At 69.4% G+C, this 56,174-nt stretch carries 53 protein-coding genes and 1 pseudogene (2 of these 54 running past the window's edge); 25 read left to right on the top strand and 29 right to left on the bottom strand.

All coding sequences use genetic code 11. The features are described 5' to 3' along the window. From NVS83_RS11015 to NVS83_RS10990, 6 genes and pseudogenes are all read left to right on the top strand, one after another. Positions 1 to 770, top strand: partial view of a response regulator gene (locus tag NVS83_RS11015; protein ID WP_258739353.1) — the 3' portion only. 352 nt of this gene lie to the left of the window's left edge; the window shows 770 of its 1,122 coding nt (coding positions 353-1,122); its start codon lies off the left edge, out of view; its stop codon occupies positions 768 to 770. A 279-nt stretch (positions 771 to 1,049) separates the two neighbouring features. Further along, positions 1,050 to 2,042: pseudogene (locus NVS83_RS11010) on the top strand (DUF3300 domain-containing protein); the annotation flags it as partial. A gap of 65 nt (positions 2,043 to 2,107) precedes the next feature. Next, positions 2,108 to 2,818, top strand: coding sequence for a hypothetical protein (locus NVS83_RS11005; RefSeq protein ID WP_258739779.1), 711 nt, complete (start codon positions 2,108 to 2,110; stop codon positions 2,816 to 2,818). Between the two features lie 17 nt (positions 2,819 to 2,835). Further along, on the top strand, positions 2,836 to 3,780 hold the full coding sequence (locus NVS83_RS11000; RefSeq protein WP_258739352.1) for a DUF2950 domain-containing protein: 945 nt from the start codon (positions 2,836 to 2,838) through the stop codon (positions 3,778 to 3,780). 11 nt (positions 3,781 to 3,791) lie between these two features. Then, complete coding sequence (locus NVS83_RS10995) at positions 3,792 to 4,646, top strand: hypothetical protein (protein ID WP_258739351.1); 855 nt, start codon at positions 3,792 to 3,794, stop codon at positions 4,644 to 4,646. Positions 4,647 to 4,889: 243 nt separating this feature from the next. Next, positions 4,890 to 6,587, top strand: coding sequence for a solute carrier family 23 protein (locus NVS83_RS10990; RefSeq protein WP_258739350.1), 1,698 nt, complete (start codon positions 4,890 to 4,892; stop codon positions 6,585 to 6,587). A gap of 254 nt (positions 6,588 to 6,841) precedes the next feature. Here NVS83_RS10990 and NVS83_RS10985 read toward each other — a convergent pair whose 3' ends face one another. The 5 genes from NVS83_RS10985 to NVS83_RS10965 all read right to left on the bottom strand — a co-directional run bounded on the left by NVS83_RS10985 (position 6,842) and on the right by NVS83_RS10965 (position 11,455). Beyond that, positions 6,842 to 7,438: a UbiX family flavin prenyltransferase gene (locus NVS83_RS10985; RefSeq protein ID WP_258739349.1), complete on the bottom strand. Its 597-nt coding sequence runs from the start codon at positions 7,436 to 7,438 to the stop codon at positions 6,842 to 6,844. Between the two features lie 23 nt (positions 7,439 to 7,461). Then, positions 7,462 to 8,781, bottom strand: coding sequence for a UbiD family decarboxylase (locus NVS83_RS10980; protein WP_258739348.1), 1,320 nt, complete (start codon positions 8,779 to 8,781; stop codon positions 7,462 to 7,464). A gap of 40 nt (positions 8,782 to 8,821) precedes the next feature. Beyond that, entirely contained in the window at positions 8,822 to 9,598 is a 777-nt protein-coding gene (locus tag NVS83_RS10975) for an ABC transporter permease (RefSeq protein WP_258739347.1), read from the bottom strand. A gap of 4 nt (positions 9,599 to 9,602) precedes the next feature. Beyond that, complete coding sequence (locus NVS83_RS10970; protein WP_258739346.1) at positions 9,603 to 10,352, bottom strand: ABC transporter ATP-binding protein; 750 nt, start codon at positions 10,350 to 10,352, stop codon at positions 9,603 to 9,605. A gap of 110 nt (positions 10,353 to 10,462) precedes the next feature. After that, positions 10,463 to 11,455, bottom strand: a complete 993-nt coding sequence (locus tag NVS83_RS10965) for an ABC transporter substrate-binding protein (protein WP_258739345.1) — start codon at positions 11,453 to 11,455, stop codon at positions 10,463 to 10,465. 175 nt (positions 11,456 to 11,630) lie between these two features. Here NVS83_RS10965 and NVS83_RS10960 point away from each other — a divergent pair, with 175 nt between their 5' ends. Then, positions 11,631 to 12,449, top strand: coding sequence for an IclR family transcriptional regulator (locus NVS83_RS10960; protein ID WP_258739344.1), 819 nt, complete (start codon positions 11,631 to 11,633; stop codon positions 12,447 to 12,449). A 6-nt stretch (positions 12,450 to 12,455) separates the two neighbouring features. On the opposite strand, the gene NVS83_RS10955 is transcribed toward NVS83_RS10960, so the two are convergent. Both NVS83_RS10955 and NVS83_RS10950 read right to left on the bottom strand, forming a co-directional pair. Next, a complete protein-coding gene (locus tag NVS83_RS10955) occupies positions 12,456 to 13,409 on the bottom strand; it encodes a LysR family transcriptional regulator (protein WP_258739343.1) in 954 nt (317 codons plus the stop codon). Beyond that, positions 13,406 to 14,335 (bottom strand): LysR family transcriptional regulator, encoded by a 930-nt coding sequence (locus NVS83_RS10950; RefSeq protein WP_258739342.1) that lies wholly within the window; start codon positions 14,333 to 14,335, stop codon positions 13,406 to 13,408. Before NVS83_RS10950 ends, NVS83_RS10955 begins: the two co-directional genes overlap by 4 nt. A 129-nt stretch (positions 14,336 to 14,464) precedes the next feature. On the opposite strand from NVS83_RS10950, the gene NVS83_RS10945 reads away from it, so the two are divergent. The 8 genes from NVS83_RS10945 (at position 14,465) to pcaD (ending at position 25,018) form a co-directional block, all read left to right on the top strand. Continuing rightward, on the top strand, positions 14,465 to 15,559 hold the full coding sequence (locus NVS83_RS10945) for a mandelate racemase/muconate lactonizing enzyme family protein (protein WP_258739341.1): 1,095 nt from the start codon (positions 14,465 to 14,467) through the stop codon (positions 15,557 to 15,559). Between the two features lie 119 nt (positions 15,560 to 15,678). Further along, on the top strand, positions 15,679 to 17,199 hold the full coding sequence (locus tag NVS83_RS10940; protein ID WP_258732803.1) for an ABC transporter substrate-binding protein: 1,521 nt from the start codon (positions 15,679 to 15,681) through the stop codon (positions 17,197 to 17,199). Between the two features lie 146 nt (positions 17,200 to 17,345). Further along, the gene (locus NVS83_RS10935) at positions 17,346 to 18,431 is read left to right on the top strand and encodes a TolB-like translocation protein (protein WP_258739340.1); all 1,086 of its coding nucleotides are present in this window, start codon (positions 17,346 to 17,348) and stop codon (positions 18,429 to 18,431) included. A gap of 87 nt (positions 18,432 to 18,518) precedes the next feature. Beyond that, the gene (locus NVS83_RS10930; RefSeq protein ID WP_258739339.1) at positions 18,519 to 19,436 is read left to right on the top strand and encodes an ABC transporter permease; all 918 of its coding nucleotides are present in this window, start codon (positions 18,519 to 18,521) and stop codon (positions 19,434 to 19,436) included. Positions 19,437 to 19,449: 13 nt separating this feature from the next. Then, entirely contained in the window at positions 19,450 to 20,376 is a 927-nt protein-coding gene (locus NVS83_RS10925; RefSeq protein ID WP_374115041.1) for an ABC transporter permease, read from the top strand. After that, the gene (locus NVS83_RS10920) at positions 20,369 to 22,003 is read left to right on the top strand and encodes an ABC transporter ATP-binding protein (protein ID WP_258739337.1); all 1,635 of its coding nucleotides are present in this window, start codon (positions 20,369 to 20,371) and stop codon (positions 22,001 to 22,003) included. Before NVS83_RS10925 ends, NVS83_RS10920 begins: the two co-directional genes overlap by 8 nt. 76 nt (positions 22,004 to 22,079) lie before the next feature. Next, positions 22,080 to 24,236: a beta-galactosidase trimerization domain-containing protein gene (locus NVS83_RS10915; protein WP_258739336.1), complete on the top strand. Its 2,157-nt coding sequence runs from the start codon at positions 22,080 to 22,082 to the stop codon at positions 24,234 to 24,236. After that, entirely contained in the window at positions 24,233 to 25,018 is a 786-nt protein-coding gene (gene pcaD, locus NVS83_RS10910) for a 3-oxoadipate enol-lactonase (protein ID WP_258739335.1), read from the top strand. Before NVS83_RS10915 ends, pcaD begins: the two co-directional genes overlap by 4 nt. Before the next feature lie 21 nt (positions 25,019 to 25,039). On the opposite strand, the gene cobA is transcribed toward pcaD, so the two are convergent. The 4 genes from cobA to purU all read right to left on the bottom strand — a co-directional run bounded on the left by cobA (position 25,040) and on the right by purU (position 29,238). Further along, positions 25,040 to 25,795: a uroporphyrinogen-III C-methyltransferase gene (gene cobA / locus NVS83_RS10905; protein WP_258739334.1), complete on the bottom strand. Its 756-nt coding sequence runs from the start codon at positions 25,793 to 25,795 to the stop codon at positions 25,040 to 25,042. Positions 25,796 to 26,021: 226 nt separating this feature from the next. Further along, entirely contained in the window at positions 26,022 to 27,416 is a 1,395-nt protein-coding gene (locus NVS83_RS10900; protein ID WP_258739333.1) for a bifunctional folylpolyglutamate synthase/dihydrofolate synthase, read from the bottom strand. Between the two features lie 20 nt (positions 27,417 to 27,436). After that, positions 27,437 to 28,336, bottom strand: coding sequence for a bifunctional 5,10-methylenetetrahydrofolate dehydrogenase/5,10-methenyltetrahydrofolate cyclohydrolase (locus NVS83_RS10895; protein ID WP_258739332.1), 900 nt, complete (start codon positions 28,334 to 28,336; stop codon positions 27,437 to 27,439). A gap of 38 nt (positions 28,337 to 28,374) precedes the next feature. Beyond that, complete coding sequence (gene purU / locus NVS83_RS10890) at positions 28,375 to 29,238, bottom strand: formyltetrahydrofolate deformylase (protein ID WP_374115052.1); 864 nt, start codon at positions 29,236 to 29,238, stop codon at positions 28,375 to 28,377. Between the two features lie 344 nt (positions 29,239 to 29,582). On the opposite strand from purU, the gene NVS83_RS10885 reads away from it, so the two are divergent. Beyond that, entirely contained in the window at positions 29,583 to 30,515 is a 933-nt protein-coding gene (locus NVS83_RS10885) for a tetrahydromethanopterin S-methyltransferase subunit H family protein (protein ID WP_258739330.1), read from the top strand. After that, positions 30,512 to 31,663: a uroporphyrinogen decarboxylase family protein gene (locus NVS83_RS10880; RefSeq protein WP_258739329.1), complete on the top strand. Its 1,152-nt coding sequence runs from the start codon at positions 30,512 to 30,514 to the stop codon at positions 31,661 to 31,663. The genes NVS83_RS10885 and NVS83_RS10880 overlap by 4 nt, the downstream gene beginning before the upstream one ends. Before the next feature lie 17 nt (positions 31,664 to 31,680). Here NVS83_RS10880 and cobD read toward each other — a convergent pair whose 3' ends face one another. The 8 genes from cobD to NVS83_RS10840 form a co-directional block, all read right to left on the bottom strand. Beyond that, entirely contained in the window at positions 31,681 to 32,721 is a 1,041-nt protein-coding gene (cobD, locus tag NVS83_RS10875) for a threonine-phosphate decarboxylase CobD (RefSeq protein WP_258739328.1), read from the bottom strand. A gap of 12 nt (positions 32,722 to 32,733) precedes the next feature. After that, the gene (locus NVS83_RS10870) at positions 32,734 to 33,024 is read right to left on the bottom strand and encodes a zinc ribbon domain-containing protein (RefSeq protein WP_258739327.1); all 291 of its coding nucleotides are present in this window, start codon (positions 33,022 to 33,024) and stop codon (positions 32,734 to 32,736) included. Between the two features lie 100 nt (positions 33,025 to 33,124). Next, complete coding sequence (locus NVS83_RS10865) at positions 33,125 to 34,957, bottom strand: MtaA/CmuA family methyltransferase (RefSeq protein ID WP_258739326.1); 1,833 nt, start codon at positions 34,955 to 34,957, stop codon at positions 33,125 to 33,127. Between the two features lie 50 nt (positions 34,958 to 35,007). Next, entirely contained in the window at positions 35,008 to 36,234 is a 1,227-nt protein-coding gene (locus tag NVS83_RS10860; protein WP_258739325.1) for a uroporphyrinogen decarboxylase family protein, read from the bottom strand. 48 nt (positions 36,235 to 36,282) lie between these two features. Next, positions 36,283 to 36,414 (bottom strand): hypothetical protein, encoded by a 132-nt coding sequence (locus NVS83_RS10855; protein WP_258739324.1) that lies wholly within the window; start codon positions 36,412 to 36,414, stop codon positions 36,283 to 36,285. A gap of 206 nt (positions 36,415 to 36,620) precedes the next feature. Then, on the bottom strand, positions 36,621 to 37,670 hold the full coding sequence (cobT, locus tag NVS83_RS10850) for a nicotinate-nucleotide--dimethylbenzimidazole phosphoribosyltransferase (RefSeq protein WP_258739323.1): 1,050 nt from the start codon (positions 37,668 to 37,670) through the stop codon (positions 36,621 to 36,623). Positions 37,671 to 37,680: 10 nt separating this feature from the next. After that, a complete protein-coding gene (locus NVS83_RS10845) occupies positions 37,681 to 38,796 on the bottom strand; it encodes a ferredoxin--NADP reductase (protein WP_258739322.1) in 1,116 nt (371 codons plus the stop codon). A gap of 383 nt (positions 38,797 to 39,179) precedes the next feature. Then, a complete protein-coding gene (locus tag NVS83_RS10840; protein ID WP_258739321.1) occupies positions 39,180 to 39,878 on the bottom strand; it encodes a MerR family transcriptional regulator in 699 nt (232 codons plus the stop codon). A gap of 171 nt (positions 39,879 to 40,049) precedes the next feature. Here NVS83_RS10840 and NVS83_RS10835 point away from each other — a divergent pair, with 171 nt between their 5' ends. The 3 genes from NVS83_RS10835 to NVS83_RS10825 all read left to right on the top strand — a co-directional run bounded on the left by NVS83_RS10835 (position 40,050) and on the right by NVS83_RS10825 (position 42,219). Further along, positions 40,050 to 40,961 (top strand): methylenetetrahydrofolate reductase, encoded by a 912-nt coding sequence (locus NVS83_RS10835; RefSeq protein WP_258739320.1) that lies wholly within the window; start codon positions 40,050 to 40,052, stop codon positions 40,959 to 40,961. 365 nt (positions 40,962 to 41,326) lie between these two features. Next, positions 41,327 to 41,752: a DUF6496 domain-containing protein gene (locus tag NVS83_RS10830; RefSeq protein ID WP_258739319.1), complete on the top strand. Its 426-nt coding sequence runs from the start codon at positions 41,327 to 41,329 to the stop codon at positions 41,750 to 41,752. Positions 41,753 to 41,775: 23 nt separating this feature from the next. Then, positions 41,776 to 42,219, top strand: a complete 444-nt coding sequence (locus tag NVS83_RS10825) for a PPC domain-containing DNA-binding protein (protein WP_258739318.1) — start codon at positions 41,776 to 41,778, stop codon at positions 42,217 to 42,219. Between the two features lie 42 nt (positions 42,220 to 42,261). Here the strand turns inward: NVS83_RS10825 and NVS83_RS10820 are convergent, their stop codons facing one another. From NVS83_RS10820 to NVS83_RS10805, 4 genes are all read right to left on the bottom strand, one after another. Then, the gene (locus NVS83_RS10820; RefSeq protein WP_258739317.1) at positions 42,262 to 43,818 is read right to left on the bottom strand and encodes an MDR family MFS transporter; all 1,557 of its coding nucleotides are present in this window, start codon (positions 43,816 to 43,818) and stop codon (positions 42,262 to 42,264) included. Then, the gene (locus NVS83_RS10815; protein WP_258739316.1) at positions 43,811 to 45,085 is read right to left on the bottom strand and encodes an HlyD family secretion protein; all 1,275 of its coding nucleotides are present in this window, start codon (positions 45,083 to 45,085) and stop codon (positions 43,811 to 43,813) included. The genes NVS83_RS10820 and NVS83_RS10815 overlap by 8 nt, the downstream gene beginning before the upstream one ends. Then, complete coding sequence (locus NVS83_RS10810) at positions 45,078 to 45,539, bottom strand: MarR family winged helix-turn-helix transcriptional regulator (RefSeq protein WP_258739315.1); 462 nt, start codon at positions 45,537 to 45,539, stop codon at positions 45,078 to 45,080. Before NVS83_RS10810 ends, NVS83_RS10815 begins: the two co-directional genes overlap by 8 nt. 230 nt (positions 45,540 to 45,769) lie before the next feature. Beyond that, entirely contained in the window at positions 45,770 to 46,486 is a 717-nt protein-coding gene (locus NVS83_RS10805; protein ID WP_258739314.1) for an SDR family NAD(P)-dependent oxidoreductase, read from the bottom strand. Between the two features lie 134 nt (positions 46,487 to 46,620). Here NVS83_RS10805 and NVS83_RS10800 point away from each other — a divergent pair, with 134 nt between their 5' ends. Beyond that, complete coding sequence (locus NVS83_RS10800; protein WP_258739746.1) at positions 46,621 to 47,541, top strand: LysR family transcriptional regulator; 921 nt, start codon at positions 46,621 to 46,623, stop codon at positions 47,539 to 47,541. Positions 47,542 to 47,559: 18 nt separating this feature from the next. Here the strand turns inward: NVS83_RS10800 and NVS83_RS10795 are convergent, their stop codons facing one another. Continuing rightward, positions 47,560 to 48,495, bottom strand: a complete 936-nt coding sequence (locus tag NVS83_RS10795) for an AEC family transporter (protein ID WP_258739312.1) — start codon at positions 48,493 to 48,495, stop codon at positions 47,560 to 47,562. 98 nt (positions 48,496 to 48,593) lie between these two features. Between NVS83_RS10795 and NVS83_RS10790 the strand changes: the two genes are divergently transcribed. Beyond that, on the top strand, positions 48,594 to 49,475 hold the full coding sequence (locus NVS83_RS10790) for a LysR substrate-binding domain-containing protein (RefSeq protein WP_258739311.1): 882 nt from the start codon (positions 48,594 to 48,596) through the stop codon (positions 49,473 to 49,475). An 18-nt stretch (positions 49,476 to 49,493) separates the two neighbouring features. Here the strand turns inward: NVS83_RS10790 and NVS83_RS10785 are convergent, their stop codons facing one another. Then, positions 49,494 to 50,414: a hydroxymethylglutaryl-CoA lyase gene (locus tag NVS83_RS10785; protein WP_258739310.1), complete on the bottom strand. Its 921-nt coding sequence runs from the start codon at positions 50,412 to 50,414 to the stop codon at positions 49,494 to 49,496. A gap of 269 nt (positions 50,415 to 50,683) precedes the next feature. Here NVS83_RS10785 and NVS83_RS10780 point away from each other — a divergent pair, with 269 nt between their 5' ends. Beyond that, positions 50,684 to 51,727, top strand: a complete 1,044-nt coding sequence (locus tag NVS83_RS10780) for a LacI family DNA-binding transcriptional regulator (RefSeq protein WP_258732834.1) — start codon at positions 50,684 to 50,686, stop codon at positions 51,725 to 51,727. Between the two features lie 19 nt (positions 51,728 to 51,746). Here NVS83_RS10780 and NVS83_RS10775 read toward each other — a convergent pair whose 3' ends face one another. Beyond that, on the bottom strand, positions 51,747 to 52,742 hold the full coding sequence (locus tag NVS83_RS10775) for a Gfo/Idh/MocA family protein (protein ID WP_258739309.1): 996 nt from the start codon (positions 52,740 to 52,742) through the stop codon (positions 51,747 to 51,749). Positions 52,743 to 52,957: 215 nt separating this feature from the next. Between NVS83_RS10775 and NVS83_RS10770 the strand changes: the two genes are divergently transcribed. Together NVS83_RS10770 and NVS83_RS10765 are read left to right on the top strand one after the other, a co-directional pair. Then, positions 52,958 to 53,500 carry an FAS1-like dehydratase domain-containing protein gene (locus NVS83_RS10770; RefSeq protein WP_258739308.1) on the top strand — a complete coding sequence of 181 codons (543 nt, stop codon included), beginning with the start codon at positions 52,958 to 52,960 and terminating at the stop codon, positions 53,498 to 53,500. 3 nt (positions 53,501 to 53,503) lie between these two features. After that, on the top strand, positions 53,504 to 53,983 hold the full coding sequence (locus NVS83_RS10765; protein WP_258739307.1) for a hotdog family protein: 480 nt from the start codon (positions 53,504 to 53,506) through the stop codon (positions 53,981 to 53,983). Positions 53,984 to 54,032: 49 nt separating this feature from the next. Here the strand turns inward: NVS83_RS10765 and NVS83_RS10760 are convergent, their stop codons facing one another. The 3 genes in view from NVS83_RS10760 to NVS83_RS10750 are tightly spaced (at most 5 nt apart) and all read right to left on the bottom strand, a layout consistent with a single transcriptional unit that may run on beyond the window. Beyond that, entirely contained in the window at positions 54,033 to 54,617 is a 585-nt protein-coding gene (locus tag NVS83_RS10760) for a DUF4286 family protein (RefSeq protein WP_258739306.1), read from the bottom strand. Beyond that, positions 54,614 to 55,411 carry an alpha/beta fold hydrolase gene (locus tag NVS83_RS10755; RefSeq protein ID WP_258739305.1) on the bottom strand — a complete coding sequence of 266 codons (798 nt, stop codon included), beginning with the start codon at positions 55,409 to 55,411 and terminating at the stop codon, positions 54,614 to 54,616. Before NVS83_RS10755 ends, NVS83_RS10760 begins: the two co-directional genes overlap by 4 nt. 5 nt (positions 55,412 to 55,416) lie before the next feature. Beyond that, positions 55,417 to 56,174: the 3' portion of an alpha/beta fold hydrolase gene (locus tag NVS83_RS10750; RefSeq protein ID WP_258739304.1), read on the bottom strand. Its footprint extends 22 nt past the window's final position; the window shows 758 of its 780 coding nt (coding positions 23-780); the start codon falls outside the window, past its right edge — the gene reads right to left on this strand; it ends in the stop codon at positions 55,417 to 55,419.

Raw genomic sequence — 56,174 nt, 5'->3', positions numbered from 1 at the left:
CGGACGTCTTTTTCGAGCTCTACCAGCAGCGGCAGATGATCGCCGCCCAGCGCGACGAGCTGGAAGTGCAGGCCGAGGCGCTCCGGGAGGCCGGCCGGCGCAAGGACGAGTTCCTGATCACCCTGACCCACGACGTCCATCGCCATCAGCACGCCCGCGAGCAGCAGGAAATGCTCCTGCGCGAGATAAATCACCGCATCAAGAACCTGTTCGCCGTCGCCGTCGGCCTGATCGAATTCAGCACGCGGGCGGCCGGCAGCGCGGAGGAGCTTGCCAGCGACCTGCGCGCACGGCTTCAGGCGCTGGCGCGCGTGCACGATCTCACCCTGCCGGACCTGAGCAGCGACGGCGAAGCGAAATCCGAGACGACGGCCGTCGCCCTGCTGAACGCCATCCTGGCCCCCTATCGCTGCCCGCAGAGCACGCGGATCTCGGTCAGCGGAGACGACATCGTGCTGGCCGGCAACGCGCTGACCTCACTGGCACTGCTGCTCCACGAATTCACGACCAACGCGGCGAAGTATGGCGCCCTCTCGCAGGCGCAGGGACGGCTCACCATTCACGTCACCTCGGTCGACGACCGGTTCCACATGACATGGGTCGAACAGGCCTCCCTCGAGAGCGGCACCTCGCCCTCGCGCGAGGGCTTCGGCTCGGTGCTCGAGAAGGCGGTGCTGAGGGCGATGGGCGGCACGGTTTCCCGCGACTGGACGCAGGAGGGCCTCTCGCTCACGCTCGAAATTCCGATGATGAATATCGCCCAGACGTGAGGCGCTCGCCATGCGGCGACCGCCGGTGGCGGGGGCGTCCCGATGGCCAGCTGGTCGCCATTCGGGAAGAAGCCGTGGCTTCGAACGATGAAGAGAACATGATCGCGAGACACGGCCGGTGAGCGCCGGGCGCGGGCATGATCTACCTCCTTCATTCGCAGCAAAAGTCCGGGCGCGCATAAGGATTTTTTTGCCGCTCGTGGACGTAATTCGATGCCTACCTTTAAGTCAGATAGCGTTGTAGACTGACATCGTCGAGCATCGGCCGCTCGATATCCGATGGTTGTCGCCTGCGCGACAGTGCCGGGAGACCGGAGCATGACCGCTTTCGGTACAGTTCTCGCCATCGCCGATGCGCTCCTGCCGCATGGGATCGGCCCCGCACTTTCCCGAGGAAAGCCTTCCGCACGAGCCTCTGCGGCGCGGAGGGATGGTGGGCGCCATCAGAAACCACTGGAAGCTGATCCCTCCATTCGACGCGACATGACGTCGATCCATGAGGCAGCGGGAGTGCGGGTCGTCATGACAGAACCTTCCCGGATGCTGCAAGCAACCATGCCCGCCCACCGATGGCTCGCCGCGGCCCGGGGCCGGGCCCTCCTTCGCACCATCTTCGTCTGCCTTTGCTCGATATCGATCGGTGTGGTCGCGACGTCGCTAACCATCGGCCCGCGCGTCGCCTTCGCCCAGACCGCCGACACGACCGACGCGGGGGACGCGACGGACACAGGAGACGCGGTCGCCGCGGCCGACGAGCCATTGAGCGAGCAGGAATTGCAGATCCTCGTCGCCCGGATCGCGCTTTATCCCGACGACCTCGTCGCCGCCATCGCGGCCGCCTCCCTCTATCCGCTGCAGATCGTCGAGGCCGCCCGCTTCCTGGAGGCTCGCAAGAAGGATCCGAAGCTCGAGCCGAAGGCGAGCTGGGACGGCAGCGTCGTCGCGCTGCTGAACTATCCCGAGATCGTCGCGATGATGAGCGAGGATCTCGACTGGACGCAGGCGCTCGGCGAGGCGTTGGCGAACCAGCAGAAGGACGTTCTGCTCGCCATCCAGCAGCTTCGTGACGAGGCGGTGGCGGCCAACATCATCAAGTCCGACGACAAGGTGACGGTGACCAAGGAGAACGACAACATCGTCATCCAGCCCGCCACGCCCGAGCAGGTCTACATTCCCCAATACGCTCCCGAAATGCTGTACGAGCCGGGCTATGCGGTAGCGCCGGTCACCTACGCCGCCGACCCCTATCCTTCCTATTTGTGGCCGACGGCGACCTTCTTCACCGGCGCGGTGACCGGCGCGGCGTGGGCGGCGGCCGTCGACTGGAACGACTGGGCGTGTGGAGCGGCCGCTGGCGCAGCGACGTCGATTTCAACTGCAACAACTGCTTCCACAACCGCAATTTCAGCGGCCGGATCCATGCCAACGACATCGACTGGAAGGATGTCGACCGGAGCAAGCTCCACATCGATCGCGACCAGCTCGGCAAGCTGGATCGCAACAATATCCGGCAGGGCCTGCGCAACGACCGCGGAAACGACCTGCGTGCCAGGGCGGCCGACGTGCGCCGCAACCATCAGGTCCCGCCGGGCGCGGGCAAGATCGGCGACATCCGCAAGAACGCGCTTCAGAACCGCCCGGGCGGCGACCGGCCGGGGCGCCTGCCGGGCGGCCAGGGCAGGCCCGGCGTCGCCAACGCCGTTGCGCAGCACCCCAATGTGGCGGGCCGCGTCCAGGGTGGTGGCGGGAAGGGCGGGCAGATCCAGCGTCCCGCAGGCGGCGCCGGCGCGAAGGCCAGGGCCGCCGCAGCCGGTCGCGCGAAGGCGCCCGCCTCGATCAACCGCCCCGTCCACGCACCCAAGCCCGGCGGTCGCATCGACCATCGGCCGAAGGTGCCCTCGGGCCTCGGCGAAATCCGCTCCGGCCGCTCGGCGCAGATCCACTCGGCACGGGGGGCCGCCGTGCGAGGCGGAGGGCAGCGCGCGGTGCCGCATCGCCAGGCGGGCGGCGGACGGCCTCGTCCGCACCCGGGCGGCCGACGGCACTGAGGATGAGGAGAGCGGTGATGCCAAACCATCTGTTCCGCGGACTGTCCCGTCTTCTGGTCCTCGCCGTCGCCACCGTCGCGACCGCCGGCCTGATGCCGGTCCGGGCACTCGAACTGAGCGCCTATCGCGCCGAGCAGCCGCCCCCCGGCTTTGCCGAGCCGGGCGGCGCGGTCGACGCGTTCAAGGCCGCCCTCGCCGGCGATGATCTCGATGCGCTGGCCCGCCTGCTCGGTCTCGATGCCGCCCGACTGCGCTCGAATGAAGGGGTGATGGACACGTTCTCGAAAATGCGGGAGGGCGCCGCCCAGCGTGTCGACGTCGAGGACGTCGGCACCAACCGCAAGATTCTCGACATCGGACGCGAGCTGTGGCCGCTGCCCTTTCCCCTGGTGAAGGCCAAGGACGGCAAATGGGCGTTCGACACCGAGGCGGGCCTCGACGAGATCGCCAACCGGCGGATCGGCGAGAACGAGATCGAGGTCATCGCCACGCTGCGCGCCTATGTCGACGCGCAGCGGCTCTATGCGTCGGAAGATCGCGACGGCGACGGCGTGGACGAATTCGCGCAGAAGCTGATCAGTTCCCCGGGCAAGACCGACGGCCTCTACTGGCCGCCCGGACAGGGGGATGGCGACAGCCCCGCCGGCGCCTCCATCGACCCGGGAAATCTCGACAAGGCAAAGCAGGGCGAGGGCTACTTCGGCTACCGGTTCCGCATCCTCCGCGGCCAGGGCAACCACGTCGCCGGCGGCCGGTATGATTACGTCATCAACGGCAACATGATCGCCGGCTTCGGCCTCGTCGCGTGGCCGGTGACCTATGGCGAGACCGGCGTGCACACCTTCGCGGTCAACCAGGCCGGCATCGTTTACGAGAAGGACCTGGGCAGGGATACTGCCGCCATCGTGGCGAAGATTCGCCGCTTCGATCCCGACGACAGCTGGACCGTGTCGGAACACTAGGGCGGCGTAGAATGACAGCCGTTGCGCTCATCGCCGTCAAGCTGGCCGTCGCCGTGCTGATCATGGCGATCGGCATGGGTTCGTCCTTCGTCGACGTGACCTATCTGCTGCGCCGGCCGGCGCTGTTGCTGCGCTCGCTCGGCGCGATGTACGTGCTCGTCCCGCTCGTGACCGTGCTGATGGTGGCGTTCCTGCCGCTGAACACCGGCGTCAAGGCCGCGCTTATGGTCCTCGCCGTTTCGGCCGGCGCACCTCTCCTGCCGCGCAAGCTCCAGCAGTTCGGGGATGGGGCCTACGGCTTCAGCCTGGTGGTGGTCTCGTCGGTCGTCGCCATCGTGGTGACACCGCTGTGGGTCGCGCTGCTCGCCCGGCATTTCGGCGTGTCCGCCGAGCTGTCCTGGCGCGACGCCGCCCTGGCGATCGGCACCGCCTTCCTGGCGCCGCTGATGGTGGGGATGGCGCTCGGCGCCTATTTCCCTCGCCTTGCGGCCGACTACGCGGAGCGCCTGTCCGCCGCGGCCGCACTGGTGCTCACGACGGCAGGCGTCGTGCTCCTCGCCGTCAACTGGCACATCCTGGTGGAGGTGCGGCTGACAGGCATGCTGGCCCTGCTCGGCGTGATGATCATGGCGCTGGTCATCGGCCACATCTGCGGCGGACCGAAGGAAATGGACCGGACGACGCTGGCCATCGCCTGCGCCACGCGCCACATCGGCATCGCGGTGATCGTCGCGACAGCCTTCCGGGGCCCGCGGACAATCGTCATCCTCGCCGCCTATGTCGTGGCATCGGCCCTGGTGTCGATACCGTATCTGCGGTGGCGGCGGGGCTCGCCGCGCGTGGCGAAAAGCGGGGAACCGGCGTGAATCCTGCCGTTCGATCCCGTTCAACGACACGAATATTTCCAGCGTCACCCTGGCCGGCATCGTCGCGCGACAACGGCCCGGCATTCCCCAACACGCTGATCGCCCGACATGCATAGCGCCACCGACATGGCGTCGGGAAAATGCGCGACGGCGACAGATCGATCCGGCAGCAATACGTCTTCTGGGCTAATCAGATATCGTGCCGGCTCGCCGAACCCGCCGTAACTCACATCCCCGTCCCGCATGACCGCACGCTACGATCTGCTCTCCCGGCCTCCGCCGACCGTGCTGCTCACCGCGGTCGCGCAGCATATGGGGCTGATGGCGGTCACGCTGGTCTTTCCGCTGCTCGTCGCCCAGACGGCCGGCGTCGGGCAAGCCGTGCAGGTCCATTACCTCCAGCTTTCCATGCTGGCCATGGGCCTTGCGACGCTGGCGCAGGCGTGGGGCGGAGTGTTGCTTGGCCGGACGCGGATCGGCAGCGGCTTCCTCCTGCCGGCCGTGTTCACGGCGGCCTATCTGCCGGCGGCGCTGGCGGCGGCGCGCAGCGGCGGACTCGAAGCCGTCGCCGGGCTCACCATCGCCGCCGGCCTGACGGAGATCGTCCTCAGCCGGTTCATCGGCCGGCTGCGGCCCTACCTGCCGGTGGAGATCGTCGGGCTGACCGTCCTCATGATCGGCATCATCCTCGGCATCGTCGCGCTGAAGCTCATGCTCGGCTACGACCGGGCGCAGCCGCTCACCGTCACGGAGACGGGACCCGCCCTGGCGGCGCTCGCCATCATGGTCGCCCTCGCCATATGGGGCGGCGCGCGCCTGCGCAGCATGGCGGTCCTGGTGGGGCTTGCGGCGGGCATCGGCCTGCATCTGGGCTACGGCTTCGCCGCCGGCGACGCGCACCTGAACATTCCCGCCATCGTGCCGGAGCTGTTCACCTGGCCGCTCGTCACGCCGCACTTCGAGGCGGCTCTGCTGCCGGGCTTTCTCGTCGGTGCGCTCGCCTGCACGCTGCGCGCCTTCGGCGACATGGTGGCCAGCCAGAAGGTCAATGACCGCGACTGGAAGCGGCCGGACTACGCCAATATCGAAGCCGGCGTGCTGGCGGACGGGATCGGCACGCTGTTGGCCGGCGTGATCGGCACGATGGGGCTCAACACCTATTCGGCCAGCGTCGGCCTTTCGGTGGCGACCGAGGTGCTGGCCCGCCGCGTCGCCATCGGCGTCGGCATCGGCTGGATCGTGCTCGCCTTCCTGCCGCGCGCGGCGGGCGTGCTGATCGCCATTCCCCAGGGCGTGCTCGGCGCCGCCCTGCTCTTCGCCTCGACCTATGTGGTGCTGTCCGGCATGTCGATCCTCGGGCAGCGCCTGCTCGACGCACGGCGCACGCTGGCGGTCGGGCTGAGCTTCTTCCTCGGCATCTCCTTCGACGAGATGCCCGGCTTCTATGCCGACCATCTGCCGCCGGCCCTGCATCCGCTCATCACCTCCTCGCTGGTGCTGGCGCTGCTGACGGCGCTGGTGCTGAACGCCCTGTTCCGCATCGGCACGCGCAAGCGGCACCGGCTGAGCTGGGAACCCGGAGCCGGCGTCGCGCCGGTGCTGCAGTTTCTGGCCGACGCCGGCAGCCAGGACGGCGCGCGCGGGACGGCCGTGCTCCGCCTGTCTCAGATCGCCGAGGAATTCGCCGAGGCCGCCCCGCAGCTCGCGGACGACCGCATGGAGGTCGCCACACGCTTCGACGAGTATACGCTCGAACTCGCCTTCTCCTGGCACGGCCGGCCGCTGACGGGCGGCGCGGCGCCCAGCCTCGACGAGACGGCCGACGAAGACGCGATCATGAACGGCGTCGCGCTAGCGCTGATGACGCGGCTGGCCGACCGGCTGACGACGCGCTCGCATGCCGGCGGGCAGCATGAGCTGGTCTGCCAGGTGGAGCAGTAGCCAGGCGGGCTGAGCCGGACAGCGCCGGAAGCATGCCCGGCTAACGTTGCGGCCCGTCACCCGTCATCCCGCCATCGGCGCATCTCGAAGGCGCGCTCGTCAGCAACCTGCTGATGCTGCCGACGCCGGCGAGCCCCGTGCTGTTTCCGCTGAACGGGCCGTCCTGGTCGCAGCGCAACCGGCGGGTCCTGGACGGGCTCGACGACACGCTCGGCGTCAGCGCCTGAGCCCCGATACGAAGACCCCGCCCGCGCTCACGAGGTCTGCCCGCGCCGGGCCGGGCCCATGCCGGTCCAGCGCCGGCAGGCGTCGTGATCGATGCCGAACAGGTCCAGCGCCCGGCCGACCGAGTGGTCGACCATCTCCTCCAGCGAAGCGGGCTGTGCGTAGAAGGCTGGCACCGGCGGCATGATGACCGCACCCATCTCCGTGAGCGCGCTCATGGTGCGCAGATGGCCGAGATGCAGCGGCGTCTCGCGCACCATCAGCACCAGCCGGCGGCGCTCCTTCAGCACCACGTCGGCGGCGCGGCTCATCAGGCTGGAGGTCACGCCGGTGGCGATCTCCGACATGGTGCGCACCGAGCAGGGCGCGATCAGCATGCCGAGCGTGCGGAACGAGCCGCTGGAAATGGAGGCGCCGACATCGGCCACGTTGTGGACGACGTCCGCCTTCCCGCCCAGCGCCGCCGGCCCGAGTCCGAGCTCCTGCGACAGGGTGAGATGGGCGGAGCGGGTGACGACGAGGTGCGTCTCCACCCCCGCCGCCCTCATCAGCGCCAGCGCCCGCACGCCGTAGACGGCGCCCGAGGCGCCGCTGATGCCGATGATGATGCGCGGGCGCTCTTCCATGGCGCTTGCGTCCCCGCCCACGCTCAGGCGTTCTCGAACCAGTCGGCCAGGTTCACCTGGTCGGCGAGGCGGATCTTCTTGCGCTCGAACTCGGTGCGGCGGGCGAACGGCTTGGTGGCGTCGATCAGCAACCGCCCCCAATGGTCCTTGTGCTCGTCGCGGTAGAAGGAGGGCGTGTCGGGAATGATGATCATGTCCTTGTCCGGCCGGCAGCGCGTGAGCACGGCCCACATCACGTCGTCCATGCTGTAGATGTCGACGTCCTCGTCGACCACGGTGATCACCTTGGCCCAGATCGGCTCGGCGCCGATGGTCGCCAGCATCACCTGCCGGGCATGGCCCTCGAACTGCGGGTCGATCTTGACGATGGCATGGGTCACGAAGGGCTGGCAGGTGACGTCGAGAATGCCCGGCAGCGCGGCGGAAAGGCGCTGATAGATGTTGGCCGAGACCGAGAGCTCGAGCGTCAGCACCTCCTCCGGCGAGCCGCACAGGATGGAGTGGAACATCGCGTCCTTGCGCACCGTGACGCCGAGCACCTCGAACACCGCGTTCGGGCCCTCGGGCACGTAGTAGCCCATGAACTCGCCGAACGGGCCTTCCGGGCGGCGCTCGTTCGGCAGGAACCGGCCCTCGATGACGACCTCGGTGTCCGCCGGCACCTCGAGGTCGATGTACTTGCACTTGCGCATGGCGATCGGGCCGCCCTTCAGCCGCGCCGCGACCTCGAGCTCGTCGACGTCGTAGGGCAGCGGGGCGGCGGCGGTGAGGAAGGAGGTCGCCGGCGCGCCGATCAGCATCGCCGCCTCCAGCGGCTTGCCCATCTTCTCGGCCTTCTCGTGATAGATGGTGAGATGGTGGCGCGGGGCGAGGCGGCAGCGCAGCTCGTCGTCGCTGACGAACATCGAGCGGTGATAGGACAGGTTGCCGACCCCGGTCTCCGGGTCCTTGGCGATGAACATCGCCGAGGTGAAATAGGGCGCGGCATCGCGGTCCGAATAGGTGATCAGCGGCAGCTCGGAGAGCTTCACCTCGGTCAGCCCGTCGTCCTCGACCTCGACGAAGGGCTCGCCGGTGCCCTTGCCGAGGCTGGCGAGGTTGCTCCATTGCCGGCAGAAATCCTTGGCGTCGATGCCGATCACCTCCGCCAGGCGCTCGCGCGAGCCATAGACATTGGTGACGACCGGGAAGCGGGTGCCCTTCACATTGGTGAACAGGATGGGCTTGCCCCAGCGCTTCTGCGCCGCATGGGTGACGGCGGCGAGCTCGTGGAACGGGTCGATCTCCTTGTCGACCACGAGCAGGTCGCCGCGTTCGCGCAGGCGTGAGATGTAGTCGCGCATTCGTCAGATACTCCGGAAGACAGGGGCGCTGTGCGTGGCGTCACCGCCGGCGCTGGGAGGGTCGCCAGGTCAGGAAGGCGTTCTCGAACAGGGACACGGCGCCGATGCCGAGCGTCGTGAACAGGGTGATGGACAGCAGCGTCGCGAACACCAGCGGCGTGTCGAGGTTGAACTGGCCCGACAGGATGATGTGGCCGATGCCGCTGTTGCCGCCGATGAACTCGCCGACGATGGAGCCGACCAGCGCCAGCGGGAAGGCGACCTTCACCGCGTCGGCGATGTAGGGCACGGCATTCATCAGCCGCACCTTGACGAAAATCCGCCACCTGTTGCCGCCGGCCAGCGTCGACAGGTCGATCAGGTCCGCCTCGATCTCGCCGAGCCCGGTGACCGAGTTCACGAAGATCGGGAACAGCGCCAGCAGGAAGGCGAGCAGCACCTTGGATTCGTAGCCGAGGCCGAACCAGATGACGAAGAGCGGGGCGATGGCGATCTTCGGGATCGAATTGAAGGCGGCGAGCAGCGGCGTGATCATCGAGCCGAGCAGCGGCACGTAGATGATCAGCAGCGCCAGCAGCACCCCGACCACCAGCGCCAGCCCGAGGCCGGCGAGCGTGGTGAACGCCGTCATCGCCAGCCCCTGCATCTGCACCGAGAAGGTCTCGACGAAGCGCTGGGCGATCTCGGTCGGCAGCGGCAGCACATAGGAGGGTATGCCCGCGAGCGGGGCGCCGTACTGCCAGATCAGCACCAGCACCGCGAAGCCGGCGAGCGGCTTGGCGATCGCGGCGAGCCGCTTCGACATGGACTCGCTCATGGTCTCACTCCATCCACTGCGCTTCGATGCCCTCGCGCACGCGCTCGGACAGTTCGAGGAAACGCGGCTCGCGCAGCGTGCCCGGGTGGCGCGGCCGCGGCAGGTCGATCGGCACGATGTCGCGGATGCGGCCGGGCCGCGGGGTCATCACCACCACCGTGTCGGAGAGCAGGACGGCCTCGGTGATGCTGTGGGTGACGAACAGCACCGTGCTGCGGCTCTCGTTCCACAGCGTCTGCAGGGCGTAGCCCATGCGCTCGCGGGTGATGACGTCGAGCGCGCCGAACGGCTCGTCCATCAGGATCAGCGGCGGCTTGAGCAGCATCGCCCGGCAGATCGAGGCGCGCTGCTGCATGCCGCCCGAAAGCTCGTGCGGATAGCTCGCCTCGAAGCCGCCGAGCCCGGCGAGCTGCATCAGCTCGAGCGCGCGCTCACGCCATTGCGAGGTCTTCTGCCCGCCCATCTCGGCGACGAACAGGATGTTGTCGAGGGTGCGCCGCCAGGGCAGCAGCACCGGCGACTGGAACACCATGCCGATGTTGCGCAGCGGTCCTTTCACCGGCACGCCGCGCACGTCGATGGTGCCGCTGCTCGGGTGGATCAGGCCGGCGACGAGGCGCAGCAGGGTGGACTTGCCGCAGCCGCTCGGCCCGACGATCGAGACGAAGCTGCCCTCCTCGAGCGCGAGGGAGGCGTCGTCGACCGCCAGCGTCGACCGGAAGCTCTTGGAGACGTTTCGGATGTCGACCGACATGGAAAACTCGCATCACGGCAGCGCGGCGACCAGGGCGTCGCGCCGCCTTCCGCACCGACCGGGGCGACGCGGCGCCCCGGCTGCCAGATGGGGCGGAGGCCCCGCCGGCCCTACTTGCCGAGCTGGACGAAGACGTCGGACGGCGTCACGTCAGTCTGGAGCTTGAGCGCCGTCTTCACGAGGTCGATCGACTCCCTGAGGCGCTCCTCGGTGGCGGTGCCGTAGCCGTTCTTCTTCGTGTAGGGCGTCTGCATCGACTGCAGGGCGCCGGCGAGCTGGGCCTTCACCGTGTCGAGCGACATGGTCGGGTTGTACTTGACCATGATCTCGGCTGCCTCGTCGGGATGGGCGATGGAGTACTCGACCGCCTTCTTGGTCGCCTCGGCGAAGCGGGCCGCATCCTCCGGGTTCTTCTCGATGGAGTCGCGTGCGCCGAGCAGCACGTAGCCGAACATATCGTAGCCCCAGTCGGCGAAGGAGGCGAAGTGCACCTTCTTGCCCTGCTTGTCGGCGGCCTTCACCAGCGCCGGCACGTCGCCGTCGGAGGTCGCGGTGAACATGTCGACCTGGCCGGAGAGCAGCAGCGAGAAGTAGACGCTCGGATCGGCCGACTGCCAGTCGATCTTGGACGGGTCGAGCTTATGGGCGTCGAAGATGATCGGCAGGATCACGCGCACGCTGTCGGTCTGGCCGGCGGCGACCTTCTTGCCGATGACGTCCGCCGGCTCGGCGACCGGCGACAGCGAGGCGAGGCCGTTGGTGGTGACGTCGGTGTAGACCGTGAAGGCCTTCACCTTCGCGCCCTTGGCGACGTTCTGGGTGACGGAGCTGAAATCGGCCATGCCGTAATCGGCCTTGCCGCTGTCCACTGCCGTGATGACGAAGCCGCTGCCGGTCGCCGGGGCGATCGTCACGTCGAAGCCGGCGTCCTTGTAGAAGCCCTTCTCGACCCCGACGAAGAACGGCGCGTGCCGCCCGTTGAACACGTAGTTGGTCAGGAAGGTGATCTTCTTCGGCGCCGTCGTGTCGGCCGCGGCCGGCAAGGATCCGGTCAGCAGCGCCAGCGCCGCCACGGCCGCACGAAAATTCGTCATCGATTTCATGGCTTTCTCCGTTCCCCATCGTCCCGTTTTCGGGTGCGACTCTCTCTGGTGTTGCGTATTGCGCAACAGTGTTTCAATTATTAGGCTTCAGTTGACGGCATATCTTGTCAAGCTGAAATTATGGACAGGCACAGGGAGCAGGCTTTTGGGTGGGCGCGTGAAAGGGCAGGCCGGGATGGCATCAGGCGGGGAAGCGGGCGCGGCGCCGGGGGCGGAGCCGGCCGCCCGCCGGAACACGATCGGCTCGGTGGAGCACGCGATCGAGCTGCTGCGCTGCCTCGCCGCGGCGGAGGCGCCGATCGGCACCAACGACCTCGCCCGCCGCATGAGGCTGCACAAGAGCTCGATCTCGCGGCTCGCGGCGACGCTGGAGAATGCCGGCCTGCTGCGGCGCGAGCCGGCGACCGGACGCTTCGCGCTCGGTCCCGGTCTCATGGCGCTGGCGGCGCCGCTCTTCGCCGATTTCGCGCTGACCGACGCGGTGGAGCCGATCCTGGCGCAGTTCGCCGCCCGCACCGGCGAAACCTGCAGCTTCAACATCTGGGACGGGCGCGATTCCGTCTCCATCGCCCATGTCGCAGGCTCGAATTCGGTGCGCGCCTTCTCGCAGCCCGGGCGGCGCAAGCCCGGGCACGCCACCGCGACCGGCAAGATCCTGCTGGCCTATCTGGGTGAGGCGGCGCTGGCGGCCTATTGCAGCACGCCGCTGCACCGCTACACCGGCAGCACCATCACCGATCCGAAGGCCCTCGCCGAGGAGCTCGATCTCGCCCGCCGGCGCGGCTATGCGGTGAATGTCGGCGAGTTCGAGGCCGATGTCGGCGCCGTCGCCTCCGCCGTGCTCGACAGCGCCGGCCGCGTGATCGGCTCGGTCACCGCCACCGTCCCGCTCTACCGCTTCCCGCCCGAGCGCCACGCCTGGTTCGGGCAGGCGGCGATCGACTGCGCCGCCGAGATCGGCGCCCATCTCGGCATGCTGCGCCGGCGCAGGTGAGGCCGCTCAGGACGCCTGCGCCGAGCGCAAGCCCGGAGCCGCGTCGCCCGGCTCTTCCGCCTCGTCCCAGTAGCCGGGGCGGGAGTAGATCGCCTGCAGATGGGCGATGAACAGCCGCGAGAGCCGCGCCGGCCTGTTGCGCGGGTAGACCGCGGTGATGTCGAAGCTCGGCAGGGCGTGCTCGTCGAGCACGCTGACCAGCGCGCCGGAGCGGAGTTGGGCGCCCACCTCCCAGGTGGAGCGCCAGGCCAGCCAGTCGTCCTCCTGCGCCCAGCGCACCAGCACCTCGCCGTCGCTGCAGTCGATGTTGCCGTCCACCTTCACGGCGATCGGCCGGCCGCCCTTCTGGAACTGCCAGTCGCGATGGCTGTCGGCCTGCAGGTTCACCGCGAGGCAATTGTGGTGCACCAGTTCCTCGAGCGTGCGCGGCTTGCCGTGCTTGGCGAAATAGGCCGGCGTGGCGCAGACCACGCGCCGGTTGGTGGCGAGCGTGGTGGCGACGAAATGCGGATCGATGACGTTGCCGATGCGGATGCACAGGTCGTAATCGGCCTGCACCGGGTCGAGATAGTCGTTGGTCAGGTTGAAGGAAAGCCGCACCGCCGGATAGGCGGCGAGGAAGCTCGCGGCATGGGCGGCGACATGCCGGCGCCCGAAATAGGGCGGCGCCAGCACCAGCATCTGGCCGGAGACCTCCGAGGTATCGGGGAACAGCTCGGTCTCGCCGAGCTCCAGCTCCAGCAGCAGCTCCTCGCAATGCTTGAGGAACAGCCGCCCCTGCTCGGTGAGGGTGAGCAGGCGCGTCGTGCGGTGCAGCAGCTTCACCCCCAGCCGGCGCTCCAGCTCGTCGATGCGCCGGCCGAGCATGCCGGAGGAGATTTTCTCCTTGATCGCCGCCCTCGCCATGGAGCCTTCCGTCGCCACGGCGACGAAGGCCTTGATCTCGCGATAGCGGTTCACCGCCCGCCCTCCCCGGCCGGCGCCGCGGTCCAGTAGCCGGGCCGGGCATAGACCTCGCGCATCCAGGCGATGAACAGGCGGATCTTCGCCGGCACCGGGTTCTGCGGCGGGTAGGTCGCGAAGATGTCCTGGTTGGCGAGGGTGAAGTCGTCGAGCACCGTCCGCGCGATCCCGCGCGCCAGCGCGCCCGCCACCTCCCATTCCGGCCGCCAGGCGACGCCTGCCCCTTCCAGCGCCCAGCGGGTGAGCATGGCGCCGTCATTGCTGGTGAGGCTGCCGCTCGGGCGGATCGTCACCGGATGGCCGCCATTCTGGAAATGCCAGCCGCGCGGCTGGCCGCCATGCTCGTTATAGGCGAGGCAGTTGTGGTGGGAGAGGTCCTCGGGCATGCGCGGCACGCCGTGGCGCGCGAAATAGGCCGGCGTGCCGCAGACCACCATCCGGTTCGGCGCCAGCCGGGCGGCCACCAGGTTGGGATCGGTGACCGGGCCGGTGCGGATGCCGATCGTGTAGCCCGTGCGCATGAGGTCGACGACGTAGTCGCTCAGATTGAGCGAGATGTGCACGTCCGGGTTGGCGCGGATGAAGTCGCGCAGATGCGGGGCGACGTGCTCGCGCCCGAAATTCGACGAGCATGTCACGGTCAATTGACCCGTCGCGAAGTCGCGCCCGGTGCGCACGAGGCGCTCGGCGGTGCGCAGCCGCCCCAGCATGTCGAGCCCGTGGCGGTAGTACTGCTCGCCCGCCGGGGTGAGGGTGAGACGGCGCGTGGTGCGCTCCAGCAGCTTGCCGCCAAGCCGCTGCTCGATAAGGGAAATCCGCCGGCCGACCATGACCGGCGTGACCCCCGCGGTCTCGGCCGCGGCGGCGAAGCTGCCGGCCTCGACCACGCCGACGAAGGTCTCGATGTCGCGCAGCTTGTCCATGCCGGCACTGCACTCCGTATATTTCGTCAATAATGAAAGACGTATTTGTCCAATTATCAATCCAAAAGTTTGGCAGTAGCGTCGCTGGAAAATGATCCGGGCAATCGGATCGGGACAGCAGGGACGGAAATGTCGAGGATCGCGAGCGTGGAGACCTTCTCCACGCAATTCATCAGCATCGTGCGTATCAGGACCGAGGACGGGCTCGAGGGCTACGGCCAGGTCGCCCCCTACAATGCCGACATCACCGCCGCCATCCTGCACCGGCAGATGGCTCCCGTGGTGCTGGGCCAGCAGGCCGACGACATCGACGCGCTGGTCGACAAATGCTGGGTCGGCGCGCACAAATTCCCCGGTTCCTATACCTGCCGCGCCATTGGCGGCGTCGACACCGCGCTGTGGGACCTGAAGGGCCGGCGCGAGGGCCAGAGCGTCGCGGCGCTGCTCGGCGGCACGCGCACCCACCAGCCAGTCTACGGCTCCAGCATGCGCCGCGACATCACGCCGGAAGACGAGGCCGCCCGGCTCGCGAAGCTCCAGCAGGAATGCGGCTTCGAAGCCTTCAAGATCCGCATCGGCAACAATTTCGGCAACGACGTCGACCGCTGGCCGGGCCGCACCGAGGCGATCGTGCCGACGGTGCGCAAGGCGATCGGCGACGACAGCGAGCTGCTGTGCGACGCCAATAGCGGCTTCACGCCGAAGCGCGCCATCGAGGTCGGCCGCATGCTCGAGGACCACCGCGTCGGCCATTTCGAGGAGCCCTGCCCCTACCCCGAGCTGGAATGGACCGCCGAGGTCGCCGCCGCCCTCGACATCCCGGTCTCGCAGGGCGAGCAGGAGGTCGATCTCGCCCAGTTCCGCCGCATGATCCGCATGGGCGCGGCCGACATCGTGCAGCCGGACATCTGCTATGTCGGCGGCATCAGCCGGGCCCTGCGCGTCGCGCGCATGGCGCAGGAGGCCGGCCTGCCCTGCACGCCGCACGCCGCCAACCGCTCCATGGTCTCGCTCTTCACCGTGCACCTCCAGTCGGCGCTGCCCAATGCCGGCCACTACATGGAACTGAGCATCGAGGAGGCGCCGTGGATCGACGGGCTGTTCACCTCCGACCCGTTCGAGGTCGTCGACGGGAAGATCGCCGTCCCCTCCGGCCCCGGCTGGGGCGTCGAGATCAGCCCTGAATGGCTGGCAAGCGCCGAACGCCGGGCCAGCACCCTCTAGGGGCCGCTCCTTCGGGAGCCGCGCCCCCGACGCATCCCGGCGGCCGCTCGACCGGCCGCCGCCATCTCAAAACGACAACCGGGTACCGAGCCCGGGAAAAACCCACGGGAGAAACGCAAGTGACGACGACAAGAGCCTTATCGGCAGGCGCCCTGCTGCTCCTCGGGGCGATGTTCGCCCCCGCGCAGGCGCAGGACACGTCGCGGGACATCAAGATCGTCCTGCCCTCCGCGGTCGACGTGGTCGAGCCCTGCCACATGAACTCGACCGGCTATATCGGCCTCGTGCTCAAGGAGAACGTGGTCGAGACGCTGCTCAAGCTCGATCCCAAGACCAGCAAGCCGCTGCCGAACCTCGCCACCGAATGGAACCAGGTCAACCCGACCACCTGGCGGATCAAGCTGCGCGAGGGGGTCAAGTTCCACGACGGCACGCCGTTCGACGCGGACGCCGTGGTGACCGCGCTCAAGCGCCAGTTCGTCCCCGAGCTGGCCTGTCGCGACAAGATCCGCTCCTTCGGCAGCATCACCATCCAGCCGAAGGCGATCGACAAGGATACGGTCGAGATCGTCACCAGCGAGCCGATGCCGCTGCTGCCGCTGAGCCTGGCCCAGACCGGGATGACCGCGCCGAGCACCTCGATGAAGGAGGCCGAGCGCCACCCGATCGGCACCGGCCCCTATGTCTTCACCAGCTGGGACCCGGCGCAGAGCCTGGTGCTGACCCGCTTCGACGGCTACTGGGGCAAGAAGCCGGAGGTCGCCAAGGCGACCTATGTCTGGCGCTCCGAGCCGGCGCTGCGCGCCTCGATGGTCGCGGTCGGCGAGGCCGACATCGCCCTGCAGCTCGCCGTGCAGGACGCGACCAACAAGGACACCGACATCGGCTACCTCAACGCCGATACCAGCCGCGTGCGCATCTTCATGGACAAGCCGCCGCTGAACGACAAGCGCGTGCGCGAGGCGATGAACCTCGCCATCGACCGCAGCGCCTTCATCGGCACCATCGTCAGCCCGCTCTCGGTCCCGGCCAGCCAGTACATGCTGCCGAGCGTCAACGGCTACAACCCCGACCTGAAGCCGTGGCCCTACGACCCGGAGAAGGCGAAGCAGCTCATCGAGGAGGCCCGCAAGGACGGCGTTCCGGTCGACACGGAGATCGAGCTCTACGGCTCGGAATTCATGCAGGCCAACCTGTCGGAGATGCTCGAGACCCTGGTCCAGTACTGGCAGGAAGTCGGCCTCAACGTGAAGATCAACATGGTCGACAAGATCCAGCACTCGGCCATGCGCCGCAAGCCGTATCCGGCCGACCGACCGCCCTCCATGGTGCATGAGCTGCACGACAACACGGCCGGCGACGCGTTCTACACGATGATCGTCTACTACACGTCGGATGGCGGCCTCTCCAACATCTCCAATCCCGAGCTCGACAAGCTGCTGAAGGAAGCCTCACTCGCCACCGGCGAGAAGCGCACCAAGCTGTTCCAGGAAGCCAACCGCATGATCCAGCAGGACATCATTCCCGATGTCATGCTGTACCACATGGTCAGCTACATCCGGGTGGGCAAGCGGGTGCATTACGAGCCCAACTTCACGACCCAGGGCCAGCTCGAGCTGAGCGCGATCACCTTCAAATAGGCCGCGCGCAACGAGGCCGCGCGGGCGCGCCCCGCGCCGGCACCGAGACGATCCGGGCGGCCAGGCCGCCGGTGCGCCCGCCGCGCCGCCCGGATTCCGCACGCCGCCCACGGCCTGCGCCACGATCCGCCGAGAGAGGAAGACCCATGCCCATCTACAAGTGGGACAACGCCGCCTTCGCGGGCGAGCATGTCCTCGACAACCCGCCGCCCTTCCACCAGAAGCTGAGCAATTACGGCGCGCGGCCCTACTGGTCGCCGGACGGCAAGCGCATCGCCTTCGTCGAGAAGGCCTACGGCGACGTGCACGAGATCGACCTCGAGACCCGGCAGATCCGCAACCTCACCGGCAATCTCGGCAAGCACCACAGCTTCCTGCGCGTGCTGTTCCTGCGCAATGGCGACTACCTTCTGATCGGTCCGAAGGAGTTCAAGCACCACCACGTCAGCCGCTACGTGGAATCCGAGCTCTGGTACATGGACAAGGACGCGAGCGAGCCGCCGCGCCCGATGGGCCTGACCTTCTTCGAGGGCATCGGCGTCTCCTCCATCGCCGACCGCATCACCTATTCGCGCCATGGCGAGCACGACCCGCGCCTCGGCGGCTTCGAGGATTTCGAGTGCTACGTCACCGAGCTCGACTACGGCCCGAACGGGGCCGAGCTCGGCGCCACCCGGCCGATCTACCGCTCGCCGACCGGCCTGCGCCGGCCCGAGCCGCAGGACTTCCGCAACAACGACACCGAAGTGATCATGGCCGAGTATATCGGCCCGCGTGACCGCTCGACGACCTGGAAGACCCAGACCCGCGGCATCGACCTGAAGACGCTCGACGTGAAGACCTATATCGACGAGCCGCTGACGCATAACGAGCCGGAAGGCATCTTCCCGGACCAGCAGCACATCTGCCTGGAATCTTCCTGCGACTTCGTCGACCAGTTCCCGCCCATCGACCTGTGGAAGCTGAAGCTCGACGGCTCCGGCCGGCGCGTGCGCATGACCCGCATGTTCGACCGCCAGCCCTGGCGCGCGAGCAACTCCAACGTCAGCCCGGACGGCAAGTGGCTGGCCTTCATGGTCAACACCTACACCAGCGAGCCAGGCTTCGGCATGGGCATCGGCCTGATGGACCTCGAAGCCTGGGAAAAGAGCGAGTACGCCCAGCAATGGGAGACCCCCGCCGAGCGCGAGGTGATCCGCCGCCGGAACGGCGAGTACGCCGACACCAAGTGAGCCACGCCACCGGATGAACGGTGGCGTCCCCCGTACCGCCGGCGGCGCCGATGCGTCGCCGGGCCCTGGCAACAGCGGAGAGCGACCGTGAACGGCTATGTCACGAAGCGAATGCTCCACAGCCTCATCTCGATGATGGGGCTGATCATTCTGGTCTTCTTCCTGTCGAGGCTGACGGGCAATCCGAGCGATCTCTATCTGCCGATCGACACCCCGGCGGACGTGCGCGCGGCATTCTCGCAGGCGCACGGCTTCGACGACCCGATGATCGTCCAGTTCGGCCACTTCCTCGCCAATCTGGTGCATCTCGACTTCGGCAGCTCGATGCGCCTCGAGCGCCCCGCGCTCAACCTGGTGCTGGAGGCGTTCCCGGTCTCGCTCACCCTCGCCGTCCTAGCCATGGCGCTGGCGCTCGTCATCGCCATCGTCGCCGGCTCGCTCGCCGCGCGCAGCCCGAACGGCGTGCTCGACCGCTTCATCAACGTGATCTCGCTGTGCGGGGCGAGCGTGCCCAACTTCTGGCTCGCTCTGGTGAGCGTGCTCGTCTTCGCGGTGTGGATGCGCTGGCTGCCGACCTCCGGCATGGGCGGGCCGGAATACTGGATCCTGCCGGTGATCGTGCTGGCGGTGCGGCCCTGCGGCCTGCTGGCCCAGGTGGTGCGCGGCTCGATGATCAGCGCGCTCTCCTCCGCCTATGTGAAGACCGCCCGCGCCAAGGGCGTGAGCCAGCGGGTCATCGTCTTCGTCCACGCCCTGCGCAACGCCATGCTGCCGATCATCACCGTGGCCGGCGACCAGGCGTCGGGCATGATCAACGGCGCGGTGGTGGTGGAGGTCATCTTCGGCCTGCCCGGCATCGGCCGGCTGATGATGGAATCGATCCAGTACCGCGACTTCGCGGTCATCCAGGCCGGCGTGATCCTCACCGCCTGCGCCATCTTCCTGCTCAACATCGCGATCGACCTCGCCTACGCGCTGCTCGACCCGCGCATCAAGCACGCATGAGGGCCCAATGACCATGACGGCACCTCCCATCGCCATGACCGAGCCCTCGCTCTGGCGCCAGTCGCTGGGCCTGCTGTGGCGGGACAAGTTCGCCTTCGTCGCGGTCCTGTTCCTGCTGCTGGTCGTGTTCGCGGCCCTGTTCGGGCCGACGATCTTCGGGCAGAGCGCCACGCGCATCAATCTCGCCGCGCGCAATGCGCCGCCGATGTCGATGCATCTCGGCTGGCACTACGTGCTCGGCGCGGATTCCCTCGGCCGCTCGATCCTCGCGCGCATCGCCGTCGGCACCCGCAACACCATGATGGTGGCCGGACTGTCGGTGATCGCCTCGCTGCTGATCGGCTCGCTGCTGGGCTTCATAGCCGGCTACCGGGCCGACTGGACCACCGGCGTCATCATGCGCGTCGCCGACGTGCTGATGAGCTTTCCCTCGCTGCTGCTGGCGATGATCGTGCTCTACGTGCTCGGCGCCGGCATCGCCAATCTGGTGCTGGTGCTCGCCATCACCCGCATCCCGATCTATCTGCGCACCACCCGCGCCGAGGTGCTGGAGATACGCGAGCGCACCTTCGTCGTGGCCGCGAAGGTCATGGGGGCGTCCCCGCTGCGGCTCGTCTGGCGCCACATCCGCCCGACCGTGACGCCGACGCTGGTGACCATCGCCACGCTCGAATTCGCCTTCGTGATGCTGTCCGAGTCCAGCCTCAGCTTCCTCGGCCTCGGCATCCAGGCGCCGGAATTCACCTGGGGCGCGATGGTGGCGCAGGGCCAGAGCTATCTCGGCACCGCCTGGTGGGTGGCGTTCTGGCCCGGCCTCGCCATCACCCTCACGGCCATGTCCCTGAACCTCGTCGCCAACTGGCTGCGCATCGTCACCGACCCGGTGCAGCGCTGGCGGCTCGAAGCACGGAGCAGCAGCAATGGCGGCGGCAATGAGTGAGACCTCCGGCCATCTCGTCGAGGTGAAGCACCTCTCGGTCGAGTTCCACACCCGGAACGGCGTCGTGCCCGCGGTGCGCGACGTCTCCTGGCACATCGACCGCGGCGAGACGCTGGCCATCCTCGGCGAAAGCGGCTCGGGCAAGAGCGTGTCCTCCTCGGCGCTGATGGGGCTGATCGACATCCCGCCCGGCCGCATCACCTCCGGCGAGGTGCTCTATTGCGGCGAGGACCTGCTCAAGGCCACGCCCGAGCGCCAGCGCGAGATCAACGGCTCGCGCATCGCCATGGTGTTCCAGGACACGCTGGCGGCGCTCAACCCGGTCTACCCGATCGGCTGGCAGGTGGCAGAGACCTTCCGCACCCACGGCGTCGCCCGCGCGGAAGCCAACGCGAAGGCGCTTGAGCTGCTGGAGCGTGTCGGCCTGCCCAACGCCGCGGCGCGCTTTCGCGACTATCCGCACCAGTTCTCGGGCGGCCAGCGCCAGCGCATCATGATCGCCATGGCGATCGCGCTGAACCCGGACCTGCTGATCGCGGACGAGCCGACCACCGCGCTCGACGTCACGGTGCAGGCGCGCATTCTCGGCCTCCTGAAGGAGCTGCAGCGCGAGCGCGGCATGGGGCTCCTGATGATCACCCACGACCTCGGCATCGTCGCCGGCATGGCCGACCGGGTGGTGATCATGAATGCCGGCCGCATCGTCGAGGCCGGCACCGTCAAGCAGGTATTCGAGTCTCCCCAGCACCCCTATACGCGCAGCCTGCTCGACGCCATTCCCGGCCGCCACGGCTTCCCCGACATCGCCGAGCGCGCGGCGCCGGCAGAGCCGCTGCTGCGCGTCGAGGAGCTGACGAAGGAATATGTGACGCCGGCCGGCCTGTTCCGCCCCGCCCGTCCGCCGGTGCGCGCGCTCGGCGGCGTGTCCTTCACGCTGGCGCAGGGAGAGACGCTCGGCATCGTCGGCGAGAGCGGCTCGGGCAAGTCGACGCTGGTGCGCACGCTGATCGGGCTCGAGGAAGCAACCTCGGGCGACGCCTTCTTCCGCGGCCGCAGCCTGATCCACCCCACCGCCGAGACGCGCGATCTGGCGCAGCGCCAGATCCAGATGGTGTTCCAGGACCCGACCGCCTCGCTCAACCCGCGCATGAGCGTGTTCGAGATCGTCTCCGAGCCCTGGGCGATCCATCGCGACGCCCTGCCCCGCGCGCAGTGGGAGCAGCGGGTCGGCGACCTGCTGGAGGAGGTGGGCCTGAAGCGCGAGCATGCCGGCCGCCATCCGCACCAGTTCTCCGGCGGCCAGCGCCAGCGCATCGCCATCGCCCGCGCCCTGGCGCTGAAGCCCGACATCATCATCTGCGACGAGGCGGTGTCCTCGCTGGACGTGTCCGTGCAGGCGCAGGTGATCGCGCTGCTCAAGGCGCTGAAGGACGAGTTCGGCCTCTCCTATCTCTTCATCGCCCATGACCTGCCGGTGGTCCGCAGCTTCGCCGACCGGGTGCTGGTCATGCACAAGGGCATGATCGTCGAGCAGGGACCGACCCGCGAGATCTTCGAGAACCCGCAGCACGACTACACGCGCGAACTGCTGAACGCCGACCCGCTGCTGAGCCACCACGCCGCCTGACCCGAGCCCACCCCGTTCCACCCGCCACGCGCAGTTCACCGCGCGGCGGGCGCGGCCGACCGACATAGGTACACGCATGACTTCCCACATCGACCATAGCTGGCTGAAGCGTTCGCTCGTCATGATCATGACGCTGCGCGAGGGAGACGCTGGGACCTGGGACGCCGAGAAGATGGCCGACTTCGCCCAGTCCTTCTCGCTCGACGCGCTCGGCTTCTCGGTCGGCGGCATCGTCGCCTTCTACCCTACGCAGGTGAAGCACCATCCGCGCGCCGCGACGCTGGGCGAGCGCGACCTCGCGGCGGAGATGATCGCGGCGCTCAAGAAGCGCGACATCCGCCCCGTCGCCCGCATCGACCCCTCCATGGCCTCGCGCGAGCTCTATGAGGAGCGGCCCGAATGGTTCGCGCAGGACAAGAACGGCAAGCCGATCGGCGTGCACGGCCATTTCATCACCTGCCCGAACGGCGGCTACTACCGCGACTTCATGATGCGGGTGATCGAGGAGATGCTGACCCGCTATCCGTTCGACGCGGTCTGGGCCAACGCCGCGCAGTTCTCACCCTGGCACACCCCGCAGTGCCATTGCGGGGTCTGCCGGTCGAAGTTCCGCGCCCGCACCGGCAAGGCGCTGCCGGCCGAGAACTGGGGCGACGAGACCTGGCGCCAGTACAATGAATGGCGCTACGAGTGCATCGCCGAGTGGAACGCCGAGGTTCAGGCGCTCAAGAACCGCGTGCGGCCGGAGGCGGCGTGGATCCCGCTCAGCCAGGTGGCGGAATCCTGGGACCATTCGCGCGTCGGCGGCTGGGACCTCGACTATACCGAGCCGCATCAGGACGGCATCGTGCTGGAGGCCCAGCGCCGCTACGCCAACATGTTCTGGCCCGGCCTCGAGGCGCGCTACATGCGCGACCTCGCCCCGGAGAAGGGCGGCGGCATCACGGTGAGCTACTTCCTGCCCTGGTGGCGCTTCTACGCGGTGCCGGCGGCGGAGAACCGCATGTGGGCCGGCCAGATCATGGCGCAGGGCGTGATGCCGTGGATCCATGTCACCGGCTATCAGGAGACCCATTTCGACAAGCGCGGCCTCGACAGCCTGCGCGCCACCTTCGCCCGCTTCCGCGCCAACCGCGACACCTATCTCGACAACCGCTCGGGGGCCGAAGTGGCGCTGGTCTATTCGCGGCACAGCCTCGACAATATCGGCCAGCAGGACCCGACGGGACGCTATCTCGACCATTTCCGCGGCGCCTACAACGCGATGATGGACCAGCGCGTCCCGTTCGACATCCTCTCGGGCCACCGGCTGAATCTCGAGGCGCTGAAGCGCTACCGCGCCGTCGTGCTGCCGAACGCCGCCTGCCTGTCGGACGCTGCCTGCGACGCGCTGGAAGCCTATGTGCGCGGGGGTGGCCATCTCGTCGCCACCCATCTCTCGGGCAATTTCGACGCGCTCGGCAATCCGCGCGCGCAGACGCTGCTGGGCCGCCTTGCCGGCATCACCCAGACCGGGGTGACGTGGACGAACCTGCGCGCCGCCTATGGCGTGATCCGCGAGCCGGACAACCCGCTGATGGCCGGCTTCGAGGGTACTGACCTCATCCCGGTCGCCGGCGACATCGTGTTCGTGCGCACGCCGGACGGCGAGAGCGAGAGCGAGGGCGAGGGCAAGACGGCGCCGCTCACCCTCGTCCCGCCGGTCGAGGGCGAGGTCGGCAGCGGCATCAGCGTACCGGAATTCAACGTCATCAAGCACGTCACCGACTACCCGATGGTCGTCGACCGGCCCGTCGGCGAGGGCCGCGTGGTCTATTTCCCGTGGCAGCCTGACCTGATCGGCTTCCGCTACGGGCTGCGCGACCTGTTCCGCCTGCTCGCCAATGCGGTGAAGGCGGCCGAAGGCTTCCAGGACGTGCTGCGCGTCACCGGGCCGGGCCTCGTCGACCTCGCCCTGCTGCGGCGCGAGGACCGGCTGGTGCTGTCGCTGATCAACTTCTCCTCGCCCGGCAGCTTCAACACCGGGCAGCGGCGCATCATCGAGGAGCTGGTGCCGTTGCACGACCTCGTCATCGAGATCCGCGCGCCGGAAGGCTTCGAGGCCGGCACCGCGCGACTGGTCTTCGCCGAGCGGGACATTCCGGTGGAGCGGCAGGGTGCGTATCTGCGCCTGACCCTGCCGAAGCTGGAGGCGATGGAGACCATCGAGATACGCGGCGCGGGGGCGGCATGAGCTTCTGCCCGACCGGCTGGGGGCGCCTGCACTACCGGGTCGACGGCCCGGACGGCGCCCCCGCGCTCCTGCTCTCGAACTCGCTCGCCGCCGACGTCTCGTTCTGGGACGCGCAGATGCCGTCCTGGGCGCGCAACCGGCGCGTCGTGCGCTACGACCAGCGCGGCCACGGCCGCTCCGACGCGCCGGCGGGCCCCTATTCCATGGCCGGGCTCGGCGCCGACGCGCTGGCGCTGATGGATCATCTCGGCCTCGCACAAGCCGACTGGTGCGGCATTTCGATGGGCGGGATGACCGGCATGTGGCTCGCCGTGAACGCGCCCGGCCGCCTCGGCCGGCTCGTGCTCGCCAACACCGCGGTGCGCATGCCCCCACCCGAGCTGTGGGACCAGCGGGCCGCCATGGCCCGCGAGCAGGGCATGGAGGCGATCGCCATCGCGACTATGGCGCGCTGGTTCGCTCCCGCCTTCGCCGACCGCGAACCGGATACCATCGCCCGCCTGCACCAGGTGGTGGCGGCGACCCCGGGCGAGGGCTATGCCGGCTGCTGCGCCGCCCTGCGCGATTTCGATTTCCGCGACGAAGTCGGGAAGATCCGCCATCCCGCGCTGGTCATCGTCGGCGAGAGGGACGGCTCGACACCACCGGAAGCCGGCGCGTTCATCGCCGGGAGGATCCCCGGTGCGCAGCTCGTGCGCCTCGACGCCGGCCACGTCTCGAATGTCGAGCAGGCCGGCGAGTTCGCGCGGCAGGTCGAGGCGTTCCTTTCCGCCCCGGCGTGAGCCGGCACGCCCCGCCGGGCATCACGGCACGGACGGGGCGAGCACCGAGCGAAGCGACACGATCGAGCCGACGGCGACGATGGCCGGCGTGGCGAGGTTTGCGCGCTGCACGTCCTCGACCAGCCGGCCGAGCGTGGTGACGAGCACGCGCTGGTCGGGCAGGCTCGCGCGGGCAACCGCCGCCGCCGGCGTGAGCGGCGCCATGCCCGCCCCGAGCAGGCCGCCGGCGATCTCCTCCAGCACCGCCATCGCCATGTAGAAGACGACGGGCAGGCGCGAATTGACGATGGCCTTCCAGTCGATCGCCATGCCCTCCGCGCTTGCCAGATGGCCGGTGAGGAAGATCACGCCGTGATTGGTCATCCGGCTCGTGAGCGGGATGCCGGCCGAGGCGAGGCCGCCGATGCCGGCGGTGATGCCTGAGACGACATGGAAGGCGATGCCCGCCTCGCCGAGTGCCATCGCTTCCTCGACGCCCCGGCCGAAGACGAACGGATCGCCGCCCTTCAGCCGCAGCACGCGCCGGCCCTCGCGCGCCAGCTCGATCAGCCGCCGCGTGATGTCGGGCTGCAGCGCCGACGGCCGGCCGCCGCGCTTGCCCGCGAACTCCCTCGTGGCGCCGGGCGCGGCCAGCGCCAGCACCGCCTCGGAGACCAGCGCGTCATGTACGATGACGTCGGCGCATTGCAACGCATGGATCGCCGCCACCGTCAGCAGCGCCGGGTCGCCGGGCCCCGACCCGACGAGCCAGACCGTGCCGGGCTCGAAGGTAGGCATATGCTGACGGAGCGGCCCGAGATCGATCAACGCACACCTCGCTATTCCAATGATAGCGCCCGATCCCGGCCGCCCCTCGCTAAGGGCCGGCAGGGATCGCTTCCCTCACCCCGGCCTGCCCTCCGGCTCGTCATGCCGGGCGCAGGCCACGGTCACCTTGTATTCATGCCGCCCGGAAATTCCAGCGCCGACAGGCGGTTCGCGAATGTCATTTCGTCGGGCGCCTTCAGCCGGTCGCCTGCCCGGCGCGGGCGAGCACTTCGCCGGCGAGGTAGAGCGAGCCCGAGACGACGATCCGGGCCGGGTTCCGGCCCGCCAGCCGGGCGGCGAGTTCCATCGCCTCGTCGAGCGAGCTGGCGGGCCGGCAGGCGATGCCGACATCGGCGGCACTCGCGCACAGCTCCTCGCAGGAGAAGGCCGGCCCCTCGGCAAAGGCGAGCGGCACGGCGACGGCCTGCTCGACGAGGCCGCGATAGGGGCGCAGGAAGCCGGCGGGGTTCTTGGTCGCCAGCATGCCGAAGACCAGCAGGTTGCGGCGCGGGCCGGCGGCGTCGAGGCGGGCGATCTCGGCGGCCACCGCCTGCGCCGCGCCGGGATTGTGCCCGCCATCGACGAGGAGGCTCGCCCCGCGCGCGAGCCGGACGCCGAAGCCGCCTTCCACGCGCTGCAGCCGGCCCGGCCAGCGCACCAGCGGCAAGGCGCGCGCCAACACCTCCCGCGACGGAGCGAGACCCGCAGCCTCCAGCGCGGCAATGGCGGCCGCGGCATTGTCGATCTGGTAGCGGCCCGCGAGGCCAGGCAGCGGCAGGTCCATGGTGCGGCCGTCGGCAACGTAGCTAAAGCCGCCGTTGCACGGTTCGGCGTCGAAGCCTGAACCGGCCGAGCGGAGCGGGGCGCCGATCTGCGCCGCCGCCCGCGCGATCGCACGCGCCGCCTCGCTGAAATCCTGCCGCGCCAGCACCGCCGGCACGCCGCGCCGGAAGATGCCGGCCTTCTCGAGCGCGATGGAGATGATGGTGCGGCCGAGAAAGGCCTGGTGATCGTAGGACAGCGAGGTAATGACCGTCGCCGCCGGTTCCGGCACCACATTGGTGGCGTCGCAGCGCCCGCCGAGCCCAGTCTCCAGCAGCACGACCTCGGCCGGCAGGCGCGCGAACAGCAGCAGAGCGGCGGCGGTCGTGCCCTCGAAGAAGGTCAGCGGCTGGCCGCCATTGACCTCCAGCACCTCGCCGAGCGCCTCCGCCAGCACCGCGTCCGCGACCGGCGCCGACCCGCCCGCGCCGGCGAGCCGGATGCGCTCGTTGAAGCGCACGAGATGGGGCGAGGTGTAGCTGTGCACGCGCCGGCCGCCCGCCTCCAGCAGCGTGCGCATGATGGCGAGCGTCGAGCCCTTCCCATTGGTCCCGGCAACGTGGATCACCGCCGGCAATCGGCGTTCCGGCCGGCCGAGATCGGCGAGCAGGCGGTCCATCCGTTCCAGGGAATAGTCGATGACGGCGCCATGCAGGCTGGTGAGATCGCCGAGCGCGCGGGTAACCTCGCGTCCCGCGTCCCGGTCCGCCGGGCGAAGCCGTCCGGTCCGGGCGTCCGGCGCCGGCGGGGGCGCGGCGGTCGTTTCCATCTCCCGGGCTCCGCGCGGGATCAGGCGGATGCCAGCGCCAGCGAGCCGGCGCTCTGTGCGAAAATGTTCTCGGCGCAGTGCAGCGTGTTCTCCATCAGCGCCGCGACCGTCATCGGGCCGACCCCGCCCGGCACCGGCGTGATGGCGCCGGCGATGGGGGCCACCTCGTCGAAGGCGACGTCGCCGCGGATGACCGAACCTTCCGGCGTCGCCACGCGGTTGATGCCGACATCGATCACCACCGCGCCCGGCTTCACCCAGTCGCCGCGCACCAGCCCCGCCCGGCCGACCGCGACCAGCAGGATGTCGGCCTCTCGGCAATGGCCGGGCACGTCGCGGCTTTCCCGGTGCACCACGGTGACCGAGCAGCCGGCATTGAGCAGCACCTGGGAGGCCGGGCGGCCGACGATGGTCGAGCGCCCGACCACCACCGCATTCAACCCGGTCAGGTCGGCACGTACGGTCTCGATCAGCCGCAGGCAGCCGAGCGGGGTGCAGGGCACCAGCCCGGCCTTCTGACCGGTGGCGAGCAGGCCGGCATTCAGCGGGTGGAATCCGTCGACATCCTTGGCCGGGTTGATGTGGTTCAGCACCCGCTCGGCCGAGATCTGCGGCGGCAGCGGAAGCTGGACCAGAATGCCGTCGACCGCCGGGTCCTCGTTGAGCTCGTCGAGCAGCCGCAGCACCGCGGCCTCGCTGGTGTCCGCCGGCAGGTGGTGCTTGAAGGAGGCCAGCCCCGCCTCCGCCGCCCGCCGGGTCTTGGCGCCGACATAGACGGCGCTCGCCGGGTCCTCGCCGATCAGCACCACCGCGAGCCCCGGCCGCCGGCCGGCACGCTGCGCGAAGAGGGCCGCCCGGCTGTTCACGCCTTCCACGAGGCGGGTAGCTTCCGCCTTCCCGTCGATGATCCTGGCCGTCATGTGTGTGCAACCTTCTTGAGAAGCGGACGAAGTCGCGGTCAGTCCGGGAAAACGACGGTGCGGTGGCCGTTGAGCAGCACGCGGTCGGTCACGTGGTAGCGCACCGCCCGGGCCAGCACGCGACGCTCGATGTCGCGACCCTTGCGGACCAGGTTTTCCGGTGAATCGTAGTGGCTGATGCGCTCGACATCCTGCTCGATGATCGGCCCCTCATCGAGGTCGTCGGTCACGTAGTGAGCGGTGGCGCCGATCAGCTTCACGCCGCGCTCATGCGCCTGGTGATAGGGCTTGGCGCCCTTGAAGCCGGGCAGGAAGGAGTGGTGGATGTTGATGCACCGCCGCGCCAGCCCCGCCGACAGCTCGGCCGAGAGCACCTGCATGTAGCGGGCGAGGACGACGAGGTCGGCGCCGGTCTCCTCGACCAGTTCGAGGATGCGTTGCTCCTGCGCGGGCTTGGTCTCCTTCGTCACCGGCAGGTGGTGGAACGGCAGGCCGCCGAAGTCGATGTGGCGGTAGTTCTCCGCCCCGTGGTTGCTGACGACTGCGGTGATGTCGATCGGCAATTCGCCGATGCGCGCGCGGTAGATCAGGTCGACCAGGCAGTGGTCGAACTTCGAGACCAGGATCAGCACCTTCTTGTGCTCGCCCTGCCGCGTCAGGCTCCACTGCATCGCGAACGGGTCGGCGATTGGCTCGAAGGCGGCGCGCAGCCGCGCGGGCTCGATCTGCCCGCCGGCGCCGGCGAACACGACCCGCATGAAGAAACGCTTCTCGGTCGGGTCCTCGAACTGCTGCGCCTCGACGATGGTGCACCCCGCATGCAGCAGGAAATGCGAGACCGCCGCCACGATGCCGGGACGGTCGGGGCAGGCGAGCTTCAGGATAAAGGCGGATGTCTCCACGGCGGGCTCCTCCATGCGACGCCGATCCGTCGGTGGCGTCGCTTATTCATTTTATTACGTTAACGTATGATTTGTTGCGTGCCGCTTTGTCAAGCACCTTGCCGGCACAAGGCATTGTAGAGCCAAACCGCGTGCGCTACGGCCGGAGCTGGCCGGAGGTGACTGTTGACTTGAAAGGAAGATAATCTAACGTTCACGTCATAATCGTCGTGCGCTCAACGCCCGACAGGAAACAGCACAGCGTCGCTCTTCGCCGCCCGCAAAGCCCGGGACGGCAGCGGGACCGACCCGGCGCCGGGCGCGCCGGCGGCGGCCCGGGGCACGCGAGAGGGAGGAAGGAACGCATGGCCGAGCTTCACGAGATCAACCTGGGCAAGGTCACCATCGGCGGCCCTCTCGGCGGGCGGACCGGCATGCTGGTCGGCTCGATCTTCTACGACAAGCATTCCATCGTCACCGACGCCTTCGCCGGCACGTTCGACGAGGAGCGCGCCGCCAAGCTGATTCAGCGGGTGAACGACACCCACCGCACCTACGGCATGCAGATGGCGTTCGACGTCATCGCCGCCTCGGAGGAGGCGATGGACCGCTTCCTGCGCTTCGTCGCTGCCCGCACCGACCTGCCGATGCTGATCAACGCCACCGAGGGCGAAGCGCGGGTGCAGGGGCTGAAGACCGCCGCCGAGATCGGCTGCCTCGACCGCTGCATCTTCGCCTCGCTCAACGAGGACACCGAGCCGTTCGAGATCGACGCGCTGAAGGAGCACAAGCCCGGCGCGGTGATGATCCTCGCCTATGACGTCGCCGACCCGACGCCCGAAGGCACCGTCAACATGATCGAGAACACCTTCCGCCCCTGGCTCGACGAGATCGGCGTGACCGCGCCCATCGTCGATTGCGGCGTGATGGACCCGCCCTCGATCGGCATCACCAACCGCGCCATCAAGCTGGTGCGCGAGACCTTCGGCTATCCCGCCGGCGGCGCCGTGGCGAACTGCTTCCCGCAATGGACCGGGCTGAAGTCGCTCGGCAAGGAGTTCGTCAACCTCTCACTCGGCGCCAGCCTGCTGTCGATCCGCTTCCATGGCGGGGATTTCCTGCATTACGGGCTGATCGAGCGCACCGTGCCGGCGGCCCATGCGGTGGCGAGCGGCGAGGTGTTCCTCGGCTTCGCGGCGCAGGAGCTCGACGGCCAGAAGCTGCCGAGCCCGCACCCGGTGCTCTCCATGTTCAAGCTGGCCTCGCCGAGCGCGCCGCCGGCCGCCGCCGCGGAATGACGCCCCGGGCGCGGCTGGCCGCCCTGCTCGCGGGGCGGCAGGTCGACCGGCTGCTGGTCGATGTCGGCACCTCGACCCTCACCGCGCTACGCCCGGGCGAACGCCCGGTGCCCGGCGGCGGCGGGGCCTATGGCGATCCGGTCATGCACCTGCCGCTGCTCTCGCCGGCCGAGCTCGACGCGCTCGGCGCGCAGACCCGCCGCGTCGGCCCGGCCTTTGCGGGCGCCGCGATCGACCCGGACAAGGACGGCTTCACGGACCGCGACGGCGTGTCGTGGATCTGGGCCGATGGCGAGCCGGCCCCGCTCGACCATCCGCTCGCCGGGGCGGGCATCGGCGCCATCGCCCGCGCGCCGCGTGCACCCCTTCCTCCCCTCGCCGGCACCGGGCTTCTGGCCGATCCCGCGCGCGAGCAGGTCGTCGTTGCCGACGTCCCCTCGCCGGGGCTGATCGACACCGCCTTCCGCCTGCGCGGCTATTACGAACTGCTCGACGACACCGCCGAGCGCTGGCCGGTCGCCAATGCGGTGTTCGACCGCGCCGCCGACCTGATCGCGCGCGACTACCGGCAGATGCTTTCCGCGCTGCCGGGCGCGCCCGACCTCATCGTCTATGGCGACGACCTCGCGCACCGGACCGGCCTCTATCTGTCCGGTGAGCGGTTCGGCTTCTTCCTGCGCCCGCGCATGGCGCGCCTCTTCTCGGTCATCCGCACCGCCTGCCCCGCCCCTCTCCTGTTCCATTCCTGCGGCGCGATCCGGCCGATCCTCGACCAAATCCTCGCGCTCGGCGTGCGGGTGCTGAACTTCGAGCCGGAAGCGTCGGGCATGGCGATCGCCGACGTGCGCGCGGCGGCCGGGCCGGACATCGTGTTCCACGGCGTGCTGGACTTTCCCGGCCTCGCCGCCGCGCTGCGCCGGCAGGACCGGGGCCGGCTGATGGCGACGCTCGACGACATCGTTGCCGGCTGGCCGATGATCGCCGCCCCGCGCGACAACATCCCCGCGCAGTGCCCGCACGCCGACATCCGGCTCGCCACTGCCTTTCTCGAAACGCTGGACGTGCCGCGTCTGCTCGCCGGGGACCGTGCCGGCGTGCTCGATGAGGCGCTCGACGAGGCGCTCGCCGCGATGCTGTTGCCGGAATGAAATCGTAGCGTCGGCCGTCAGCCGCGCAGCGCCGTCTCCAGCCGCCGCCAGTCCGCCTCGGGACCCGGCAGGCCGAAGCGCAGCCATTCCGGCCGTTCGTCGAAGCGCCGGACGAGGATGCCGGCCCGGCCGAGCCGTTCGAACCAGCCGGCGGCGTCGGGACTGCGCACCAGCCGGAACAGGCTCGTGCCGCCGACAGCGTCGAGCTCGGCGCGTTCCAGCAGGCGGTCGAGACGCGCGGCGGCTGCCTCCAGCCGGGCGATCTCCGCCTCCATCCAATCGCGGTCGGCCAGCGCGGCAGTGCCGATCGCCAGCGCCGGCCCGGAGACCGGCCAGGCGCCGAGCCGGGCCCGGATCTGCCCGGCGGTCGCGGGATCGCTGATGGCGAAGCTCAGCCTAAGCCCTGCCAGCCCGTAGGCCTTGCCGAAGGAGCGCAGCACGATGGTGCCGGGCGGCAGCCTTGGGGCGAGGCTCTGCGAGGGCCGCACCACATCCATGAACGCCTCGTCGACAATGAGCCGCCCGCCGCGCGCGGCGAGGCTCTCTCCAACCTCCCGCAACGCCGCGGCATCGGTGAGCCGCCCGTCCGGGTTGTTCGGGTTCACCACCAGCGCGACCTCGGTGCCGGGCGCGGCGAGCTCGTCCACATTCTCGACGATCCGCACCTCGGCCCCCGCCGCCCGCCAGCAGGCGGGGTGCTCCTGGTAGCCGAAGCCGAGGATCGCGACCCGCCGTGCCGGCAGGAGCTGCGGCAGCAATTGCAGCAGCGGCTGCGTGCCGCTCGCCGCGACGAGGCCGCGCGGGTCGGGGGCGCCATAGGCGGCGGCCGCGCTCGCCTCGAGCCGCTCGATCTCCGCCGGCTCGGGCAGCCGCGTCCAGGCGCTCGCCGGAAGGTTCAGCGTCTCCATCGGATAGGCGAGCGGATTGATGCCGGTCGAAAGGTCGATCCATGGCCCGGCCGCGTCGGGAAAGAGCCGGCGCGCAGCGGACAGGTTGCCGCCATGGGCAACCGCCGGGCCGGACCATACGCTGCGGGGACGATCAGCCTTGATGTTCAAGAGGGTACCTTCTCACTCGGCCGGCGAGGGCCGGGAGACCAGCGGGTTGGGCCGGGTCAGTCTGACGGCATTGCACCGGCAGGCATAGCTGTGCCCGCACGACCGGGCATCCGCGCCCGCCTCCGCCCCGTCCTCCACCGCGGTGGCGGAGAAGCCCTGCACGCGCACCGACAGCACCGGGGCGACGCGCATCGTGCCGCCGCAGGCGAGGCAGATCAGCTCCAGCTCGCGCGAGCGCTCATAGTCGACGAGGACGTCGCGCGCGGCGTCGCACTCGCCGCAGCGGAATTCATAGGCCGGCATGGCTGCCTCCCTTCTCTGGCCCTCGCGCGAGGATAGCGGCGCGACGGCAGGACGGCGACGCCGCGGCCCGGCGGACCGGAACCGCGGCGGTCCCTATCCATCACGCGGCGACACGGTGCTCAAGATACTCCTTCACCAGGCTCACCGCCGCATTCGCGTCGAGCCCGTAGCGCACGCCGAACTTGTCGGCGATGCCGCGATTGGCCGCCGCCCCGCCCATCATCAGCAGGTACTTGTCGTCCTTGCCCTGGGATTTCAGCATCTCCACCACCTTCTCGACATAGACGGTGGAGGAGTTGGTCATCACCGACATGCCGATCGCCACCGCGCTTTCGCGCTCGGCGGTGTCGATGAACTGTTCCGGCTTCACGTTCTTGCCGAGGTCGATGACCTTGTAGCCATTCGCCTTCAGCATCAGGCAGACGAGGTTCTTGCCGATGTCCTGCGTGTTCCCGCGCACGAGGCCGACCACGATGGTGCCGCTCGGCCCGCCGGAATTGCCGGAGGATTCCAGCAGCGGGGTCAGCAGCGGCATGGCGGCGTCCATCGTCTTGGCCGCCTTCAGCATGTCGGTGACGAAGCGCTCGTTGCGCTCATACATGTCGCCGACGATCTTCATGCCGAGCGAGAGCCCGTCGAACACGATCTTCTGCGCCGAGATGCCCCGGTCGAGGCCGACCTGAACCCACTCCTTCGCCTTCTCGGCGTCGTAGTCCATGATCGCCTCGACGAGCTTCTCGTAGACCTCGTCCTCCGGCGTCTTCTCGCCCCTGTGCTCCTTCGCCGCCTCGACCTTCTCGTCGCCCGCCACCGAGGAGCTGCGCTTGCCGATGTGCTTGGGATGGCCGGCGATATAGACGCTGGAGAGGTCGCCGAGGGCGGCGATGTCCATCGGATAGCGGATCTCCGCGCATTGCTGGATCATGGCGTGGAGGTTCTCGTCCGGAATGGTCCAGTCGATGTCGCAGCCCGGCATGCAGATGAAGCCGCCATTGTAGCCGACCTCGGCCGCGAGCTTCTTGACCTCGTTGCGCACGTCCTCCGGCGAGCCGTGCATCAGGGTGGAGAAGGGGGAGAGCGTGCCCATCAGCGAGATCTGCCCGCCGATGGCGCGCTTGGCGTGGTCCATGCCCGGATACATGTCGCCGTTGAAGTTCAGGCAGCCATTCTCGGCGATGTCGCGCCAGATCGGCTGGGTGAAGGTGCAGGTATGGGTGAAGCCGATGCCGCCGATCTCCTGAATATAGGCGAACAGGCGCTTCTGGAACGGCAGCCCGTGCTTGCGATAGACGTCGGGAGGCAGAATGTCGGAGGAATTGAACGGGTCGAGGATGTTGCACACGTCGATCCCGGCCTCGAACATCATCCGGCAGACGTTCTTGACGATGTCGAGCGCGAGCTCGGTGACCTCCAGCGCATAGTCCGGATCGTCGCTGAGATATTGCAGGAACTCGGAGGATCCGGTCATGAGCTGGGCGGTGGTGATCGGCCCGCCGACCGGGGTCGGGATCACATGCGTGTCCTTCAGCCCCAGCTTCACCATGGTCCGCGCTTCCCTCTGGATCTCCAGCACGCGGGCGGAAGGCTGGAAGCCCTCCCGTTCATATTTCTCCTTGAAGCGGTAGAACGCCTCGCGGGTCGGGGTGGGGTGCTTCACCAGCGAGGGCTGGGCGTAGGGGAGATAGTCGAGTTCGCAGCCCTCGACGCATTCCACCGGGGTGAACAGATCGGTGCCGGCGATGATGACGTCGCCGCCGAACTTGGCCAGCGCCTTGGCCTTCGCATGCGCGGAGGCCTCGCCGTCGCGCAGCGCCTCGTCGACCGTGATGCCCCCCTCGCGGATGCCGCGCGCCATGAGCAGCGGCACGCAGGGCACCTGGTCGGGAAGATCGGTCATCGTCACCGCCGCGAACATACGCTCGCGGCTCGTCATCCTGCCACCTGCTCCAGCCATAGCGTCTTCCTCCGTTGTTGGTTGTGATCTCAGATCGGATCGGTTCCGGCCCGCGCGCGCGCCCCGCCTTCGGGCGGGCGGGCGCGGTGAGGACGGGCCGGTGCCGGGACGGCGGGGCGTGCCAGCCGGTCGGGCGAGACGCCGGGAAGCGCACCTTCGCGCGCCAGCAGCCGCACCCGCTCCACGGCGCGCTCGATCGGCGCGCGCACCGGGCCGAACCGCGCGAGGTCGCCCAGTTCATCGGGCGCGAGTGCGGCGAGGAACGCCGCGCCGCAGGCGGCATCGGCAAGCTCGCCCTCGGCCATCGGCCCGCCGGGCGCGGCGATGACCGGCATCGCCTCGGCGAGCTCGCAGGCCAGCAGCGCGGTACCGCGCAGATCCCCCCTCGCGACGCAGGCGCCGAGCGCGACCAGATCCGCCGTGCCGTGCAGCACCACCTCGCGCCCGACCGCACCGCGCACCCGCTCGGCCACCATGCCGCGCGCGCGGTGGTCGATCCCGATCACCTCGACGCCGAGATCGGCGATCAGCGGCAGCAGCGGCAGCGTCGCCCCGCGCAGCATGATGCCGATACGCGGGGCGCCGAGCCCGCGAAGGACGTCGACCACGCCGGCAAGGCGCGGCAGCACGAACCGCCGGAACTCGGACTCGGAGAAGAACGGCGCCTGGTCGGTGCCGACGACGTCCTGATAGAGGACGAGATCGGGCGCGCGCGGCAGCCGCCGCAGGAGCTCGGCATAATGCTGGCGGGCGCAGGCCGCGCCCCAGTCGAGCAACGCCGAGGCGAGCGCCGGCTCGTCGATGAAGATTTCGAGGAAACGCCAGGAGCCGACGAGCGCGAGCGCGGTGCCGACCACCCCGGGCGTCGGCGCGTCGAGCACCGTGTTCATGCCGGCCGCGTCGGCGAACTGAAGATCGGGTGGCAGCGGCGGGAAGGGATGGGCGGCGACGTCCGAGAGGCCCGCCTCGGCCAGCGGATGCTCGACCGGCGAAGGACCCGCCGAGCTCATCCGCCAGCTCACGCCCAGTTCGTCCTTGAAGCCCTTCGCGCCGCCGGCGGGAGGCGGCCTCAGCACGCCGCAACGGACGAAATCGCTGCCACGGGCGCGGGCGACATCGCCCGCGAGCGGCATCACCGCCTCGATCGCGTCGATGAACGGGCCGGCCCGGTCCGCGCCGGCGGGATCGACCCGCAGGCCGCTACGGGCGGTGCAGCCGATCTCGACCGGAATGCTCCGCTCGAGCCAGTCGGCCATCGGATATCGGGGCAGGAATGCTTCCATCGGCCCGGCTCCGCCTTGCGCTCAGTGCCGTGACGGGGCGCTGCGATGGGCAAACGGGCGCGGCGGGGTGGCCTGCGGCGAGGACGGACGGGTGCGGGCGGCCTTCACCCGATCGGCATGCCGATCCTCGATGGCCTGCATCATGGCGTGCATCGCGTTTCCTCCGGGCCCAGAGCCGGTCGGGGATCCGCTAGGGGTCGGACTTGCGGTCCTTCCCTGGCATGGGCCCCATCCGCCGTTTGCGGCGGCATTTTCATTATCGAACGTATGATGGAGATATTTAAAGCTGCAAGTCAACCGCCCGGGCTGGCGTATAGCCGAGCGAGCCAGACACGGGCGCATATAGGGGCGCGGGGCGCTCACGATCCGGCCCCGCTTTCCCGGCTGACAGCCGCGGACTCGAAGGTCGCCATGCCGCAATGCGTCGCCACCGCCGCCTTCGCCACCGCGACGGCGAGCGCGGCGCCGGAGCCTTCGCCGAGGCGCATGTCGAGGCTGAGCAGCGGACGCTTGCCGATCGCCCGCACCGCGCGCTCATGCGCCGGTTCGGCTGACAGGTGCCCGACGAGGCAATGGTCGATGGCGCCCGGCGCCATGCGGTGCACGACCGCTGCCGCAGAGGTGGCGACGAAGCCGTCGACCAGTACCGGCACGCGACGGTGCCGCGCGGCGAGGATGGCGCCGGCCATGGCCGCGATCTCGCGCCCGCCGAGCTGGCGCAGCGCCTCGAGGGGCGGCATCTCGCCCGGCCCGCTCGCCTGCCTCGCCCGCCGCGCCGCCGCATCGACCACCTCGACCTTGGCCTGCAGGGCCGGCCCCTGCACGCCGGTCCCCGGCCCCACCCATGCCGCCGCCTCGCCGCCGAACAGGGCGTGGAAGAGCGCCGCCGCGGCGGTGGTGTTGCCGATGCCCATCTCGCCGATGCAGAGCAGGTCGATCTCGTCGTCGAGGGTCTGCGCGCCGCATTCCATCGCCTGCGCGCATTGCTCCTCGCTCATCGCGCTCGTGAGCGTGAAGTCCTGCGTCGGGCGGGCGAGGTCCAGCGGCACCACCTTGAGAGCGAGGCCGAAGGCGCGGGCGAGCTGGTTGATGGCGGCTCCGCCGGCACTGAAATTCGCCACCATCTGCACCGTCACCTCGGCGGGATAGGCGGAAACCCCGCGTGCGGCCACGCCGTGATTGCCGGCAAAGATGGCGACCAGCACGCGGTCGGCGGCGGGCATCTCGCGGCCCTGCCAGGCGGCCAGCCATTCGGCGATTTCCTCGAGCCGGCCGAGCGAGCCGGGCGGCTTGGTCAGGTTGGCCTGACGGGCGCGCACGGCGCGTGCCGCCGCCTCGTCCGGCCCCGGCGCGGTCTTCGCGAGCCGGGCGAAGCGCTCGAGGCCGGGCGCCGTGATGGCCTGGTCCATCGTGGCGGCCTCAGACATCCTCGAACGACACGCGCACCCGCGCGCCCTCCGCCTTGCTGAGGCAGGCAAGCGCGATGCCCTCGCCCAGATCCTCCGGCGTGAGGCCGATCAGCTCGTGCCGGCGCATCCGCACCGCACCTTGCTCGACCCGGCACATGCAGGACAGGCACGTGCCCTCCTGGCAGGAGAACGGCGCGTCGATCTCCGCCCGCTGCAGGGCGGCAAGGATGGTCTCGCCCGGCTGCGGGACGATCGAGTGCTCCTCGCCGTCGATCGCCACGGTGAGTTCGGTCTGCGGCGCGGCGGCGACCGGCGCATCCTCGGCCGTGCCTTCGGGGAGGATGCGCACCGTGGTCTCGTCGTCCAGCGCGTCGGCGGACACCGCCTCGGCAGTCGCGAAGCTCTCGCGCCTTATGTCGCGCGGGGCGAGGCCGCGCTGCTCCAGCGCTTCGGCGACGGCGGCCATGAAGGATTCCGGCCCGCACAGATAGGCAATCTCGGGAAGCCCGCCGGCATCGCGCGGGCCGAGCAGGCGCTCGATCGCGTCGGCGACCAGGCGGCCGCTCTCGCCGGTCCAGCCCGGCGCAGGGCGGGAGAGCACATGGACGAGGCGCAGCCGCTCGCCATGGGCGGCGGCGAGCGCGTCAAGCTCGGAGCGGAAGATGATGCCGCTCTCGCAGCGGCTGGCATAGACCAGCGTGACCCTGTCGCCGCGCTCCCGGCCGAGCAGCCATTTGAGGATGGAATAGAGCGGGGAGATGCCGCTGCCCGCCGCGAACAGCAGGTAGTGGCGCGCCGGCCCGGCATTCTCGTCGAAGAAGCGGCCCTGCGGCTCGGAGACCTCCAGCCGGTCGCCGCGCTGCACCTGCTCGACCAGGAACGGCGACAGCGCGCCGCTCTCGACCCTCTTGATGGTGAGCTGGAAGTGCGGGTCGACCTGCGGCGCCGAGCTCAGCGAATAGCTGCGCTCGACCGGCGCCCCGTCGACCACGGCGCGCACATGCACGAACTGGCCGGGGCTGTAGGCGAAATCGTCGGCCACCTCGGCCGGCAGCTCAAAGCGGAGCGAGCAGGTGTCGTCCGCCTCATGGATCTTCTCGACGACCACCAGATTGTAGCGAGTCATCTCATTCCTCCCGTCAACGGCCAGTATCTGGCGCATTTTTTACAACGTTAACGTCGGATTTTTGAGATCGTCAATAGGCTCGCTGCGGCCGTGCCTGCCGGTCGCGTCCGATTTCGCCGGCCGGGCATGGGTCGGCAATGGCGCAAGCGCGCCGTCGGCTGGCGGCCGGTCGGGTCGGTCTCGATGGGGGTGAGACGGGGGTGGACGGGGGTGGACGGGGGACGCGCGAAACGGAGGATTTGTGAGAGGTGGCCGGTGCGCCGCCGTCCCTTCCCGCTGCTACACGGAGGCAAATGAGCGGAAGCCCCCCCGGCCCGACCGGCCGCCCGGGCCACGGGCGCGTCAGCCCGCGGCGGCCCGCCCGATCCGCGGGCGACCCCGGCTCAGTCCGCGGCCGCGGTGGTCTTGCGCTGGCGCTCGCCCAGATTCCGCCGGCCCGGACGGCGCTTGGGCTGCGGCCCCTCCGGCTCGGCGGGCACCGGCTGGACGGACACCGGCTCGGCGAGGCCGGGCTCCGCGTCGGCGACGTCCGGGAAGCTCGCCTCCATGCATTTGGTCGGCGGCTCGCCGGGATTTGACGGCGGCAGGTTGGGACGGTCCGGGTCCCAGGTCAGCCACATGAGTTGCGACTGGTCCATCTGGACCTCGCAGGGGCATTTCGGGCAGGTGCGCCGGGTCGGGCGGTTGGGGCAGTCCCAGCACATGCGGATCATGAGGCGGCCGCGCTCGAGGTCCTGCTTCATGAATTCGAGGTGGCGGATCTGGCGCGAAATGTCCTCGACCAGCCCGTCGAGGATGCCGCACAGCTTGCGGCCGGATTCGTCGCCCGTCTGCGCATTGGGGCGGGTGGTCGCGAGGTCGCGGATCGTCTTCAGCGGCACGCCGAGGCAGGAGAGCTTGTAGGCGACCTCGAACCGCTTGATGTCGGCGTCCGAATACATGCGCGTCCCGCGCGCCGTCTTCATCGGCGACAGGATGCCCTGCTCCTCGTAATAGAGCAGCGTGCGCGGCGTGGTGCCGAAGATGTCGGCCACCTCGCCCACCTTCTTCAGGCCGCTGCGTCGGGCTGTCTTGACGTCCATAAAATCCAACCGTCGTTTCGCTCTTTTCAAGCCTACCGCGTCCGGGACGAGACCTCAACGCCTTGCCCGGCAAGGCCAGTCCGCCCGTCGAACGACGCGCTTGACAGCACAAAATCCAACTTTAACGTAAGAAATAATAACGGAAACGCCAGAGCCCAAGGGGCAAACTCCATGCAATTCAGCTCTGCCGAGCGCGATCGCGCGCATGCGGATGAAACGGTCGGCCGCCCGGACCACGCGCTCGCCCTCGCCGCGCTGGCGCAACGCTTCTCGATCGAGGTCTCGCCGAAGGAGGCATTGCGCGGGGCCGCCGAGCTCGACGTGCCGGCGGGAACGCGCACCTTCGTTACCCGCCTTCCGAAGGGAAGCTTCGAGGAGACGCTGGCGGCGGCGAGCGCGCTGAAGCGGGCCGGGCTCGATCCCGTCCCCCACGTCACGGCGCGGACCATTCCCGACGCGCCGACGCTGGAGGCCTGGCTGACGCGCTTCGTGCGCGAGGCCGGCGTGCGCGAGATCCTGCTGATCGCGGGTTCCAACGAGCAGCCGGCCGGCGCCTTCGCCGAGACGGCGGACGTGCTGCGCACCGGCATCGTCGAGGCGTCGGGGCTGCAGGCGGTGAACTTCGCCGGCCATCCCGAAGGGCATCCCAGCGCCGACGCCGCCGAGCTGCAGCGCGCGCTCGACCTGAAGAACGAATTCGCCGCCCGCACCGGCCTGCCCTGCGCGCTGGTCACGCAGTTCTTCTTCGACGCCGCGCCGGTGATCGCCTGGGAAAAGCGGCTGCGCCAGCAGGGCAACAGCCTGCCGGTCGATCCCGGCCTGCACGGGGTCACGGGCGTGCCCAGCCTGCTCAAGCATGCGCTGGCCTGCGGCATCGGCGCCTCGATCAAGGCGCTGTCATCGCATTCGGGCGGCATGCTCCAGTTCGCGCAGATCCGCACGCCCGACGCGCTGGCACGGGCCATCGCCGAGGCGCGGGCCAGCGACCCCGACAGCCTGTTCCGCGGCTTCCACCTGTTTCCGCTCGGCGGCCTCGCCCGCACGGTGAGCTGGATCAGGCAGCTTCGCGGCGATGCCGGCTAGGAGCCGCGCCCGACGAACATGTCCGCCCCCGCGCGCAGCTGCGCCGGAGCGGACGGAAGGACACATCGGCGAAAGCCCGATGCACCCTGATTCCGGCCTGCCGGAATCCGCCATGTGGGGACATGGTCGGTATTAGCGCGGCTTCGGCCGCGCTCTTTTTTTGCGGCACCGTCCTGCGATCTCCCCGCCGGCCGGAACATCCCCCGCCATGCCCGGTTAGCCTTCCGGCGGTGCCATTGGCGCGCGGCACGGGCGAGAGGCGGACGCGGCCATCATCACCCGTCCGCAGCGCGTAGCCGGAGCGGCATCCCGTCGCGCCGGAACCGCCATTCATCCAGGGGGTGCATTCGAGCAAGGAGGTTTCCATGCCGAAACAGTCCGAAGCCCAGAGAGAGACCGTCGAGCGCGTCATGCACGAATACAAGCAGGGCGAGCTGAAGATTCGTGGCAGCGGCCCCAAGGTGAAGAGCCGCCGGCAGGCGATCGCGATCGCGCTGAACGAGGCCGGCGCCACCAACCAGAAAAGCCCGGCCGAGAACCGGCGGAACCTGCGCCGCACCAAGGGCAAGGAGCGTCGCGGCGAGACCGCCGAGGCCGAGGCCGAGGGCAAGGCGGCGCAGGAGCACACCCTGCACGGCACCGCGCGCCGAAGCCGCTCCTCCGGGGGAAGCCGCGCCTCCGCGCGGGGAGGCGAGAGCAAGAGCGACCTCTACGCGGAAGCCCGGCGCCGAAACGTCCCCGGCCGCTCGAAGATGTCGAAGGGCGAGCTTGAACGCGCCCTCGGCCACTGAAACACGCCACGCGGAGAAGCCCCATGAAGGCCAGGCAGGTTTCCGGCGATGCGGACGAGCGCCGCTTCATCCTCGTGCTCGATCAGCAGGAGGAGGCGTTCGCCGCCATCAACGAGTTTGCGAAACGCGAGAAGATCCTCGGCGGCTCGCTGACCGCGCTCGGCGCGTTCAGCCGGGCGACGGTCGGCTGGTTCGACTTCGACACCCGCACCTATCGGCGCATCGCCGTGGACGAGCAGTGCGAGGTGCTGAGCGCGGTCGGCGACATCGCCGAGGGCGACGATGGCGGGCCGAGCGCGCATATCCACGCCGTGCTCGGCCTGTCGGACGGCTCGACGCGCGGAGGGCATTTTCTCGAGGGCATCGTCCACCCCACGCTTGAGGTGATGCTGGTCGAGACGCCCGCCCATCTGCGCCGGCGCAAGCGGCCGGAGCTCGGCATCGCGCTGATCGACCTGTCCGTCTAGAAGCGTTGGCGTGAGGCTATAGACGGGACGCTCCGCGCGGGCTCACTCCATCACGACGGCGTGGTCCGTCGGCGCGGGACTGGCCGGGCGGCGCAGCAGCAGCACCAGCGGCATCGCCACCAGCGTGAGCAGCATCATGAACTTGAAGTCGTCGATATAGGCGATGATCGTCGCCTGGTGGGTGATGATCTCGTCGAGCGCCGCGCGCCCGCTCGCCAGCAGCGGGTTGAGATTGTCGTGCACGGCCGGGTCGTCGAAGGCGCGGTTGAACGGCGTCACATAGGCGCCGATGTTCTCGTGGTTGATCTGCACATTGTCCGACAGCAGCGCCGTGACATAGGCGATGCCCGCGCTGGAGCCGATGTTGCGCGAGAGGTTGTAGAGCCCGGTGCCGTCGCCGCGCATATGCGCGGGCAGGGTCGAGAAGGCGACCGTGGTGAGCGGCACGAACAGGAAGCCGAGCCCCGCTCCCTGCACGAACCCGACCCAAACGATGGTCCATTGTGAGACGTCGGGCGTCCAGCCGGTCATCTCATACATCGCCCAGGCGGTCAGCCCGAGGCCGAGCGACAGCAGGATGCGGGTGTCGACGCGCCCGATAAGCCGCCCGACGATAAACATGCAGACCATGGTGCCGAGGCCGCGCGGCCCCATGACGATGCCCGCCGTCATCACCGGATAGCCCATCAGCGTCTGCAGATAGGGCGTCATCAGCGCCAGCGAGGCGAGGTAAGTGACGCCGACGATGAAGATGAAGAACATGCTCACCGCGAAGTTCCGGTCGAGGAACATGCGCGGATTGACGAAGCTCGACTGCGGCGGCGCGGTGAAGGTGTGGACCAGGAACAGGTAGGTCGCCGACGCGCAGACCAGCGCCCAGATCATGATCTCGCCGGAGGCGAACCAGTCGAGCTGCTCGCCGCGGTCGAGGAAGAGCTGGAGCGCGCCGATGGCGACGCTGAGCGTGCCGAAGCCGAGCCAGTCCAGCCGGGCCTGCATGTTCGCCTTGGTCTCGGTGACGAAGGCGACGATGCCGGCAAAGGCGAGGATGCCGATCGGCAGGTTGATGTAGAACACCCAGCGCCAGCTCAGGTTTTCGGTCAGCCAGCCGCCCATGACGGGGCCGAGCACCGGGCCGACCATGACCGAGACGCCGAACAGCGCCATCGCCGACCCGCGCTCCTCATGGGTGTAGATGTCGAGCAATATGCCCTGCGACAGCGGGACAAGCGCGGCGCCGAACAGGCCCTGCAACAGGCGGAAGCCGACGATCTCCAGCAGCGACTGGGCGATGCCGCACAGGATCGAGGCGACCACGAAGCCGGCGATCGCGGTCAGCAGCACGCGCTTGCGGCCGAACCGGTTCGACAGGAAGCCGGAGGGCGGGGTCATGATTGCCGCCGCGACGATGTAGGAGGTCAGCACCCAGTTGATCTGGTCGGCGCTCGCCGACACGCTGCCCTGGATATAGGGCAGCGCGACATTGGCGATCGTCGTGTCGAGCGCCTGCATGATCACGGCGAGGATGACGCAGGCCGTGATCGCGCCCCGGTTGGCGACAGGCGCGTCCGCTCCGCCCGCCGAGGCGGCGTCAGCCATTGGGGCGCCCCTCGCGCGGGCCGCTCGCCGCGGCCGCCGGCTTGATGTTCTGGAAATAGCCCGCGAGGTCGGAGACGAGAGTGGGAATGCCGCGGGCGTGGCCGGTATCGACCGAGACCGTCGCGCTCATGCCGACGCGCAGGTCCGGCTTGCCGTCGAGATCGTCGAACCGCACGATCATGGGGATGCGCTGCACCACCTTGACCCAGTTGCCGGTGGTGTTCTGGGCCGGCAGCAGCGAGAAGCTGGAGCCGGAGGCGGGGCTGATGCTCTCCACCCGGCCGTGCCATTCGACATCGGGATAGGTGTCGACGCTCACCGTCACCCGCTGGCCCGGCTTCACATAGGTGAGCTCGGTCTCCTTCGGGCTCGCGGTCACCCAGACGTTCGAGGTCGACACCAGGCTGAAGGCCTGCTGGGCGGCGTCGAGATAGGCGCCGACCTGCATCGAGGGCACGTTGGTCACGATGCCGTCGAAGGGCGCGCGCAGCACCGTCTCCTTCAGGTCGCGCTCGGCCTTGTCGACCGCGGACTTCGCCTGCAGGTAGGTCGGGTAGGCCTCGACCGGCTTGCCGGCATCGCCGCCGAGCTGGGCGAGGGTCGCGGCGGCCTGCGCCTTCGCCACCTCGACCTTCTGCTCGGCGCTGTCGAGATTCTGCTTCGCCTGGTCGTAGGCGGCCTTGGAGGCGGCGGCGCTCGCGACGAGGTCCTTCTGCCGCTCGAACGCCTTCTGGTAGAAGGGAATGTCCGCCTCCGCCTGGGCGATCTCGGCCACCATCTGCTTGTACTGCGCCTTCAACGCCAGGATCTGGTTGCGCGCCATGCCGAGCTGCGCCCGCGCGCCCTCAAGCGCGATCTCGAACGGCTCCTGCTCGAGCTGGAGCAGCACCTGTCCCTTCTTGACGAGCTCGTTGTTGCGCACGTCGATCGAATGCACGATGCCGGCGACGTCGGAGGTGATGCCGACCGTGTCGGCCTGCACATAGGCGTTGTCGGTTGAAACCACCTGTCCGCCGGTCACGTACCAGTAGCCGCCGGCCACCAGCAGCACCGGCAGCAGCAGGAACAGGATGCGGCGCACGGCCGAGCGGCGCGGCTTTGCCGGCGCACCGGCTGCCGGGCCGGCAGCGGCCGAGGCGCCCGCGCGCGGCTCGTTGGTGCGCGGCTCGTCGGCGCTCGGTTCGTCGGGCTCCACCGGCGCATCGATCCGGTCTTCCACCGGCGCCGCCGGGTCGGCGGGTCGCTCGGTGAGCGATGTGTCAGCCATTCAAAGCTTCCTCGTCATTCGTCTGGGCGCAGGCCGCGACAAGATTGGACTTCATCATCGACAGGGCCTCCACCAGGCACCGGCGCTTCTCGGCCGACAGACCCTCGAGCGCATCGTGCCGCGTCGCGTCGCCGACTACGTGCATCTGCTCGATCAGGGGCCGGGCCCCCTCGCGCAGATAAAGCAGCCAGACCCGCCGGTCGGTCGGATGGGCGCGCCGCTCGATCAGCCCGCGCTGCTCGAGCTTGTCGACGACACGCCCCAGCGTGATCGGCTCGACCTCCAGCATGTCCGCGAGGCAGCCCTGCTGGATGCCTTCGTTCCGGCTCAGATAGGCAAGCGTCTGCCACTGCGTCCGGGTCAGGCCGGACTCCTTCGCCCGCTGCTCGAAACGCTTGCGCAACAGACGCGCGACGTCGTGGAGCAGGAAGCCCAACGTCGGTTCATTGTCCATGGCTGGAAGCACCCATATGATAAGCACCCTTATAATATGGGCACAACCGTCTCGCAATCCATTCCCGCGAACGGCGAAGCGGCTTGTAAAATGGTCGGCAAGCACCAGCAGGACGCTGCAATGCTGACCGAATTGCGGCCGGCAGGCACCTTCCGTATGGCTGGCGAGCTTCTGCAGGCCCCGCTATGTCGTTGCGCTATCGGGCGGCGGAGGCTGCACGGTGCGGCGCGTCACCAGGGCACGGTCCGGCCGAGATAATCGAGATATTCCAGGCCCGGCCGTTCCCTCTTGGCGAGCAGCACGTTTACGAGGTTCGGAATGCTGTCCCCGATCGAGAGCGGCGCCGAGGCACCGCCCAGTTCGGTACGGATCCAGCCCGGCGCCATCAGCGCCATCGCGCGCGGCGGCACGGCCTCGCGGGCGGCGAAGCTGCGCATGAACATGTTCAGCGCCGCCTTGCTGCCGCGATAGACCTCGCGCAGGCCCTTCACATTGTTGGCAACGCTGCCCTGCCCGGAGGACATCGCGCCGATCAGCCCGTCCGCCGGCACGAGATCCTGCAGCGCCTCGATCGCGCGCATCGGGCTGAGCGCGTTGGTGACCATGACGCGGACGAACTCCTCCGTGCTGACCTCGCCGATGCGGACATGCTCCTCATGCGTGGTGGTGCCGGCATTGACGAACAGCATGTCGAGCACCCGGCCCGACAGGCGGGTACGCAGCGCGGCGATCTGGCCCGGCTCGTTGATGTCGAGGGTCTCGATCTCCACCCGCCTCTCGTTCTCATCGGCCAGATCGTGCAGCAGGGTGCGGGCGCCGCCACGGACGGTGCCGATGACGTGCCAGCCCTTCGTCACGAACTCGGCCGCCATCGCATGGCCGAGGCCGCGCGACGCGCCGATGATGAAGATGGTGGGAGAAGGAGCGGTGACGGGGGAGAGGGACATGGCCTCGATCCTTTCACTGACAGGGTTCGCGGCCGATATGAGCGGCGGCTGATAGATGCACCAGACGCACGCACTGCAATAAACAATTGCGTCCGGCGCTATGCCTCGGCGCGCAGGCGCGCTACCACTGGGCGATGCAGGACGTCGACCTGAACCTCCTCGTCGCGCTCGACGCGCTGCTCGCCGAGCGCAGCGTGACGCGGGCGGCCCGCCGGCTCGGCCTCAGCCCGTCCGCCATGAGCCGCACGCTGGCGCGGCTCCGCCGCGTGACCGGCGACCCGCTGCTGGTGCAGGCCGGCCGCGTGCTCGTTCCCACTCCCTATGCGGACGAGCTGGGCGGGCGGGTTCACGCCCTTGCCCGCGACGCACTGGCGGTGCTGCGCCCGGCCGGTAGCGCCCTCGACCTCGCCTCGCTGGAACGGACCTTTACCCTGCGCGCCGGCGAAGGCTTCGTCGAGCTCGTCGCCGCCCCGCTGGCGGCGCAGATCGCCGGCGCGGCACCGCATGTGCGCCTGCGCTTCGTGCCGAAGCCCGACAATGACGCCGAGCCGCTGCGCGACGGGCGGATCGACCTGGAGATCGGGGTGCTGGGCACCTCGGCGCCGGAGCTGCGCACCCAACTCCTGTTCCGCGACGGCTTCGTCGGCGTCGCCCGGCTCGGCCATCCGCTTCTCGCCGCCCCGGTGACGGCCGAGCGCTACGCCGCCTGCCGCCACGTGGTGGCCTCTCGCCGCGGGGAGTTCGCCGGCCCGGTCGACGAAGCGCTCGCGCAGGCGGGACTGCGCCGCACCGCGATGCTGGTCGTTCCCGGCTATCCCGAGGCGATGCGCGTGGTGCGCCATTCGGATTTGGTGGCGCTGGTGCCGCGCTCGTGCCTCGGCAACGCGCTCACCGGCGATCACGCCGCGCTTCTCGGCCTCGGCAGCTTCGAGCTGCCGGTGCGCACGCCCGCGTTCAACATTTCCGCCATCTGGCATCCTCGCCTCGATGCCGAGCCGGCCCAGCGCTGGCTCCGCGCCACCGTCGCGGCGGTCTGCCGCGAGGCCTATCCTTGAGCGCCGGCGGGCCGCCCCTCACATGGCGAAGGCGAGATAGCCGCTGATGGTCAGGACCGAGATGATGGTCGACACCAGCACTACCCTCGCGGTGATGCCCGCCTCGCGCCGGTAGAACTCGGCCAGCATGAAGGGTCCGGTCCCGGTCGGCAGCGCGGCGAGCAGCACGGCGGTGTGGGTCAGCAGCGGCGGCAGCCCGAAGACGGCGGTGGCGAGGACCCAGGTGACGACCGGCTGAACCACCAGCTTGAACCCGACCAGCAGCGCGACCGGGCCGGCATTCGGCTCGGTATGTTCGCGCCGATCCGCCAGGAACAGGCCGAGCGCCACCAGCGCGCAGGGCGAGGCCGCGCCGCCGAGCAGCTTCAGGAAGCTCTCGACCGGAGCGGGAATCTCGAGGCCGCAGAGCGGGACGACGGCGCCGAGCACCGGCGCGACCAGCAGCGGATTGCGCGCGAGCGAGCGCCCGACCTTGAGGACCAGATGCGAGCGGCGCTTCTCGGTCTGCAGCCCGACCTCGATCAGGACGATCGCCACCGCGAAGACGACGCAGACCGTGATGATGGTCGCCACCAGCGTCGGCGCCATCGCCTCGCGCCCGAGCGCGACCAGCGCCAGCGGGAAGCCGATGAAGCCGGTATTGGCATAGCCCGCGTTCAGCCCGTCGATGGCCGCGTCGGCGAGGTGGCGGGGACGCCGGAGGCGCACCGCGACCGTCAGCGCGAACACCAGCCCGCTGCCGAGCCCGAACGCGGCGACGAAGCCCGGCTGCCACACATCGGCCCAGCGCGCATGGGCGATGATGTCGAACAGCAGCGCCGGCAGGGCGAGGTAGACGACGAAGCGGTTCAGCTCCGTCGTCGCATGCGGCCCGAGCACGCCGATCCGCCGGGCGAGCCTGCCGGCGAAGATCAGCGCGAAGATGGGAAGGACGACAATGAGCGTCGAAAGCATGGGTGCGGGCCGGGCGTTGAGGGACGCGACTGGACTAGCCCACCCGCTTCATGCCATCCAATGCCGATTGACGGCCGGATCCATACCCGTTCGGTATCATGATCGACATTCGCCAGATGCGCTATTTCGTGGCGCTGGCCGAGACGCTCCATTTCGGGCGCGCGGCCGAGCGCCTGCACATCAGCCAACCCCCGCTCAGCCGGCAGATCGCCGCGCTGGAGAAGGAGCTCGGCGTGCGCCTGCTGGAGCGCGGCTCGCGGCGCGCCACGCTGACCCATGCCGGCCGACGCTTCCTCGAGGACGCGCGCGCCGTGCTCGCGGCCTATGACCAGGCCTGCCGCAATGCGCGCCTGGCGGATCTCGGCGAACTCGGCGAGCTCTCCGTCGGCTTCATGATGCACGCCGCCTACACGGTGGTGCCGAGGCTGACGCGCCGCTTCGTCGACAAGCACCCGCTGGTGCGGATCGAACTGCGCGAAGCGGTGCCGAGCCTGCTGGCCGATGCTGTGCTGGCGGGCCGGTTCGACGCCGTCATCACCTTCGACCCCGGCCCGATGCGCGGGGTGGCGGCCCATCGCCTCCATGAGGAGCGGCTGTGCCTCGCCCTCAATCCGGGCCACCGCCTTGCCGGGAAGGCCGCGGTCGGCCCCGAGGACCTCGCCGGCGAGCCGCTGATCGCCGCGCCGGCCGAGGCGGTGCCCACGCTCCACGACGCCATCGTCCGCTATTTCCGCTCCGGCGGCATCGAGCCGAGCGTCCGGCTGGAGGCGCAGCTTCAGCAGACCGTGGTGAGCCTGGTGGCGGAGGGGCTCGGCATCGCGCTCGTTCCCGCTTCGATGAGCCGGATCGGCTATCCGGACGTCGTCTTTCGCGAACTCGAGGACGCGCCGAGCGTCGCCCATGTGGTCGCCTGGCGCCCGGCCAATCTCAACCCGGCGCTGCGCCCGTTCCTCGCCGAGGCCGGAGTCCCCGGCATGTAGGGGCGCGGCCCGAAGGCCTCACGCGGCGCGATGATAGGTTTTTGGGATACCCGCCTTCGCGACATTGCCGAGAAGCGCCGTCTCCGGCAGGCCCCGCTGAAGGATCTCGCGCGCGGCGAACAGCAGGTCGAGGTCGATGCCGGTCTCGAACCCCATGCTTTCCAGCATGAAGACGAGGTCCTCCGTCACGATGTTGCCGGAGGCGCCGGGCGCGAACGGGCATCCGCCGAGTCCGCCGAGCGCGGAGTCGAAGCAGCGTATGCCCTCCTCGACCCCGGTCAGCGCGTTGGCGATGCCGAGACCCATCGTGTCGTGCAGGTGAAGCCGGTCCAGCACGCCGCCGACCGCGCCCCGCACCGCCCGCACCACGGCGCGCACCTGCGCGGGATTGCCGTAGCCGACTGTGTCGGCGAGCACGATGCCGTCGACGCCCGCTTCCGCCAGCGCGGACGCGACCGTCACCACCCGGTCGATCGGAACCGCACCCTCGATCGAGCAGCCGAAGGCGGTCGCGCAGCCGGCATCGATCTTCATCGGACGCTCCTGCGCCCGCACCCAGTCGACGATGGCGCGGACTTCGGCGACCTGCTCGAGGCTTCCCTTGTTGGTGTTGGCGCGGCTGTGCGCCTCGCTGACCGAGACCGGGACGTTGATGGCGTCGGCGCCGCTCTCATAGGCGCGCTGCGCACCCTTGAGGTTCGGCACCAGCGCCACGATCGACACACCTTCCAGCGTCCGGCTGGCCGCGACCACCTCTCTGGTGTCGGCCATTTGCGGGATGAGCTTCGGCGGCACGAAGCTGCCGACCTCGATCTCCGGCAATCCGGCCCGCGCCAGCGCGGCGATCCACTCGATCTTGACGGCGGTCGGCATGATCGCCTTCTGCATCTGCAGCCCGTCGCGCGGCCCGACCTCGCATATCCTCACCGGCTCGCCCATGATGATCCTCCCGTCTCGGCATTTGTTTTGAAACGTTTTCCTGCCCGACGTTAAAGGCGCTCGCGTGTTCTGGTCAAGACGGCCGTCGCGCGCGGCGCGTCGCCTAGCGCCCTTAACCGAACGGAATTTTCCATCCGCCATACCATCCCGGCGTCATGCCGGGCGATGTCACGCACGCGACATGAGGCGGATCGCGGAGCGCGGCAAAATCGGCTAAGCATGGAACGTTCTCGCGCCCGTCCCGGGGCGCCGGCGAGCGAAGTGAGGCGATGGACGAGATCAAGACCGGCAAGGCGGTGCCCGCCCGCGCGACCATCAGCGACGTCGCCCGCCGGGCCGGCGTGTCGATCGGCACCGTGTCGCGCGTGCTCAACAAAGCGCGCAACGTGCAGCCCGCGCTGCAGCGCCGCGTGCTGGACGCGGCCGCCGCGCTCGACTACCGCCCGGACAGCTTCGCCCAGGGGATGCGCGCCAAGAAGACCCATGTCATCGGCGTCATCGTCCCCGACCTGCGCAACCCGCTCTCCTCCGAGGCGGTCGCCGGGCTGGAGGAGGAGCTGACCCAGCAGGGCTACACCTTCTTCCTCGCCAATTCGCGCTACGAGCGCGGGCGGGAAGAGAACATCATCAACGAGTTCGCCCGCCGCCGGGTCGACGGCATCATCGCCATACTGGCGCGCGACCAGGACCCGCGCACGGTCGAGCAGCTGCGCCGCCTGCCGATGCCGGTGGTGCTGCTGGAGCGCGAGATCGGCACCGAGTTCGATGCCGTGCGCACCGACCAGGTCGAGGGCACCTACCGGGCGACGCGCTACCTGCTCGCGCTCGGCCACCGGCGCATCGCCATCATCACCGTGCCGACCGACAACATGTCCGGCCGCTACCGTTTCGAGGGCTATGCGAAGGCGCTCGCCGACCTCGACGTGCCGCTCGCCGAGGAACTGGTGCGCATGGGCGGCTACACGCACGACTATGCGGTGAACGCCGCCTATTCGGTGCTGTCGATGCGCGACAAGCCGACCGCGCTCATCGTCTCCGGCGGCATGCTTCCCGGCGCGCTGGAGGCGACCCGCCAGCTCAACCTGTCGATTCCGGACGAGCTGTCGATCGTGGCGCTGGGCGACACCGAGCTCGCCGCGCTGATGCGGCCCGGCATCACCGCCATACGCTACGACTGGGCGCAGACCGGCCGGGTGGCAGCCCGCCTCGCCATCGCCCGCATCAGCGGCAGCGACGTCGCGCCGGACCGCGCCCTCGTGCCCTACGAGTTCATGCTGCGCGAATCCTGCCGCGAGCTGGTGCCCGCCGGCTGAGCGAGCCTCGCGCCGGGAATCAGAGCGGGCGCGCCGGCAGCAGCGGCAGCGCGCCGGCCTTGCCGTAGGCCTCGTCCACCAGCCGCATCACCGGCACCATGTCGGACAGGCCGGCCAGTGGCGGGTGGCCCTTCCGCACGCGCTCCAGCACGTCGAACACGAAGGTCCGGTAGTGCGGGACGTTGGTGGTGACCGAGTGCCACCGGCGCGCGGCGCCCTCATTGTCGAGGCTCTCCACCGTCTGCGGGTCGTGGGCGATGGTGTAGTGCGCGGGCGAGCGCAGCGCGTAGTGCATGTCGAAATTGCTGGTGGGCGCAGGGTAGAGATACCCGGTCTCGACCACGCACAGCGCGCCGCCGCGCTCGAAGGTGACGACCGAATAGTCCTCCACCCGCTCGCGCCAGGCATGGTTGGCCATGGTCGCGTTCAGCACCCGCACCTCCTCGCCCAGCAGCCGCAGCGCCAGGTCGAAGAAATGGACGGCGAGGTTGATCGTGCAGCCCCCGCCCGACAGCGCCGGGTCAAGCATCCAAGAGCAGCCGGCCTGCCGGTAGCGGGCGGGAAAGCCGGCGATGAAGCGGAAGCTCGCATAGCTGAGATCGCCTTCCGCCTTCAGCCCCTCGAGATGGCGGGCGAAGTCGCCATTGCGGAACACCAGCGGCACGGCGGCGAAGGCGCCCCGCTGCGCCGCCAGCGCGGCGATGCCGGCGACGGCGGGCGCGTCGAGCCCGCAGGGCTTCTCCAGCGCGAAAGGAATGCCCTCCTCGATCAGGAAGCGCGCCTCCTCCGGCATATCGGCGTGCCGGCCGAGCGCGAACACGAAGTCCGGCCTGAGGCGGCGGCACAGGGCGCGGAAATCGGTGTCGCCCGCACAGCCGAGGCGCTCCGTCAGCCGCGCCACGACGGCCGGGTCGGGATCGGCGACGCCGACCAGTTCCGCCCCCGGCACCTCCAGCAGCGGCATCAGATAGAGGTCGAGGTGCCAGTGCGAGGCGCCGATGAAAACGATTTTCACGAATCTTCCTCCCGCTCGGGATTTTTGTCGGGCGTCTCCCAGCCAGATTTCCGGCAGGCAACGCATGCTGGGCTTTGGGCCGGGCTGCTCGCCAGTTTGCCATGGTGGGATGATATTGAAAACGTTTCACCACGAGCTACAGTACCAGTTCCATGGCGGCGCCCGCCAGCGGGTCGCCCGCCCCGACAAGAAGATCGCAAGGCGAGGAGACATCCATGGAAGTCGACGAACTGGTGGACTACATCACCGCGGAGGTGCGTGCCGTCATCGGCGCCCGCTCCGACTGGATCGAGGCGCCCCATCCGGTGGAGGCAAGCGAGAACCGCCGCTTCTTCCAGGCGCTGATGGACCCCAATCCCCGCTTCTGGGACGAGGCCCATGCGCGGACGACGCGCTATGGCGGCGTCGTCACCCCGCCCGCCTTCGCCGTGCATGCCTTCCGCCGCCCCGCCGGAGAGCTGAACGATTCGCTCGCGGCGGCCGGCGACCCGGATTTCGACGGCGTCTCGCGCGCCATGCGCCCGGGTCTGCCCAAGCTGCCGGTGCCGCTCTCGGGCATCCTGAACGGGGGCTACGAATACGAGTTCTTCAGCTACCCGAAGGTCGGCGAGCGCATCCTGTGCCGTTCCGCCTATCTCGACATCTATCAGAAGCAGGGCAAGTCCGGCCCGATGGTCATGGTGGTGATCGAGGACGAGTACCGCACCGCGGACGGCCGTCCGCTGCTCAAATCGCTCAACACCATGATCATGAGATAGACGATGGCCGAACCGGTATATTTCGAGAGCGTCGCGGTCGGGGACGACATCCCCGTGCTCGCCAAGGCGCCGATGACCACGGCGCACATCATCCGCTGGTCCGCCGCGATGGAGAACTGGCACAAGATCCACTACGACTGGCGCTACGCGACCGGGCATGACGGCCTGCCCGACGTGCTCGTCAACGGCTCCTGGAAGCAGCATGTGCTGGCCCAACTCCTCGTCGACTGGGCCGGCGAGACCGGCTGGCTCTGGAAGATGAACTTCCAGTATCGCGGCATGAACATTCCCGGCGACACGCTCACCGCCTGGGGCCGCGTCACGGGCACGCGCCGGCGCGGCGACTACGGCGTGGTCGAGCTCGAGATCGGGCTGAAGGACCAGAACGGCAGGGAAGGCTCGCCCGGCACGGCCAGCGTGGTGCTGCCGCTGAAGGGCGGGCCCGGCGTGCCCTATCCGTTCGATCCGACGGTGCTGCACTGAAGCGCATAAAAGGAAAGCCGGCGTGCGCCGGCTTCCCTTGGCCCACGCCTCAATAGAGCGCGTAGCTGTTGACCATGTCGAGATGGCCGGCGGCCTCGCCGAAGGCGCCCATGTCGAGCGCGATCTCTTCCGGCACCTTGAGGCCGGCGAGGACGAGGAAGTCGACCGCCCCGTCGCGGTGATAGGCGAAGACGCGCAGCTGGAGCGTGTTCACCCGGCCCTCGAACGTGGCCCGGGCGCCGGCGACGACCGCGTCGGCGAGACCGGACGGGGTGCCGGAAAAGCGCAGCAGCACGCTGCGCGGTGTCGGCCGCGTGAGTTCGCCACCCGGATAGATCTGCTCGCCGATCGAGCGATAGACCGACACCCGGCCGGTGACGCGCTTGGTCCACGGGCTCGCCCGCTCGCCGGAGACGCGCCGGTAGGCCTCGGTCTCCAGCACCGCCTCGTTCTCCATGTCGTACATGGCGAGATATTTCGGGTGGCCGTCGAGGCAGACATAGCGGCGGCCGCTCTCGAAGCCCTCCACCGCGAGCCGGTCGGGCACGTGCTCGGTGTCGTACCAGGCGTTGAACTCCTCCTCGAAGGCCGGCGGCGGCTGCATCAGGACGAGGAGGAAGCCTTTCTTGCTCATGCGTGTGCTCCGGAAGATCGGGCGGGGATGGCCTCGCGGCCGACGAAATCGAGCACCAGCTCGGCGAAACGGGCGGGCTGCTGGTAGGGCACGAAATGGGCGGCCTGCTCCATGACCACGATCCGCGCGCCGGCCGCGAGCCGGGCGGCGGCCTCGGTTCGGTCCATCGGCAGCAGCACGTCGTGCCGGCCGGACACCAGCAGGGTCGGGCAGGCGATCCGGCCGAACGCCTCGGTGGCGTCCGCCTCGGCCGCCGCCTCGAGCGCCCAGGCATAGGCATGCGGATCCTGCGCGGAGAAACGTTTCATGTAGCGCTCGTAAAGCGCATCATGCGGCAGATTGAGGAAGGCGCGCTCCACCGCGCCGGGGAGCACCACCCCGATTCCACCCTCGCGCACGGCCTGCGCGCGCTCGCCGAGCATCTGCCGCGCGCCCGGCGCGCTGGCCGGCGTCGGGTTGGCGAGGACAAGCGCCGTCGTGCGCGCGGGATGCTCCGCCGCATAGACGGCCGCGGTCATGGCACTTATGGCGCAGGCGACGATGGCGAAGCGCTCGATCCCGAGCCCGTGCCGCAGCGCCTCCAGCGCCGCCGCCTGCTCGCCGAGCGACACCGGCCGCTCCGGCCCCGGCGAACTGCCGACACCGGGAAGATCCACCGCGAGCGTCGTCGCCCGCCCATCCACGGCGCGGACGAAGTCGTCCCAGAAGGTGAGGTCGGCACCGAGCGGATGGACCAACAGCAGCGCGGGCTCGCGCCGGTCGCCGGCCAGCACATGGTTGAGGAGATCGCTCATCGCGGTCACGCCTCGCCGACCGGCCGGCCGGCGAGGAAGTCGCTGACCGCCTCGGTGAAGAGCCCGCTGGTCTCGAGCTGCATCATGTGCGGCGCGCCCGGCAGGGTGACGAGGCGGGCCCCGGGGATCGCGGCCTTGAGCGCGGCAGCCGCCTCGGGAGAGGTCGCCGCGTCCCGCTCGCCCGCAATGACGAGCGCCGGCACGTCGATGCCGCCGAGGCGCGAGAGCGCGTCGAAGCCGCTGATCGCCCGCCAGCCTTCCGACCAGGCGCGCACGGAATCGCCGCTCAGCCGCTCGCGCACCCGCTCGACCACCGGATTGCCGACGAAGCCGGGGGTGAACCAGCGTTCGATGGTCGTCGGGACTATGGATTCCATGCCCGCGCGCTCCGCCGCCAGCCCGCGCTCGCGCAACGCCTCGCGCGCCGATGCCGGTATGCCGCCCGGACAGCCGCAGGCGATCAGCCGGCTGACGCTGCCGGGAAATTCGAGCGCCAGGGTCTGGGCGATCATGCCACCGAAGGACAGGCCGAGCACGGCCGGGCGCTCCAGCCCATGACGGCGGATCGCCTCGTGCACATCGGCCGCATAGGCCTCGATCGGCGCCGCCTGCGCGCCCATCGGCGAACCGCCGAAGCCGCGCAGGTCGAGCCGCAGCAGGCGATGGCTGCGCGCGAGCATGGTCGGCATCGCGCCCCAGAACGAACTGTCGAGGCCGATGGGGTGCAGCAGGACGAGCCCCTCGCCCGCGCCTTCGACGATGC

Origin of the sequence: Ancylobacter mangrovi (assembly GCF_024752335.1) — a bacterium.
Lineage (GTDB): Bacteria > Pseudomonadota > Alphaproteobacteria > Rhizobiales > Xanthobacteraceae > Ancylobacter > Ancylobacter mangrovi.
The sequence above is the reverse complement of the archived record's forward strand: the minus strand, read 5'-3'. Positions and strand labels throughout refer to the sequence as shown.

Coding starts and splice junctions, on each gene's coding strand:
- NVS83_RS10785 (WP_258739310.1), bottom strand. CDS start 50,414: ATGGGCGAGCCGGTGAGGATATGCGAGGTCGGGCCGCGCGACGGGCTG.
- NVS83_RS10815 (WP_258739316.1), bottom strand. CDS start 45,085: ATGGCTGACACATCGCTCACCGAGCGACCCGCCGACCCGGCGGCGCCG.
- NVS83_RS10980 (WP_258739348.1), bottom strand. CDS start 8,781: ATGCGCGACTACATCTCACGCCTGCGCGAACGCGGCGACCTGCTCGTG.
- cobT (WP_258739323.1), bottom strand. CDS start 37,670: ATGGACCAGGCCATCACGGCGCCCGGCCTCGAGCGCTTCGCCCGGCTC.
- cobA (WP_258739334.1), bottom strand. CDS start 25,795: ATGCCTACCTTCGAGCCCGGCACGGTCTGGCTCGTCGGGTCGGGGCCC.
- NVS83_RS10950 (WP_258739342.1), bottom strand. CDS start 14,335: ATGGACAAGCTGCGCGACATCGAGACCTTCGTCGGCGTGGTCGAGGCC.
- NVS83_RS10765 (WP_258739307.1), top strand. CDS start 53,504: ATGGCCGAACCGGTATATTTCGAGAGCGTCGCGGTCGGGGACGACATC.
- NVS83_RS10845 (WP_258739322.1), bottom strand. CDS start 38,796: ATGACTCGCTACAATCTGGTGGTCGTCGAGAAGATCCATGAGGCGGAC.
- NVS83_RS10985 (WP_258739349.1), bottom strand. CDS start 7,438: ATGGAAGAGCGCCCGCGCATCATCATCGGCATCAGCGGCGCCTCGGGC.
- NVS83_RS10770 (WP_258739308.1), top strand. CDS start 52,958: ATGGAAGTCGACGAACTGGTGGACTACATCACCGCGGAGGTGCGTGCC.
- NVS83_RS10880 (WP_258739329.1), top strand. CDS start 30,512: ATGACGCCCCGGGCGCGGCTGGCCGCCCTGCTCGCGGGGCGGCAGGTC.
- NVS83_RS10755 (WP_258739305.1), bottom strand. CDS start 55,411: ATGAGCGATCTCCTCAACCATGTGCTGGCCGGCGACCGGCGCGAGCCC.
- NVS83_RS10965 (WP_258739345.1), bottom strand. CDS start 11,455: ATGAAATCGATGACGAATTTTCGTGCGGCCGTGGCGGCGCTGGCGCTG.
- NVS83_RS11000 (WP_258739352.1), top strand. CDS start 2,836: ATGCCAAACCATCTGTTCCGCGGACTGTCCCGTCTTCTGGTCCTCGCC.
- NVS83_RS10935 (WP_258739340.1), top strand. CDS start 17,346: ATGCCCATCTACAAGTGGGACAACGCCGCCTTCGCGGGCGAGCATGTC.
- NVS83_RS10945 (WP_258739341.1), top strand. CDS start 14,465: ATGTCGAGGATCGCGAGCGTGGAGACCTTCTCCACGCAATTCATCAGC.
- NVS83_RS10895 (WP_258739332.1), bottom strand. CDS start 28,336: ATGACGGCCAGGATCATCGACGGGAAGGCGGAAGCTACCCGCCTCGTG.
- NVS83_RS10915 (WP_258739336.1), top strand. CDS start 22,080: ATGACTTCCCACATCGACCATAGCTGGCTGAAGCGTTCGCTCGTCATG.
- NVS83_RS10825 (WP_258739318.1), top strand. CDS start 41,776: ATGAAGGCCAGGCAGGTTTCCGGCGATGCGGACGAGCGCCGCTTCATC.
- NVS83_RS10835 (WP_258739320.1), top strand. CDS start 40,050: ATGCAATTCAGCTCTGCCGAGCGCGATCGCGCGCATGCGGATGAAACG.
- NVS83_RS10810 (WP_258739315.1), bottom strand. CDS start 45,539: ATGGACAATGAACCGACGTTGGGCTTCCTGCTCCACGACGTCGCGCGT.
- NVS83_RS10805 (WP_258739314.1), bottom strand. CDS start 46,486: ATGTCCCTCTCCCCCGTCACCGCTCCTTCTCCCACCATCTTCATCATC.
- NVS83_RS10885 (WP_258739330.1), top strand. CDS start 29,583: ATGGCCGAGCTTCACGAGATCAACCTGGGCAAGGTCACCATCGGCGGC.
- NVS83_RS10920 (WP_258739337.1), top strand. CDS start 20,369: ATGAGTGAGACCTCCGGCCATCTCGTCGAGGTGAAGCACCTCTCGGTC.
- pcaD (WP_258739335.1), top strand. CDS start 24,233: ATGAGCTTCTGCCCGACCGGCTGGGGGCGCCTGCACTACCGGGTCGAC.
- NVS83_RS10830 (WP_258739319.1), top strand. CDS start 41,327: ATGCCGAAACAGTCCGAAGCCCAGAGAGAGACCGTCGAGCGCGTCATG.
- NVS83_RS10800 (WP_258739746.1), top strand. CDS start 46,621: ATGCAGGACGTCGACCTGAACCTCCTCGTCGCGCTCGACGCGCTGCTC.
- NVS83_RS10820 (WP_258739317.1), bottom strand. CDS start 43,818: ATGGCTGACGCCGCCTCGGCGGGCGGAGCGGACGCGCCTGTCGCCAAC.
- NVS83_RS10990 (WP_258739350.1), top strand. CDS start 4,890: ATGACCGCACGCTACGATCTGCTCTCCCGGCCTCCGCCGACCGTGCTG.
- NVS83_RS10995 (WP_258739351.1), top strand. CDS start 3,792: ATGACAGCCGTTGCGCTCATCGCCGTCAAGCTGGCCGTCGCCGTGCTG.
- NVS83_RS10865 (WP_258739326.1), bottom strand. CDS start 34,957: ATGACGAGCCGCGAGCGTATGTTCGCGGCGGTGACGATGACCGATCTT.
- NVS83_RS10840 (WP_258739321.1), bottom strand. CDS start 39,878: ATGGACGTCAAGACAGCCCGACGCAGCGGCCTGAAGAAGGTGGGCGAG.
- NVS83_RS10870 (WP_258739327.1), bottom strand. CDS start 33,024: ATGCCGGCCTATGAATTCCGCTGCGGCGAGTGCGACGCCGCGCGCGAC.
- NVS83_RS10795 (WP_258739312.1), bottom strand. CDS start 48,495: ATGCTTTCGACGCTCATTGTCGTCCTTCCCATCTTCGCGCTGATCTTC.
- NVS83_RS10900 (WP_258739333.1), bottom strand. CDS start 27,416: ATGGAAACGACCGCCGCGCCCCCGCCGGCGCCGGACGCCCGGACCGGA.
- NVS83_RS10925 (WP_374115041.1), top strand. CDS start 19,450: ATGACGGCACCTCCCATCGCCATGACCGAGCCCTCGCTCTGGCGCCAG.
- NVS83_RS10780 (WP_258732834.1), top strand. CDS start 50,684: ATGGACGAGATCAAGACCGGCAAGGCGGTGCCCGCCCGCGCGACCATC.
- NVS83_RS10760 (WP_258739306.1), bottom strand. CDS start 54,617: ATGAGCAAGAAAGGCTTCCTCCTCGTCCTGATGCAGCCGCCGCCGGCC.
- NVS83_RS10970 (WP_258739346.1), bottom strand. CDS start 10,352: ATGTCGGTCGACATCCGAAACGTCTCCAAGAGCTTCCGGTCGACGCTG.
- NVS83_RS10790 (WP_258739311.1), top strand. CDS start 48,594: ATGATCGACATTCGCCAGATGCGCTATTTCGTGGCGCTGGCCGAGACG.
- NVS83_RS10975 (WP_258739347.1), bottom strand. CDS start 9,598: ATGAGCGAGTCCATGTCGAAGCGGCTCGCCGCGATCGCCAAGCCGCTC.
- NVS83_RS10960 (WP_258739344.1), top strand. CDS start 11,631: ATGGCATCAGGCGGGGAAGCGGGCGCGGCGCCGGGGGCGGAGCCGGCC.
- NVS83_RS10855 (WP_258739324.1), bottom strand. CDS start 36,414: ATGCACGCCATGATGCAGGCCATCGAGGATCGGCATGCCGATCGGGTG.
- NVS83_RS10860 (WP_258739325.1), bottom strand. CDS start 36,234: ATGGCCGACTGGCTCGAGCGGAGCATTCCGGTCGAGATCGGCTGCACC.